This window comes from Stenotrophomonas sp. YJH_SMC_48-3 (genome assembly GCF_059369375.1).
This window is the reverse complement of sequence record NZ_JCAFSQ010000001.1, coordinates 57672-114042: the sequence shown is the minus strand read 5'-3', so window position 1 is coordinate 114042 and position 56371 is coordinate 57672. Positions and strand designations below refer to the sequence as shown.

Annotated in this window: 50 protein-coding genes and 1 pseudogene (2 of these 51 only partly in view); 12 read left to right on the top strand and 39 right to left on the bottom strand. The window is 67.9% G+C overall.

The window, feature by feature from the left end:
- Positions 1-1073, top strand: partial view of an RtcB family protein gene (locus tag AC5P65_RS00490; RefSeq protein WP_019661691.1) — the 3' portion only. 148 nt of this gene lie to the left of the window's left edge; 1073 of the gene's 1221 nt are visible here — the last part of the coding sequence; its start codon lies beyond the left edge, outside the window; its stop codon occupies positions 1071-1073.
- A gap of 109 nt (positions 1074-1182) precedes the next feature.
- Here the strand turns inward: AC5P65_RS00490 and AC5P65_RS00485 are convergent, their stop codons facing one another.
- Together AC5P65_RS00485 and AC5P65_RS00480 are read right to left on the bottom strand one after the other, a co-directional pair.
- Positions 1183-2088, bottom strand: a complete 906-nt coding sequence (locus AC5P65_RS00485) for an NAD(P)/FAD-dependent oxidoreductase (protein ID WP_111098812.1) — start codon at positions 2086-2088, stop codon at positions 1183-1185.
- Positions 2078-2533, bottom strand: coding sequence for an Rrf2 family transcriptional regulator (locus AC5P65_RS00480; RefSeq protein WP_021203480.1), 456 nt, complete (start codon positions 2531-2533; stop codon positions 2078-2080). The genes AC5P65_RS00485 and AC5P65_RS00480 overlap by 11 nt, the downstream gene beginning before the upstream one ends.
- Positions 2534-2716: 183 nt before the next feature.
- Here AC5P65_RS00480 and AC5P65_RS00475 point away from each other — a divergent pair, with 183 nt between their 5' ends.
- The gene (locus AC5P65_RS00475) at positions 2717-4837 is read left to right on the top strand and encodes a methyl-accepting chemotaxis protein (protein WP_111098813.1); all 2121 of its coding nucleotides are present in this window, start codon (positions 2717-2719) and stop codon (positions 4835-4837) included.
- 245 nt (positions 4838-5082) lie between these two features.
- Positions 5083-5892 carry a 2,5-didehydrogluconate reductase DkgB gene (gene dkgB, locus AC5P65_RS00470; protein ID WP_111098814.1) on the top strand — a complete coding sequence of 270 codons (810 nt, stop codon included), beginning with the start codon at positions 5083-5085 and terminating at the stop codon, positions 5890-5892.
- Positions 5893-5965: 73 nt separating this feature from the next.
- Here dkgB and AC5P65_RS00465 read toward each other — a convergent pair whose 3' ends face one another.
- Positions 5966-6667 carry an alpha/beta fold hydrolase gene (locus tag AC5P65_RS00465; RefSeq protein WP_111098815.1) on the bottom strand — a complete coding sequence of 234 codons (702 nt, stop codon included), beginning with the start codon at positions 6665-6667 and terminating at the stop codon, positions 5966-5968.
- A gap of 136 nt (positions 6668-6803) precedes the next feature.
- Between AC5P65_RS00465 and AC5P65_RS00460 the strand changes: the two are divergent.
- Positions 6804-7000 (top strand): annotated as a pseudogene (locus AC5P65_RS00460) (heavy metal-binding domain-containing protein); the annotation flags it as partial.
- Between the two features lie 73 nt (positions 7001-7073).
- Here the strand turns inward: AC5P65_RS00460 and AC5P65_RS00455 are convergent.
- Both AC5P65_RS00455 and mgtE read right to left on the bottom strand, forming a co-directional pair.
- Positions 7074-9794: a bifunctional acetate--CoA ligase family protein/GNAT family N-acetyltransferase gene (locus AC5P65_RS00455; protein ID WP_021203484.1), complete on the bottom strand. Its 2721-nt coding sequence runs from the start codon at positions 9792-9794 to the stop codon at positions 7074-7076.
- Positions 9795-9923: 129 nt separating this feature from the next.
- Positions 9924-11294 carry a magnesium transporter gene (gene mgtE / locus AC5P65_RS00450; protein WP_021203486.1) on the bottom strand — a complete coding sequence of 457 codons (1371 nt, stop codon included), beginning with the start codon at positions 11292-11294 and terminating at the stop codon, positions 9924-9926.
- A 344-nt stretch (positions 11295-11638) separates the two neighbouring features.
- Between mgtE and AC5P65_RS00445 the strand changes: the two genes are divergently transcribed.
- Positions 11639-13417, top strand: a complete 1779-nt coding sequence (locus tag AC5P65_RS00445) for a monovalent cation:proton antiporter-2 (CPA2) family protein (protein WP_021203487.1) — start codon at positions 11639-11641, stop codon at positions 13415-13417.
- A gap of 134 nt (positions 13418-13551) precedes the next feature.
- On the opposite strand, the gene AC5P65_RS00440 is transcribed toward AC5P65_RS00445, so the two are convergent.
- The 28 genes from AC5P65_RS00440 to AC5P65_RS00305 all read right to left on the bottom strand — a co-directional run bounded on the left by AC5P65_RS00440 (position 13552) and on the right by AC5P65_RS00305 (position 41000).
- Positions 13552-16890: an ankyrin repeat domain-containing protein gene (locus AC5P65_RS00440; protein ID WP_019661701.1), complete on the bottom strand. Its 3339-nt coding sequence runs from the start codon at positions 16888-16890 to the stop codon at positions 13552-13554.
- Positions 16883-17143 (bottom strand): YcgL domain-containing protein, encoded by a 261-nt coding sequence (locus tag AC5P65_RS00435; protein WP_014648833.1) that lies wholly within the window; start codon positions 17141-17143, stop codon positions 16883-16885. Before AC5P65_RS00435 ends, AC5P65_RS00440 begins: the two co-directional genes overlap by 8 nt.
- A 160-nt stretch (positions 17144-17303) precedes the next feature.
- Positions 17304-17744 carry a hypothetical protein gene (locus tag AC5P65_RS00430; RefSeq protein WP_005420284.1) on the bottom strand — a complete coding sequence of 147 codons (441 nt, stop codon included), beginning with the start codon at positions 17742-17744 and terminating at the stop codon, positions 17304-17306.
- Between the two features lie 61 nt (positions 17745-17805).
- On the bottom strand, positions 17806-19044 hold the full coding sequence (locus tag AC5P65_RS00425) for a beta-ketoacyl-ACP synthase (protein WP_111098816.1): 1239 nt from the start codon (positions 19042-19044) through the stop codon (positions 17806-17808).
- A complete protein-coding gene (locus AC5P65_RS00420) occupies positions 19044-19775 on the bottom strand; it encodes a 3-ketoacyl-ACP reductase FabG2 (protein ID WP_021203490.1) in 732 nt (243 codons plus the stop codon). The genes AC5P65_RS00425 and AC5P65_RS00420 overlap by 1 nt, the downstream gene beginning before the upstream one ends.
- Entirely contained in the window at positions 19772-20227 is a 456-nt protein-coding gene (locus AC5P65_RS00415; protein WP_495230918.1) for a hotdog family protein, read from the bottom strand. Before AC5P65_RS00415 ends, AC5P65_RS00420 begins: the two co-directional genes overlap by 4 nt.
- Entirely contained in the window at positions 20224-21408 is a 1185-nt protein-coding gene (locus AC5P65_RS00410; protein WP_021203492.1) for a beta-ketoacyl-ACP synthase, read from the bottom strand. The genes AC5P65_RS00415 and AC5P65_RS00410 overlap by 4 nt, the downstream gene beginning before the upstream one ends.
- A complete protein-coding gene (locus tag AC5P65_RS00405; RefSeq protein WP_021203493.1) occupies positions 21405-21962 on the bottom strand; it encodes a DUF3261 domain-containing protein in 558 nt (185 codons plus the stop codon). Before AC5P65_RS00405 ends, AC5P65_RS00410 begins: the two co-directional genes overlap by 4 nt.
- Positions 21950-23200, bottom strand: a complete 1251-nt coding sequence (locus tag AC5P65_RS00400; RefSeq protein ID WP_197575341.1) for a tryptophan 7-halogenase — start codon at positions 23198-23200, stop codon at positions 21950-21952. The genes AC5P65_RS00405 and AC5P65_RS00400 overlap by 13 nt, the downstream gene beginning before the upstream one ends.
- 53 nt (positions 23201-23253) lie before the next feature.
- Entirely contained in the window at positions 23254-25629 is a 2376-nt protein-coding gene (locus tag AC5P65_RS00395; RefSeq protein WP_495215353.1) for an MMPL family transporter, read from the bottom strand.
- A complete protein-coding gene (locus tag AC5P65_RS00390; RefSeq protein ID WP_111098818.1) occupies positions 25601-26230 on the bottom strand; it encodes a LolA family protein in 630 nt (209 codons plus the stop codon). Before AC5P65_RS00390 ends, AC5P65_RS00395 begins: the two co-directional genes overlap by 29 nt.
- Positions 26227-26652 (bottom strand): acyl-CoA thioesterase, encoded by a 426-nt coding sequence (locus tag AC5P65_RS00385; RefSeq protein ID WP_111098819.1) that lies wholly within the window; start codon positions 26650-26652, stop codon positions 26227-26229. The genes AC5P65_RS00390 and AC5P65_RS00385 overlap by 4 nt, the downstream gene beginning before the upstream one ends.
- Positions 26645-28195, bottom strand: coding sequence for an HAL/PAL/TAL family ammonia-lyase (locus tag AC5P65_RS00380; RefSeq protein WP_014038932.1), 1551 nt, complete (start codon positions 28193-28195; stop codon positions 26645-26647). Before AC5P65_RS00380 ends, AC5P65_RS00385 begins: the two co-directional genes overlap by 8 nt.
- Positions 28185-29126, bottom strand: a complete 942-nt coding sequence (locus AC5P65_RS00375; RefSeq protein WP_021203498.1) for a lysophospholipid acyltransferase family protein — start codon at positions 29124-29126, stop codon at positions 28185-28187. Before AC5P65_RS00375 ends, AC5P65_RS00380 begins: the two co-directional genes overlap by 11 nt.
- A 1-nt stretch (position 29127) precedes the next feature.
- The gene (locus AC5P65_RS00370) at positions 29128-29898 is read right to left on the bottom strand and encodes a glycosyltransferase family 2 protein (RefSeq protein ID WP_021203499.1); all 771 of its coding nucleotides are present in this window, start codon (positions 29896-29898) and stop codon (positions 29128-29130) included.
- Positions 29888-31573, bottom strand: coding sequence for an ApeI family dehydratase (locus tag AC5P65_RS00365; protein ID WP_111098820.1), 1686 nt, complete (start codon positions 31571-31573; stop codon positions 29888-29890). Before AC5P65_RS00365 ends, AC5P65_RS00370 begins: the two co-directional genes overlap by 11 nt.
- Positions 31566-32117, bottom strand: a complete 552-nt coding sequence (locus AC5P65_RS00360; protein ID WP_026347223.1) for a COG4648 family protein — start codon at positions 32115-32117, stop codon at positions 31566-31568. Before AC5P65_RS00360 ends, AC5P65_RS00365 begins: the two co-directional genes overlap by 8 nt.
- Before the next feature lie 22 nt (positions 32118-32139).
- Positions 32140-32397, bottom strand: coding sequence for an acyl carrier protein (locus tag AC5P65_RS00355; protein ID WP_495215349.1), 258 nt, complete (start codon positions 32395-32397; stop codon positions 32140-32142).
- Positions 32398-32414: 17 nt separating this feature from the next.
- Positions 32415-32672 (bottom strand): phosphopantetheine-binding protein, encoded by a 258-nt coding sequence (locus AC5P65_RS00350; RefSeq protein WP_005411610.1) that lies wholly within the window; start codon positions 32670-32672, stop codon positions 32415-32417.
- The gene (locus AC5P65_RS00345; RefSeq protein WP_021203501.1) at positions 32659-33456 is read right to left on the bottom strand and encodes a lysophospholipid acyltransferase family protein; all 798 of its coding nucleotides are present in this window, start codon (positions 33454-33456) and stop codon (positions 32659-32661) included. The genes AC5P65_RS00350 and AC5P65_RS00345 overlap by 14 nt, the downstream gene beginning before the upstream one ends.
- Positions 33449-34192 (bottom strand): beta-ketoacyl synthase chain length factor, encoded by a 744-nt coding sequence (locus AC5P65_RS00340; protein ID WP_111098821.1) that lies wholly within the window; start codon positions 34190-34192, stop codon positions 33449-33451. The genes AC5P65_RS00345 and AC5P65_RS00340 overlap by 8 nt, the downstream gene beginning before the upstream one ends.
- 215 nt (positions 34193-34407) lie before the next feature.
- Complete coding sequence (cydB, locus tag AC5P65_RS00335) at positions 34408-35421, bottom strand: cytochrome d ubiquinol oxidase subunit II (RefSeq protein ID WP_021203502.1); 1014 nt, start codon at positions 35419-35421, stop codon at positions 34408-34410.
- Position 35422: 1 nt separating this feature from the next.
- On the bottom strand, positions 35423-36820 hold the full coding sequence (locus tag AC5P65_RS00330; RefSeq protein ID WP_111098822.1) for a cytochrome ubiquinol oxidase subunit I: 1398 nt from the start codon (positions 36818-36820) through the stop codon (positions 35423-35425).
- Between the two features lie 129 nt (positions 36821-36949).
- Positions 36950-38149 (bottom strand): ABC transporter permease, encoded by a 1200-nt coding sequence (locus AC5P65_RS00325; protein ID WP_111098823.1) that lies wholly within the window; start codon positions 38147-38149, stop codon positions 36950-36952.
- Between the two features lies 1 nt (position 38150).
- The gene (locus AC5P65_RS00320) at positions 38151-39446 is read right to left on the bottom strand and encodes an ABC transporter permease (protein ID WP_241744991.1); all 1296 of its coding nucleotides are present in this window, start codon (positions 39444-39446) and stop codon (positions 38151-38153) included.
- Positions 39447-39767: 321 nt separating this feature from the next.
- The gene (locus AC5P65_RS00315; protein WP_021203506.1) at positions 39768-39983 is read right to left on the bottom strand and encodes a hypothetical protein; all 216 of its coding nucleotides are present in this window, start codon (positions 39981-39983) and stop codon (positions 39768-39770) included.
- Positions 39980-40633 (bottom strand): RNA polymerase sigma factor, encoded by a 654-nt coding sequence (locus AC5P65_RS00310; RefSeq protein ID WP_111098825.1) that lies wholly within the window; start codon positions 40631-40633, stop codon positions 39980-39982. The genes AC5P65_RS00315 and AC5P65_RS00310 overlap by 4 nt, the downstream gene beginning before the upstream one ends.
- 37 nt (positions 40634-40670) lie before the next feature.
- Entirely contained in the window at positions 40671-41000 is a 330-nt protein-coding gene (locus tag AC5P65_RS00305; protein ID WP_111098826.1) for a hypothetical protein, read from the bottom strand.
- 167 nt (positions 41001-41167) lie between these two features.
- Between AC5P65_RS00305 and AC5P65_RS00300 the strand changes: the two genes are divergently transcribed.
- From AC5P65_RS00300 to hemF, 5 genes are all read left to right on the top strand, one after another.
- On the top strand, positions 41168-43537 hold the full coding sequence (locus AC5P65_RS00300) for a S9 family peptidase (protein WP_031270268.1): 2370 nt from the start codon (positions 41168-41170) through the stop codon (positions 43535-43537).
- Positions 43534-43953, top strand: a complete 420-nt coding sequence (locus AC5P65_RS00295; protein WP_021203510.1) for an NUDIX hydrolase — start codon at positions 43534-43536, stop codon at positions 43951-43953. Before AC5P65_RS00300 ends, AC5P65_RS00295 begins: the two co-directional genes overlap by 4 nt.
- Before the next feature lie 30 nt (positions 43954-43983).
- The gene (locus AC5P65_RS00290; RefSeq protein ID WP_111098828.1) at positions 43984-44544 is read left to right on the top strand and encodes a hypothetical protein; all 561 of its coding nucleotides are present in this window, start codon (positions 43984-43986) and stop codon (positions 44542-44544) included.
- Between the two features lie 70 nt (positions 44545-44614).
- A complete protein-coding gene (locus tag AC5P65_RS00285) occupies positions 44615-46228 on the top strand; it encodes a hypothetical protein (protein WP_111098829.1) in 1614 nt (537 codons plus the stop codon).
- 54 nt (positions 46229-46282) lie between these two features.
- Entirely contained in the window at positions 46283-47179 is an 897-nt protein-coding gene (gene hemF, locus AC5P65_RS00280) for an oxygen-dependent coproporphyrinogen oxidase (protein WP_021203513.1), read from the top strand.
- Between the two features lie 36 nt (positions 47180-47215).
- On the opposite strand, the gene AC5P65_RS00275 is transcribed toward hemF, so the two are convergent.
- Together AC5P65_RS00275 and polA are read right to left on the bottom strand one after the other, a co-directional pair.
- Positions 47216-47695 carry a DUF421 domain-containing protein gene (locus AC5P65_RS00275; protein WP_021203514.1) on the bottom strand — a complete coding sequence of 160 codons (480 nt, stop codon included), beginning with the start codon at positions 47693-47695 and terminating at the stop codon, positions 47216-47218.
- A gap of 354 nt (positions 47696-48049) precedes the next feature.
- On the bottom strand, positions 48050-50824 hold the full coding sequence (gene polA / locus AC5P65_RS00270; protein WP_111098830.1) for a DNA polymerase I: 2775 nt from the start codon (positions 50822-50824) through the stop codon (positions 48050-48052).
- Positions 50825-50922: 98 nt separating this feature from the next.
- On the opposite strand from polA, the gene AC5P65_RS00265 reads away from it, so the two are divergent.
- The gene (locus tag AC5P65_RS00265) at positions 50923-51207 is read left to right on the top strand and encodes a DUF2782 domain-containing protein (RefSeq protein ID WP_005411628.1); all 285 of its coding nucleotides are present in this window, start codon (positions 50923-50925) and stop codon (positions 51205-51207) included.
- A 171-nt stretch (positions 51208-51378) separates the two neighbouring features.
- Here AC5P65_RS00265 and AC5P65_RS00260 read toward each other — a convergent pair whose 3' ends face one another.
- Positions 51379-51825, bottom strand: a complete 447-nt coding sequence (locus AC5P65_RS00260; RefSeq protein WP_005420335.1) for a universal stress protein — start codon at positions 51823-51825, stop codon at positions 51379-51381.
- Positions 51826-52008: 183 nt separating this feature from the next.
- Here AC5P65_RS00260 and AC5P65_RS00255 point away from each other — a divergent pair, with 183 nt between their 5' ends.
- On the top strand, positions 52009-52155 hold the full coding sequence (locus AC5P65_RS00255; RefSeq protein WP_021203516.1) for a hypothetical protein: 147 nt from the start codon (positions 52009-52011) through the stop codon (positions 52153-52155).
- Positions 52156-52236: 81 nt separating this feature from the next.
- Here the strand turns inward: AC5P65_RS00255 and AC5P65_RS00250 are convergent, their stop codons facing one another.
- The 3 genes from AC5P65_RS00250 to AC5P65_RS00240 all read right to left on the bottom strand — a co-directional run.
- Complete coding sequence (locus tag AC5P65_RS00250; RefSeq protein WP_111098831.1) at positions 52237-52791, bottom strand: hypothetical protein; 555 nt, start codon at positions 52789-52791, stop codon at positions 52237-52239.
- Between the two features lie 120 nt (positions 52792-52911).
- Positions 52912-55104, bottom strand: coding sequence for a DNA helicase II (gene uvrD / locus AC5P65_RS00245; protein WP_111098832.1), 2193 nt, complete (start codon positions 55102-55104; stop codon positions 52912-52914).
- 9 nt (positions 55105-55113) lie between these two features.
- On the bottom strand, positions 55114-56371 hold the 3' portion of the coding sequence (locus tag AC5P65_RS00240; RefSeq protein WP_111102310.1) for an FAD/NAD(P)-binding protein. 164 nt of this gene lie beyond the right edge of the window; 1258 of the gene's 1422 nt are visible here — the last part of the coding sequence; its start codon lies beyond the right edge, outside the window; it ends in the stop codon at positions 55114-55116.

Below are 56371 nucleotides of genomic sequence, written 5' to 3'. Positions count from 1 at the left end.
TGATGCCGGACGTGCACCTGGGCAAGGGCGCGACCGTCGGCTCGGTGATCCCGACCCGCGGTGCGATCATCCCAGCCGCGGTCGGCGTTGACATCGGCTGCGGCATGGCGGCGGTGCGCACCACGCTGCGCGCCAACGACCTGCCCGACGACCTGCGGCAGCTGCGCAACAGCATCGAGCGCAGCATTCCGGTCGGCAACGGGCGCGGCGGCGAGCATCACCGCATGCCCGACAGCATCCACACGCGGCTGGTGCAGTCCGGGCTGGCCGACGGCCTGGAGAAGATCAAGGACAAGCACCGCAGGATCCGCACCGATAAGCTGGACCGCCAGCTGGGTACGCTGGGCGGCGGCAACCACTTCATCGAACTGTGCCTGGACGAGACGGATACGGTGTGGGTGATGCTGCACAGCGGCTCGCGCGGCACCGGCAACCTGATCGGTACCTACTTCATCGAGAAGGCGCGCGAGGAACTGGCCCGGCGCGTGCTGGGCTTCCACCTGCCGGACAAGGACCTGGCGTTCTTCATGGAAGGCGAGCCGCTGTTCGATGACTACGTCGAAGCCGTGTCGTGGGCGCAGGACTACGCCCGGCAGAACCGCGAGGCGATGATGTCGCGCGTGCTGGCCGAGATGCGCCACCGGCTGCCGAAGTTCCAGCTGGCGGCAATGGCGGTGAACTGCCACCACAACTATGTACAGAAGGAAACGCACCACGGGCAGGAGCTGCTGGTGACCCGGAAGGGGGCCGTCAGCGCTCGCGAGGGTGAGCTGGGCATCATTCCCGGCAGCATGGGCACGCGCAGCTACATCGTGCGTGGCAAGGGCAACGCGGACAGCTTCCACAGCTGCAGCCACGGTGCCGGCCGGGTGATGAGCCGTGGCGCCGCGCGCCAGCAGATCACGCTGGCCCAGCATCGCGAGGCCACCGCGCACGTGGAATGCCGCAAGGACAGCGGCGTGCTGGACGAGTCACCGGCCGCGTACAAGTCGATCGACGATGTGATGGCCGCGCAGCTGGACCTGGTCGACGTGGTGCACACCCTGCGCCAGGTGTTGTGCGTGAAGGGGTAACGGAGCGGTGCCGGCCAAGGCCGGCACCCACCGCACCCGATTGCAGTAGATCCACGCCATGCGTGGATGGAACAGCGCCGACCAAGGTCGGCCTCTACCTGTGCAACGTTCAGCGCGCGATGCTGTCTTCGGCCACCAGCGCGTGGTGCACGCCGATGCCCGCGCGCACGCCTTCGGCCATGGCCAGGGTGATGTTGCCGACCGTCGTCGCATCGCCTGCGGCATACACGTTCGGCACCGAGGTCTGCTTCATCGCATCGACCTCGATCAGCACGCCCAGCGGGCTCTCGACCAACGTGCAGCCCAGCTGCTGCACCAATGGCGTGGCCATCACCTGGGCGGCCGGCACGAACAAGGCACGCTGGGCGATTCGGCGGCCGTCGGCCAGCTCCACTTCCAGCCAGGTCGGCTGGTCGCCCTGCACGCCCAGCACGGGTGATGTCTCGATCTGCACGCCGCGCTGCTGCATGGCGGCGCGTTCCTCATCCGTGATGTCCAGTCCCATGCTGAAGAACGTGACATTGCCCCAGTCGGCGAACAGCGGCGCCTTGCTGGCGGACATCGGATGACCGCCAAGCAGGCCAATGGCACCACCACCCACTTCATAGCCATGACAGTACGGGCAGTGCAGCACGGTGCTGCCCCAGCGCTCGGCGAGGCCCGGCAACGCCGGCAACTGGTCGGCGATGCCGCTGGCCAGCAGCAGCTTGCGCGCGGCCAGCACCTGGCCATCGGCGGTACGCACTTCCACGCCTTCGGCGCGGGCGGTGGCCTGCACGGCTTCGGCATGCACCCAACGCACTGTGGGGTAGTCCAGCAGCTGCTGTCGCGCGGTCTTCAGCAGCTCGGCGCCGCTGATGCCATCCAGCCCCAGCACGCCGTGCGAATGGCCGGCGAAACGGTTGCGCGGTGAACCGGCATCGATGACGGTGACCGGGCGACGGGCGCGGGCGAGGATCAGGCCGGCGCCAATGCCGGCATAGCTGCCGCCGACGATGAGCACATCAGGATTCATGATGACCTTCCAGGGAACGGTGATGGGCGAGATGGCGGGCGAAGTCGGCGCCAAGCTGGTCCAGCGTGGTCGCCTGCAGCCGCGCTTCGAGCAGGCGCTGCGCTTCGCGCGCCCCATCGAGCAAGGCGCTGTTGACCAGCCGCTGGATCGGGCAGCCACCGCCGGAGTCGCGGGCGCCGACCTGCACCAGCGGTGGTGCGCCCACAGCCAGATAGATGTCATGCAGGGTGATCGTTGCAGCATCACGGGCCAGGTGGCTGCCACCGCCATGGCCACGGGCGCTGCGAACCAGGCCCGCCCTGTGCAGCTGCGCCAGCAGACGGCGGATCACCACCGGATGGGTCGGCAGGCAGGACGCCAGCTGCTCGGAGGTGCGCGGGCCGTCCTGGCCAACCAGATGCGCCATCACGTGAAGGGCGTCGGAGAGCGGGTTCGCGGTCTTCATGTAACTACGATAGTTACATTTATATCCCCTGTCCAGGGTCCACATTTGTTCCATACGGACACATTTGTCCTATGAAACAGTTCCTTCACATCACTAAACGAAACGCTAATGTGATTTATGTCGCACTTCAGCGGGAGCTTGGCGGGTCGATACCGCAATGCCCCTTCCCGAGAGTGCTTCCCCATGAATGCGTCTGTCCGTGCTCCGCGCCTGCAGTCCAAGCTGCTCGGCGCGGTGTCTGTTGGCTTGGCCGTGGTCCTGCTGTGCGCGCTGGCTGGCCTGGCCTCCGCCTGGTTCAAGTTGTCCACCGAGGTTCCGCCCGAAGTCACGCACAGCCGCGACGCCGAACGCCTGCAGCGTGAGTTCCGCGGCCAGGTGCAGGAATGGAAGAACGTGCTGCTCCGCGGCCACGACGACGCGTTGCGTCAGCGCCACCTGGACGCTTTCGACAACGAAGGCCGCCTGGTCGAACGGCTGGCCAAGGGCCTGGTGACCAGCCCGGACGCGCGCACGCGTGAACTGGCGCAGGCGTTCGTTGGCCTGCACGCGCAGCTGCAGCAGGACTATCACGCGGCGCTGCAGGCATTTGCCGCGGCCGGCTACGATCCGGCCGCCGGCGACAACCTGGTGCGCGGCAAGGATCGCGCGGTGGCGACCGCTCTGGATGCATTGAGTACGCATGCCACGCAGGTGGCCGAAGCGGCGCTGGCGGCACGTTCGCAGCAGGCCCGGCAGACCCTGCTGCTGTGCGCGGCGCTGACCGTGCTGGCCGCCGTGTTGCTGCTGATGGGCCTGGCCTGGTGGCTGCGGCGCGCGGTGGTGCAGCCGGTGCTGGCGGTGGAAGCCGCTGCGCGTGCCGTGGCCGCCGGTGATCTGCAGCACGTGGTGCAGGTGCGCAGCCGCGACGAGATCGGTCGCCTCGCGCAGGCGATGCAGGCGGTGCAGTCCACGCTGCGCGGCGTACTGGACGCACAGGCGACGATGGCGCAGGCGCATGACGCCGGCAGCATCAGCCATCGCATGGAGGCCAGTGCGTTCCCGGGCGCGTTCGGCACCATGGTGGCCGACTGCAACACGCTGGTTGACGCGCACATCCAGGTGAAGATGCGCGCGATCTCGATCATGGGCCGCTATGCCGTCGGTGACCTCAGCCAGGACATGGAACGCCTGCCCGGCGAAAAGGCCGTGATCACCAACGCATTGGATACGGCCAAGGCCAATCTCGGCATGATCAACGGCGAGATCCGCCGCCTGGCCGAAGCCGCCGCCGCCGGTGACTTCAGCCAGCGCGGCGACAGCGCACGCTTCGAGCATGATTTCCGCGCAATGGTCGACGGCTTGAACCGATTGATGCAGACCACTGAACTGAACCTCGGCGAGGTCTCCAGCATGCTGCGCGCGATTGCCGATGGCCGCCTCGGCGCGCGCATGCACGGTGATTTCCAGGGCGTGTTCGCGCGTATCGCCGGCGACGCCAACACCACCGCTACGCAGCTGGCAACCATCGTCACCGACATCAAGCACGCCTCCGGCAACATCCACACGGCGGCGGCGGAGATCGCCGCCGGCAACAACGATCTGTCGCGCCGTACCGAACAGCAGGCCGCCAACCTGGAAGAGACGGCGGCATCGATGGAGGAACTGACCTCCACCGTGCGCCAGAACGCCGAGCATGCGCGCCAGGCCAACCAGCTGGCGATCGGCGCGCACACCGTTGCCTCTCACGGCGGCAGCGTGGTCGGCCAGGTGGTGGCAACGATGGGTGCCATCGAAACCTCGTCGCGGCAGATCGCCGAGATCATCAGCGTGATCGACGGCATCGCCTTCCAGACCAACATCCTGGCGCTGAACGCCGCGGTGGAAGCGGCACGCGCCGGCGAGCAGGGCCGCGGCTTCGCGGTGGTTGCCAGCGAAGTGCGCACCCTGGCACAGCGTTCGGCGGCAGCCGCGAAGGAGATCAAGGCGTTGATCGAAGCGTCGGTGGAACAGGTCGGCCACGGTGCACGGCGCGTGCGCGAGGCCGGTGACACCATGGCCGAGATCGTGGCGTCGGTGCAGCGCGTCACTGACATCATGGCCGAGATTTCCGCCGCCTCGCAGGAGCAGAGCGCGGGCATCGAACAGGTCAGCCAGACCGTGATCCAGATGGACGGCACCACCCAGCAGAATGCCGCGTTGGTGGAGGAAGCCAGCGCCGCCGCACGCAGCCTGGAACAGCAGGCGAACCGGTTGATCGACGCGGTGGATGTGTTCGACCTGTCGACCACCGCTGCAGCGAAGGACGCGCTGATGCGCGCGGCCTGATTGATCCGGTTGCCGGCCGGCGGCCGGCACTACCGTGGAGCGCAGACAGGGGGAGTGCCGGCCGCTGGCCGGCAGCTCCCAACGCTGCATGGGTGGCGGCATGAACAGTGCGGACCAACGGTCCGCACCCACCACCACCTGCCGTCGTACACGTCGATGCAATGCACCGTTGCCGGCATGCACACGGCCGCTGGCCTACCCTTTCGTGGATATTCCCGCCTCCCTCCCCCTCTGCTGGAGCCCCCATGACTGTCCCCGCCTTCGGTCTCGGTACCTTCCGCCTGAAAGACCAGACCGTGATCGACTCGGTGCGCAACGCGCTGGATGCCGGCTACCGCGCCATCGATACCGCGCAGATCTACGGCAATGAAGCCGAGGTCGGCCAGGCCATCGCCGATTCCGGCGTGCCGCGCGAAGAGATCTACCTGACCACCAAGGTCTGGATCACCGCGTTCAAGCGGGAAGCGCTGCTGGCCAGCCTGCATACCAGTCTGGAAAAGCTGCGTACCGATCATGTGGACCTGACGCTGATCCACTGGCCGTCGCCGAACGACAAGGTCGACGTACCGATGGAGGAGTACCTGCCGGCGCTGGCCGAGGCCAAGGCACAGGGCCTGACGAAGGCGATCGGCATCTCCAACTTCACCATCGCCCAGACCCGCAAGGCCATCGAGATCCTTGGCGCCGATGCCATCGCCACCAACCAGATCGAGATCCATCCCTACCTGCAGAACCGCCTGCTGGTGAAGTTCCTGCAGGATAACGGCATCCACGTCACCGCCTACATGAGCCTGGCCTATGGCGAGGTGACCAAGGATCCGGTGATCCAGGCCATTGCCGGCCGCCACCAGGCCACTCCGGCGCAGATCGCGCTGGCCTGGGCGCTGCAGCAGGGCTTCTCGGTCATTCCGTCCTCGACCAAGCGCGAGAACCTGGCCAGCAACCTGGAAGCGGCAGCGATCCGCCTGACCGACGAAGACATGGCGCAGATCGCCAAGCTGGATCGTGGGCACCGCCTGGCCAATCCGGAAGGCATTGCGCCGGCCTGGGATTGAAGAGCGGCCGCCGGGCATGGCCCGGCGCTACCGGATACGCGTGGGTAGCGCCGGGCCATGCCCGGCGGATCCATCAGGCCTGCAACAACCAGCCTCGCATCGCCGCACTGACCTCGTCCGGCTTTTCCATCGGGGCAAGGTGCCCGCAATCGGGCACCACCACCAACTGCGAGTGCGGCACCAGCGCGTGCATTTCCTCGCTCACCGCCAGCGGCGTGATGCGATCGTTGGCGCCGCACACGATCAGCAGCGGATCGCGATAACCAGCCAGCACATCATGGCCATCACGGCGTTCCAGTGCGCTCTGGCGCAAGAATACTTCCGCGCCCAGGCGAGCGGTCATGTCGCGCACGCGTTGCACCAGCACGTAATCGTCCAGCCGCGAGGCATCGATGTAGCTGCGCATCAGCGCATCACCAAAGCCATGGAACCTGCCGGGCAGGCGCACGCTGGCCCGTTGGCTGCGGCGCTGCTCGGCACGTTCCGGTGAATCGGCGTGGATCGAGGTATCGATCAGCGCCAGCTGCAGCACGCGCTCCGGCGCAATGCGCAGGATCTGCTGGGCGACGAAGCCGCCCAATGAGAAACCGGCCAGCGCAAAGCGCTCCGGTGCCTGTGCGAGCACGTCCTCGGCCACCGCCTGCAGGGTTTCGCCACGGGTCTGGTCGCCTACCGTGCAATCGGCGATGTCGGCAAGATCAGCCAACTGTGAGCGCCACAGCTCAGCGTCGTTGAGCAGGCCAGGCAGCAGCAGCAGGGGGATACGGTCGGTCATGGGGGTATTGTCGCGCCAGCACGGTGACGGAACCATGCCGCAACAGGGGGCGGATTGTAGCGTCGAGCCACGTTCGACGGCTGCATAGCCAGTGGCGCATGGCTCGACGCTACAGAAGACAGCGGCGGAGCCGCGCTTTGGCGACACCATCACCATCTACACCGCGCTGTGCGAACAGGCCGCGAGGAAACCTGGCGCAGCAGAGACAAGCAAGCACGGCAGCTGGCTGCCAACCCGATCATCGGCATGCGCTACGACGCCATCTATGTGATGACCGGGCTGACCGTGCGGCTGTGCTATGGCACGGCGGTGGCGGTGGAACCGCAGCGGTGATCCTGTAGAGCCGAGCCCATGCTCGGCTCAGGCGTGCCCGTGAGATGTAAGGCAGCCGAGCGCAGGCTCGGCTCTACAACGGGGTTCCGGGCACTTCGACCTGCTGCACCGGCAAGGTCACCATCATCACCGTCGGGTCATCCGGGTCCAGCTTCGTCTTGAAGCCCAGGCTCTGGCACATCGCCAGCATGGTACTGTTCTCGCGCAGCACCTGGCCTTCGACCACGTCCAGGCCCAGCCACTTGGCGTACTCGATCATGATCGCCATCAGCCGCCAGCCGATGCCATGGCCCTTCAGGTCCGAGCGGATCAGGATGCCGTACTCACCGCGGTGGTAATCCGCATCGGCGTGCAGGCGCACCGCGCCAAGCATTTCGCCACTGCGCGGTTCGATCGCCACCAGTGCGATCGAGCGTGCGTAGTCGAGCTGGGTCAGGCGCGCGATGAACTCGTGGCTGAAGTGCTTCACCGACTGGAAAAAGCGCAGGCGCAGGTCCTCGTCGCTGACGCGGGCGAAGAACGCACGGAACAGCGCGTCGTCCTCCGGCCGCACCGGACGCACGAAGGCACGGCCGCCATCGGACAGTTCGATGGTGCGCTCCCACTCCTTCGGGTACGGGAACACCGAGAAGCGCGGATGGCCACGGCCCTTGTGCAGGATGCGCGACGGCGCCACCGCCACGCGTGCGTCGAGGGCGAGGATGCCCTTGCCGTCGACCAGCAACGGATTGATGTCCAGCGTACGCACTTCGGGGATGTCGGCGGCCAGCTGTGCCAGCTTGACCAGCGCCAATGCCAGTGCGCGCTCGTCGGCGGCAGGCACATCGCCATAGGCCTTGAGGATGCGCGAGGCGCGCGTCTGGCCGATCAGCTCGTGGGCCAGGCGCAGGTCCAGCGGCGGCAGCGCCAACGCCTTGTCATTGATGACTTCAACCGCGGTACCGCCACGGCCGACCACGATCACCGGGCCGAACGTCGCGTCATCGGCAATACCGACGATCAACTCGCGCGCCTTCGGGCGAACGATGGTCGGCTGCACAAGCAGACCATCGATGCGCGCATCCGGCCGCAGCTGGCGTGCACGCGACAGGATCGCGTTGGCCGCGCTCTGCACCGCCGGCAGGGTGGACAGGTTCAGGCGCACGCCGTCCACTTCCGACTTGTGCGGAATATCCGGCGAGAGAATCTTCAGCGCGACCGTGGCACCGCGTTCCAGCAGCGGCTGCGCCAGATCCATCGCCTCGTGCGCGTCACGCGCATGCATCACCGGCGCGGAGGGAATGCCGTAGGCCTTGAGCAGTTCATGCGTAGCCAGCGGGTCCAGCCACTGCTGGCCGTTGGTCAGCGCGGCATCGACCAGTGCGCGCGCGGCGGCCGTGTCGACGCTGAAGTCCTGCGGCAGGCTGGGCGGCGTTTCCATCAACGCGTTCTGCGCTTCGCGGTAGCGCACCAGATGCTGGAAGCCACGTACGGCTTCGGCCTCGGTCGGATAGGTCGGCACCCGCGCCGCGTTGAGCGTGGCGGTGGCCTGGTCATCGTTGCCCAGCCACACCGCGAACACCGGCTTGTCGCGATGATGGCGCGGGCGCAGGCCGAGCGTGCGGGTGAGTGCCTGCGCGGCGTCCGCCGATGAGGTGAACGCGGTCGGCACGTTGACCACCATCACCGCGTCGTTCTCGTTGTCGGCCAGCAGCGCTTCGATGGCCGCGGCATAGCGGTCACCATCGGCGTCGACCACGATGTCGACCGGATTGCTGCGCGACCAGCCCTGTGGCAATACTGCATCGAGCTTCTGCACCGTGCTGTCGGACAGGGTGGCCAGCGTGCCTTGCAGCGCGATCAGCTGGTCCACGGCAAGGCGACCGACGCCGCCACCATTGCTGAGAATGGCCAGGCGGCGGCCAGGGAAGGTGCCCAGCCGCCCCAGTGTTTCGGCGGCGGTGAACAGCTCGTCCAGCGCACCGACGCGCAGCAGGCCGGCGCGGTTGAAGGCGGCACCGTACACATCATCGGCACGGGCCAGGGCCTGCACATGGGTATCGCGGCTGCCCGGCTGCACGCGCTCGGCGCGCCCCGACTTCACCACCACCACCGGCTTGGCGCGGGCGGCGGCACGCGCGGCCGACATGAACTTGCGCGCGTCCTTGATCTGCTCGACGTAGAGCAGGATGGCGCGGGTACGGTAGTCGGTGGCGAAGTAGTCGAGCAGGTCGCCGAAGTCGACGTCCATCGTATCGCCCAGCGAGACCACGGCGGAGAAGCCGACCGAGCGCGCTACGCCCCACTCCACCAGCGCGGCGGCGATCGCCGAGGATTCGGAAATCAGGGCGAGGTCGCCTGCCTGCGGGAAATGTGCGGCGATACTGGCATTGAGTCGCGCGTGCGGTGCAATCACACCCAAGCAGTGTGGGCCGAGGATGCGCAGGCCATGCTTGCGCGCCACCGCCTCCACCTGCGCCGACAGCGAGCCCGGGCCTTCACCCAGGTGCGCGGTGAGGATGATCGCCGCCTGCACGCCACGTTCGGCGGCAGTGCGCACCACCTGCGGCACGATGGCCGCTGGTGCGGTGATCACCGCCAGGTCGGGGACCCAGTCCAGGTCCTTCAGCCGCTTGACCGTGCGGATGCCATCGATCTCGGCATGCCGCGGATTGATCCACGCCACCTTGCCGGGGAAGCCGGTGCCGCGCAGGTTGCGCATCACCGCGCGGCCGGCCGAACGCTCACGCGGACTGCCGCCGATCACCGCGACCGACTGCGGACGGAACACGGACTGCAGGTGGTAGGTACTCATGCGCCTACGGTACACGGACTGGCGCGGCAACGGCATGATCGTGCGCAAGGTCCTGACACCGCACCCACGCATGACGTGGATCTACCGCCGGGACCAGTAGATCCACGTCATGTGTGGATGACGCTCCCGTTACAACAGCGTGCCGTGCAGGATCATGGCGGCGATGCTGAAATAGATCACCAGGCCGGTCACGTCCACCAGGGTGGCCACGAACGGGGCCGAGGCGCTGGCCGGGTCGAAACCGAGCCGCTTGAGGATGAAGGGCAGCATCGAGCCGGACAGCGAACCGAAGGTGACGATGCCGACCAGCGCGGCACCGATGGTGATCGCCAGCAGGATCCAGTGCTCGCCGTAGTCATGCAGGCCACCCAGCTGCCAGATCACGATGCGCACGATGGCCAGGCAGCCGAGGATCGCGCCCAGCACCATGCCGGTGGGCACTTCGCGCAGGGCCACCTTCCACCAGTCGCGCAGGCGCAGCTCGCGCAGCGCCAGGCTGCGGATCAGCAGCGAAGTGGCCTGCGAACCGGAGTTGCCGCCCGAACTCATGATCAGCGGAATGAACAGGGTCAGCACCACCGCGCGCGCCAGTTCGTCCTCATAGTGCTGCATCGCGCTGGCGGTCAGCATCTCGCCCAGGAACAGCACGCTCAGCCAGCCGGCGCGCTTGCGCAGCATCTCCAGGAAGCCGATCTGCATGTAGGGCTTGTCCAGTGCCTCCATGCCGCCGAACTTGTGCGCGTCCTCGGTCGATTCCTCGATCAGCGCGTCGAGCACGTCGTCCACGGTGACGATGCCGAGCATCTGCTGCTGTGCATCGACCACCGGGATCGCCAGCAAGTCGTGGCGACGGATCAGCCGTGCCACTTCTTCCTGGTCCATCAGTGCGTCCACCGTCACCGGTGGATTGACCTGGGCCACGTCCAGGATCGACTCCTCCGGCAGGCCGGTGATCAGCCGGCGCATGGTCACCACCTGCTGCAGCTGCTGGCTGGACGGCTCCAGCACGTAGATCGCGTACACCGTTTCACGGGTGCGCTCGACCTGGCGGATGTGCTGCAGGGTCTGCGCCACGGTCCAGCTGGCGGGTACCGCCACGTACTCGGTGGTCATCAGCGCACCGGCGGTGTTCGGCGGGTAGCTGAGCAGCTTCTGGATGGCCTGGCGGGCGTCGGTGCCCAGCAGCGGGATCAACCGCGCGCGTTCTTCCTCATCCAGCTCATGGACGATGTCGGTGGCGCGGTCGTCGGCCATCAAGCCGAGCAGGGCGGCAGCGCGCGCCGGTGGCAGCGCTGCCACCAGCTCGCCACTGCGGTGCAGTTCCGGCGCTTCCAGCATTTTCACTGCACGCGGCAACGGAAGGGCAGCCAGCGTTTCCGCGCCGCGGGTCAGCTCCAGCGTGTTGAGGAATTCCACCGCATCGGCAGTGTTGAAGTTCGCCAGCGGCGCGGCCAGTGCGGCGGCATCGGCCACCGGGCGCAGCAATTGCTTCTGGTTCATCGGGTTTGCCTTGTGGGGGTGCGACCTCGCGCAACGCCAACGCAGGCAAACCGTCCCGATGTCAGGCGGTGGCCATCGCTGGCGTCGAACGAGGTCGACTTCTACTGTCGCTGGACATGGGTTGGGGACTCCGGGATGCGTGTGCCGGCGGACGCGCCGCCAGCGGCGGGCAGTCTGGACCCGTGGACCATGCAGGTCAACCCGGTTCCGCCGCGGCAGCACCCTGCCCGCAGGTTGTTCTCGTGCATGCACAGGCCGGCGCGCATAATGGCGCGGTGGTGTTCGCCACGCTTTTCCCAACCCGAACGGACGCACAGCGGCTCCCCCGATGACCAGGTATTCCCATGCATAGCGGTGGTCTGGAACTGGCGCTGGTGCTGCTGCTGGCGGCGGTCATCGCCGTGCCGGTGTTCAAGAAGTTCGGCTTCGGCGCGGTGCTGGGCTACCTGGCGGCCGGTGTGGTGCTGGGCCCGGACGGGCTGGGCTTCGTGCAGGACGCCGACCGCATCCTCGGCGCCGCCGAGATCGGCGTGGTGATGCTGCTGTTCGTGATCGGCCTGGAGCTGTCGCCGGCACGCCTGAAGGTGATGCGGCGCTCGGTGTTCGGCGCCGGTGCGGCACAGGTGGCGCTGTCCGGGCTGGTGCTGGGCGGCCTGCTGCTGCTCGACCACTTCCAGTGGAAGAGCGCGCTGGTGGTAGGTGTGGCGCTGGCGCTGTCATCCACGGCGGTGGGCCTGCAGCTGCTGTCCGAGCACAAGGCGATCAACAGCGACCATGGCCGGCTCGGGTTCGCCATCCTGCTGTTCCAGGACCTGATCGCGATTCCGCTGCTGGCGGCCATCCCGCTGCTGGGCGGGGTGAAGAACGAGACTCTGCGCTGGGAAGACGCCGCCGTGGCCCTCGGTGCGCTGGCAGTGGTGATCCTGTGCGGGCGACCGGTGCTGCGCAAGGTGTTCAGCATCATCGCCCGCACCCGCAGCCCGGAAGTGTTCACCGCCACCGCACTGCTGGTGGTGCTGGGCACCGCCTGGTTCATGCAGGAAGCCGGCCTCAGCCCCAGCCTCGGCGCGTTCCTGGCCGGCGTGCTGCTGTCCGATTCGGAGTTCCGGCATGAGCTGGAAGCGCAGATCGAGCCGTTCAAGGGCCTGCTGCTGGGCCTGTTCTTCATCGCGGTGGGCATGGGCATCGACCTGGACCGCATCGCGGCCGAGCCGTGGATGATCGCGGCTGGCGTCGGCATCCTGCTGGTGGTCAAGTTCAGCCTGCTGTACGCGATCGGCCGCATCGCCCGGCTCAGTCCGCGGCAGTCGCTGCTGCTGGGCAGCGTGTTGTGGCTGGGCGGCGAGTTCGCTTTCGTGGTGTTCAACGAAGCGCAGCGCGCGCACCTGCTCGGCAATGCCAACCACGACCGGCTGGTGGCGATCGTGGGCCTGTCGATGGCGATCACGCCGCTGCTGATGATCGCGCTGCTCAAGCTGCTCGGCCAGGAGAAGGCCGCACCGCGCGAGGCAGCCGAGGCCGACAAGGTGGCGCCGGACAACCGCCCCAAGGTGCTGATCGCCGGCATGGGCCGTTTCGGCCAAGTGATCGCGCGCCTGCTGACCGCGCAGAAGGTGCCGTTCGTGGCGCTGGAGGCGAACCCGGACACCGTGGCCGACCTGCGCCGTTTCGGCAACCAGCTGTATTACGGCGACCCGACCCGGCCGGAGATGCTGCGTGCGGCGGGCGGCGAGCACATCGATGTGTTCGTGATCACCGTGGACGACCCGGAGACCAACCTGCGCGCGGTGCGCATGGTGCGCCGGCTGTACCCGGACGCGACGGTGCTGGCGCGTGCGCGCAACCGCCAGCATGCCTGGCGCCTGATGGACATGTCGGCCGAGCCGTTCCGCGAAGTGTTTGGCACCAGCCTGGAGATGAGCGGCCGCGTGCTGACCGCATTGGGCGTGGCGCCGGACGTGGCCGAACGACACGTGCAGCGCTTCCGTGAGCATGATGAGCAGCTGCTGCGTGACCAGTACCTGGTGTACGACGACGAGGCGGCGGTGATCCAGACCTCGCGCGATGCACGCAACGACCTGATGCATCTTTTCGAGGCCGACGCGGAAAGGGACGGCGAGTAGGTGTGCCGACCAACGGTCGGCACCCACCCGATCAATGGCGGACCCGGTAGTGCCGGCCGCTGGCCGGCAATCCCGTGTTCCCGGAGATGTCATGAGGTAGCCGGCCAGCGGCCGGCACTACCCTTTTCCAGCGATCAGCCGTTGTCGCGCAGGAACCGCGCCATCGACGAAACGCCCGGCACGCGCGGTTCGAACTCACCGGCCACGTCGATGAAGCCGCGCATCACGGCGATCTCGCGCGGGCTGCGGTTGAGGCTGTCGCGTGCTTCCGGATCCGCCCCCGCGCGCAGCAGGCGCTGCACCAGCAGCGGCAGGCCATGCAGCGCGGCCAAATGCAACGGGCCGAAGCCGCGCGGATCACGCACGTCCAGGCTCACGTCCTCATCCAGCAGGCGCTCTACCGCCGCCATCACCACCTGCTCGTCGCAGGCGGTACCCGGCTCGGCGCGAGCGCCCAGCAGCAGCAGCAGGGGCGTGACCGAACCGGCGGCGGCCTGGTCCGGCTCGGCGCCCGCCAACAGCAGGGTGTCGAGCAGGGCCAGCAGGCGCGAGCGGTCGCGGGCACTGAAACCGTACAGCGCGGCACAGTGCAGCGGGCCCAGCTGCTGCGCGTCACCGGCATGCACGTCGGCACCGGCAGTGAGCAGGCGCGCGACGATGTCCGGCAGACCCAGCGCCGAGGCCAGCATCAGCACGGTCACCCCGCCCGGCAGGCGATGTTCCAGCTTGGCGCCGGCATCGAGCAGGGCCGAAACGATGTCCACCTGGCGCATGCTGACCGCCGCCGACAGCGGCGTCGCGCCACTGGCCGCGGCGTGCTGCGGATCGGCGCCGCGCGCCAGCAGCAGGTCGGTCACCGCCAGGTGGCCGCCACCGGCTGCACGCAGCAGTGCGGTGCAGCCCTGAGCGTCGACCGCGTCGACGGCAAATCCCAGATCGATCAGGCGGCGCACGGCGTCTACATCACCGGCCATCGCAGCGGCCGGCAGATCGGCCTCGCGCAGGGTACGGCGCGGCAACGGCCACACCCGCCAGTCCAGCCAGTCGGCCAGATCACGGCGACCGATCGACAGCGCCACGCCCAACGGCGTCTGGCCGTCGGCGGCGCGGGCTTCCGGCGAGGCACCGTGCTGCACCAGCAGCTTCAGTGCGCCTTCGCGGGCCAACGCGGTGGCCAGGTGCAATGCGGTCATGCCGTGGCTGTCGCGCGCTTCACGATCAACACCGGCCTTGAGCAGGGCCTGCTGCAGGCGCAGCCAGCCCAGGCGCACCGCGAGCGACAGCGGCGGATCGCCGGCCGGCGAGGCGGCGAACGGATCGGCGCCACGTTCCAGCAGTTCCAGTGCCAGCTGTTCCAGGCCACGGGCGGCCTGGTCGTGCTGCGCACACGCTGCGAGGAAGCGTGCCAGGCCACCGCGTCCGGCCGGCGACAGGCCACGCTGCAGCATGACCTGCAGCGCCGGCACCGCGTCGATGCCGCGCGACAACAGCGCGAACATCGGCGTGTCGGAACAGGCGTCACGCACGTAGGGATCGGCACCGTGGGCCAGCAGCCAGTCGACCGCACGCGGCTCCAGCGCCAGCTCCGGATCGAGCAGCAGGCCACCCAGCTCTTCCGGCTGGCACAGCTTGGCCAGCGCGGCCATGCCTTCGGTGTTGCCGAAGCCCAGCGCTTCGCGCAGCAGGGTCAGCGGCGGGCGGTCCGGCAGCAGGCCACTTGCGCCGGCGGCTTCGCCACGCTCGGCCAGTCCATCGCTGACCGCAGCCGGCAATGGATAGGACGGGTCCAGCAGAGCCACGATCGCCCAGCGGCCGGCTTCGGCGGCATAGTCCACCGCACGGCGGCCGACCGGATCGGTGGCATCGGCGGCGATGCCGAGTTCGACCAGGCGCTTGATCAGCAGCGGCGAGACATCCTCGGCCATCGCCGCCAGCTGCACCGCATTACGGCCTTCGCCGTCCACCGCGACCAGGTCCGGCTTGTGCGGCAGCAGATGCTCGATCACGGCGGCGCGACCTGCACGGGCCGCTTCCAGCCACGGCGTACGGCCCAGCGCATCGCGCGCTTCCAGATTGGCGCCGGCAGCCAGCAGCACGCCGATGATCTCGACGTGACCGGCCAGCGCCGCTTCATGCAACGCGCTGCGACGCTGGCGATCACGCGCGTCGGCCCGCGCCTTGTGCTTGAGCAGCAGCTGCACGCCCGCCGGATCGTCGTCCTCGGTGGCGGCGGCGGCCAGCAGCACCGGGGTGCCATCGGCCGGTTCGCAGCGTGCACCGCGTTCGAGCAGGAAACGGGCCAGGCGCCAGTTGCCGACCTGGCAGGCCACGGCCAGCGGCGACCAGCCCTCGTTGTTCAACGCATCGACTTCGGCGGCGGCATCGCGCAGCAGCGCCGCCACACCCGGGTCGGAACTGCGCGCGGCATGGTGCAGCGGCGTGTTGCCATCGCTGTCGGTGGCACGCGAGTCGGCACCGTTGGCGAGCAGGGTCATCACCGCCTCGGGGCGGCCATGCCAGCTGTCGCGGGTGGCGGCCAGCAGCGGGGTCATGCCCCGGTGCGGTGCGTTCACATCGACGCCGCGGGCGATCAGCTCGCGCAGCAGGCGCAGGTCCGGCAGCACCGCTGCCAGCACCGCCAGGCTGCGCTGGTCGCGCCAGTTCGGGTCCGGCAGCGCATACGGATCGGCACCGGCCTGCAGCAGTTGCAGGCCCCGGTCGATGCGGCCATGGCGGGCGGCTTCATACAGCGCCGGGGTCAGCTCCTGCGGCGCCATCGCCTCCAGCGGCGTGGTTTCGACCGCAGCGGAGAACATCGGTTCGCGCTCGTCGCTGGCCGTGGCCAGTGGGCCTGCGCGCAGCGACACCAGCGGTGCCGGCGCCACCCGCTGCAGCAGCAGGTGCAGCACGGGAGACAGCAGCACCACCGCCAGCGCGGCGGGCCAGTGTGCGCTTTCCGGCAGCAGCCCCGGCCAGGCCGGCAGCACCACCAGCGCGGCCAGCGCGATCACCAGCGCGGCCACACCGAGGCCGCGCCAGGCGCCCAGGTCACGCCCCGCCAGCGCCTGCCAGTGCTGGGCCAGGCTGCCGTCGAGGCGTTCGACATCGTTCCACAACGGCCAGGTGCGCCAGGCGGCGAGCAGGCCGGCACTGACCAGCACGCTCAGGCCCAGCACCGCCGCAAGGCTGCCGCTGTCGCGCAGCGCCGCCAGCGGCCAGGCCAGCAACAGCGCCAGCAGCAGCGGCGCGGCCGTCCACAACGCCAGCAGCGCCGGCAGGTCCTGGCGAGCGACCACCTTCAGCGGCAGCAGCGCGCGGCTGCGACGCCACCATGAGATCGCCAGCGCGAACGCTGGCTGCGCCAGTGCGGCCAGGACGGCACCCGGGAAGCCGCCCACGGCGGCGCCCAGCGCCAGCACCGCGCCCGCGGCGAAGGCAATTGACACAAGGCGCGGACGGGAGGCGTCAGTCATAGTGGCGCGGCATCAGGCTGGCCACCGACGGCGGCACCTGCAGGTAGAACCCGCGCTCGCTCATTTCGCTGCGGACCTTTTCCGGGTCAGCCTGCGCCAGGCGGCGCTGGGCATCCAGGGCCACCTCCAGGACGAAGGCGAGCGTCCCCAGCGAGGTGAGCAGCGGCGCGGGCAGCGCGCTGAAATCATCGCGACGGGGAACGTAGACGTAGGTGTCCGGCTTGAGTTGGCTTTTATAGACGTAGGCGTGCATGTCCGCGGGACGATAACCCGGGAAGAGCCATGATTGTGTCGGAAAGCCGACACCGGGGAAAGCCGTCAGCCGACGTTGGCGGCGTGATCGACGGCGTTTCCCCGGCGAGGTTCAGCAATGTGGCGGCGTCGTTCAGCCACGGCTGCCACCACACGGGCGCTTACTTGACCTTGGCGTAGGTGCCCTTCAGCGCGACACCCGCGAGGATGGCACCGGCGTAGCACTCGTAGTTGGTGCTGCTCTTGAACTCGTTCTTCTTGTAATAGCTGACGATGTCGACCACGGCGTTGGCGCCGCGCGACTTGGCACCGTCCTGCAGCGCGCGCAGTGCCGACAACGCAACCCAGCGGCAGGCCTCGGCATCGCTCTTGTTGGCGGCGTTGGTCTTCTTGTTGGTCACGTCTTCGCCCAGGCGCTGCTGCACGCTGACCGGCTGGCCGGCCAGATAGAAGCGCACGCTGCCGTCGATGCCAGCGTCCTTGGCGGCCTGCGAATTGACCAGTTCCTGCAGGGACTGTTCGACACGCGTGTCGCGGGCAGAGGCGGTGGAGGTCAGGGCCAGCAGCGCGGTGGCAGTGGCGATCATGAGAGTGCGGCGCATCGAAACTTCTCCTTGTCAGGGGTGCGGGTGGGTAGCGGAAACAGTGCGGTGGGACGGTGGTTCACTCGCGCCAGCGGCGGAACACCAGCGAGGTGTTGATGCCGCCGAAGGCGAAGTTGTTGCTCATCACGTACTCGGCCTGCAGTTCGCGGCCCTGTCCGGTGATGAAGTCGAGCTGGCCACAGCGCGGATCGACCTCGGCCAGGTTCAGGGTCGGCGCGAACCAGCCGGTGCGCATCATCTCGATGCTCAGCCAGGCCTCGAACGCGCCACAGGCACCCAGCATGTGGCCGACGTAGCTCTTCAGCGAGCTGATCGGCACGCGGCTGCCGAACACCTGTGCGGTGGCCTGGGTCTCGGCGATGTCGCCGTGGTCGGTGGCGGTGCCATGGGCGTTGACGTAGTCGATCTGCGCCGCGTCCAGGCCGGCATCTTCCAGCGCCAGGCGCATCGCCTGGGCCATGGTGTCGGCGCTGGGCTGGGTCACGTGCTGGCCATCGCTGTTGGTGCCGTAGCCGACCACCTCGGCCAGGATGGTGGCGCCACGCGCCTGCGCGTGTTCCAGGTCCTCCAGGATCAGCGTGCAGGCGCCCTCGCCCAGTACCAGGCCATCACGGCCGGCATCGAACGGGCGCGGGGTGGTCTGCGGCGCGTCGTTGCGCACGCTGGTGGCGAACAGCGTGTCGAACACCGCCGCAGCGGTGGCATCGAGCTGCTCGGCACCGCCGGCCACCATCACCGTCTGCTTGCCGCTGCGGATGGCTTCATAGGCCGCGCCCACACCCTGGCTGCCCGAGGTGCAGGCGCTGGACGTGGTGTACACGCGCCCGGACAGGCCGAAGAACACGCCGATGTTGACCGGCGCGGTGTGGCTCATCATCTTCAGGTAGGTGGTGGCACTGATGCCGTCGGTGGTGAACTCGTTGAGCATGCGTCCGAATTCACCGGTGGCCTCATGGCTGCCCGACGAGGAACCATAGGCCACGCCGGTACGGCCGCTGCGCAGCACCGGATGCTCGTGCAGGCCGGCTTCACGCAGTGCCACCTCAGTGGCGCGCACCGACATGATCGCGACCTTGCCCATCGAGCGGGTGGTCTTGCGGTTGTAGTTGGGCGGCAGCGCGAAATCCTGCGCCGGCGCCGCCAGCTTGGTGTTCAGCCCGGCGTACACATCCCATTCGGGCATCGCGCGCACCGCATTGCGGCAGCTGCGAAGATGCGCTTCGATGGTGGGCCAGTCGTGGCCGAGCGGACTGATGGCGGCGGCGCCGGTGACCACCACGCGACGATCGGCGGCCATCAGAGCATGCCTCCGTTCACCGAGATCACCTGGCGGGTGATGTAGCCGGCCGGCTCGGACAGCAGGAACGCCACCGTCGCCGCCACTTCGTCGGGACGGCCGACGCGGCCGGCGGGAATCAGCTTGAGCGCGTGTTCCACCACTTCATCGTTGAGCATTTCGGTTTCGATCAGGCCCGGAGCCACGCAGTTGACGGTGATCTGGCGGCTGGCCAGTTCCAGCGCCAGCGCCTTGGTGGCACCGATGATGCCGGCCTTGGCAGCACTGTAGTTGACCTGGCCGCGGTTGCCGGCCAACCCGGATACCGACGACAGGGTGACGATGCGGCCCGGCTTGCGCCGCCGTACCATCGGCATGATCAGCGGATGCAGCACGTTGTAGAAGCCATCCAGGTTGGTGTGGATGACCTGGTCCCAATCGTCCTCCGACAGCGCCGGGAAGGCGCCGTCACGGGCGATGCCGGCATTGCAGACCACGCCGTAATACGCGCCATGTGCCTCGACATCGGCTTCCAGCGCGGCCCTCGCGGCCTCGCGGTCGGCCACGTCGAACACCAGCACGCGGGCCTGCTGGCCCAGTGCCTGGATCTCAGCCTCCACGGCCTGTGCCTCTTCCAGGCGGCTGCGGCAATGCACCACCACGTCGAAGCCATCGCGCGCGATGCGCAGCGCAATGGCCCGGCCGATGCCCCGGCTGGCGCCGGTCACCAGCACGCTTCGATTCCCTGTCATGCCTGTCCACTCTCCAGATAGGCCATCGCGTCGGCCGGTTCGTACACCGACACGTTGGCTGTCGCCCATTCGTCCTCACCTGCCAGGATGCGGCAGGCGAACATCCCCAATCCATTGTCACCCAACAGCTCGCAGCGCGCCTGTACGCGCAGTCGCGAACCGCTGGGGAAGCTGCTGCGCGCGCTGCTGTAGCGGCGGGTGCCGAGCAGGAAGCCCAGCTGCGGCGGCTTGCCGGCCGCTCGCGCGCGGCAGCCGGCCCAGGCCGCGATGGCCTGCGCCATGTATTCGATGCCGACCCACGCCGGCACTTCGCCGTTCTCCACGAACAGGCCGGCCTCGGGCACCACCAGTTCGGCCTCGAGGGTGTCCTGGTCCCAATGCGTGATGCGCTGCAGCAGGCACATGTCCTGGCGGTGCGGCACCACCTCTTCGATTGCATACAACGTGTTCATCGACGCTCCAGTGCCAGCACGGCATTGCTGCCGCCGAAGGCGAACGAATTGCTCAGCACCCGCCGCGGTGGCTGCGCAAGGCGCGTGCCCGGTGCGACCAGCGGCAGCACCGGCAGTGCCGGGTCGGCCACGCCGTCCCACCAGTGCGGCGGCAGCAGCTGCTGCGGGTTCTCGGCCAGCACGATCCAGCACAGCGCCGCCTCGATGGCACCCGAGGCACCCAGCGTGTGGCCGGTCAGCGGCTTGGTCGAACTGGCTGGCACGCTGTTGCCCAGCACCTGCGAGACCGCCAGGCTTTCCATCGCATCGTTGTGGCCGGTGGCGGTGCCATGCAGGTTCACGTAATCCACTTCGTCTGCGCCCCAGCCTGCGCGCAGCAGCGCCTGCTGCAGCGCATCGATGGCACCCAGCCCCTGCGGGTCGGGCGCGGACATGTGGTGGGCATCGGCCGACTCACCCCACCCCGCCAGGCATACCGGGCCGGGTTCGCGGGTGAGCAGGAACAGCGCGGCACCCTCGCCGATGTTGATGCCGGCGCGGTGCTGCGAGAACGGGTTGCAGCGTGCCGCCGACACCGATTCCAGCGCGCTGAAGCCAGCCACGGTGAAGCGGCACAGCGAATCGGCGCCACCGGCGATCACCGCATCGACGATGCCGGCGCGCAGCATGCGCGCGGCTGACATCAGTGCCTTGGCACTGGACGAACACGCGGTGGACAGGGTCCACGCCGGTCCCTGTGCGCCGCTGCGCTGGCGCACGAACTGCGCGGCGGTGCCCATTTCCTGCTGGGCGTAATCGAAGCCCTGCGGCCACTGGCCCTGTTCAGCGTGGCTGCGCAGGGCCTGCTCGGATTCACCGATGCCCGAGGTGCTGGTGCCCAGCACCACCGCCACGCGCTCGGCACCATGGCGGGCAATCGCCGCGGCCACCGCCGGTGCGATCTGCGCCAGCGCCACGTCCAGCAGGGCGTTGTTGCGCCCGCGCAGGGCCACCGGCAGGTCTTCCAGCGCCGGCAGCGGCGTGCGGACCTCTCCCAGCGCCAGGGTGCGCCCCGGCAGCAGGCTGTCGTTGTCGCTGAGCCCGCCCGGCACATCGGCGAACATCGCCGACGCGACCGCAGTGCGGCCATCGCCGAGCGCGCAGACCACGCCCAGGTCGTTCAGGTAGATCGGTGCACTCATGGGTCCTGCCCGGCCATATCGATCGATTCGATGCGGAGCGCATAGCCTTCGGCGCGGTTGTCCAGCTGCACGCTGCCATCGTCCAGGCGCTGCAGCAGCAGCCACACCGTGCCGTCGCGCGACAAGCTGCGCTGGTGGCCGTCGTCGATGACCTCCCAGCCGGCCGGCAGCGCTGCGGCGATGGCCGCGGTCGGCCACAGCGCGAACTGCAGGTCATCCAGCACACGCTCGGCACGCACCTGCGGCGGCAACCACGGCGCACGCTGCTGGGTCAGCTGCTGGCCGTCCCACTGCAGGCGCACGCCGGTCTGGCCCATCGCCTGCACCGCCAGCTGCACCCGCTGTGCATCGGCTTCCAGCAGCGCATCGAGGTCGCGCTCATGGCTGCCGAAACGGAAGTGCAGCTGCTGCTGCAGCGCCAGCGGCGCCGGCAGGCTGGCCGGCGACAGGCGCAGCGGCGGCAGTTCCACCTGTGGCTTGGGCATGCGCCCGGCACAGGCGGCCAGCAGCAGGCACAGCAGCAGGGCCGCAGTACGGAAGATCAGGCGCTGCACAGTTCCTCCAGCACGCGCATGCGACGGCCGCTTTCGTCGGCCACATACGGGTTGTTGGTGTCCCAGGCGTAGCCGGCCAGGATGGAGCTGATCATGTCGCGCACTTCGGGCTGCTGCTGCGGGTGGTAGATGATCTTCTGGAAACCGCCGTCGTACCAGCTTTCGACGAAGCGGCGGAAGGTCTTCACGCCGGCGCGCAGCGGGATCGAGAATTCAGCTTCCCAGTCGACGGTTTCACCGGCATAGCGGCGCGCCAGGCATTCGCTGGCCAGCTGCGCGGACTTGAAGGCAATGGTCACACCGGACGAGAACACCGGATCGAGGAACTCGCCGGCGTTGCCCAGCAACGCGTAGCCGGGCCCCCACAGCGAACTGACGTTGGCCGAGTAGCCGGTGATGCGGCGCACCGGCAGCACCGCCCATTCGGCGTTGGCCAGCAGGCGGGTCAGGTTGGGGTCCTCGCCGACGATGGCCTGCAGCTTCTGCAGGTCGTCACCCTCGTAGCGCTCGAAGAACGACGGCTCGGCGACCACGCCCAGCGAGCAGCAGCCGTTGGAGAACGGGATCGTCCAGTACCAGACGTCGATGTGCTCGGGATGGGTGGTGATCAGGATCTTGTTGCGGTCGAAGTCCGCTTCGGCCGGAATGTTGTCGCGCACGTGGCAGAAGATCGCGCCGCGCACCGGGAAGTTGGAAGGCGACTCCAGCTGCAGCAGCCGCGGCAGCAGGCGCGCGAAGCCGGAGGCATCGAGGATGAAATCGGCCTCGATGCGGTATTCACTGCCGTCCGGGCGGCGCACCGTCACCGCCGGTTGCTCGCCCGGCTCGACCGCAAGCACTTCGTCGCCGAAGCGCAGCGTGGTGCCCATGCGCTCGGCACCGCGTGCCAGCACGTTGTCGAAGTCGGCGCGCTGCACCTGGTAGGTGGTGCCCCAACCCGGCGAGAACTTCTTCCTGAAGTCGAATGCAGTGCGCGCTTCGCCGTGCACGAAGGCGGCACCGTTCTTGTACTGGAAGCCCGCCTCGACCACATCCTGCAGCAGGCCGGCCGCCTCGATGTACTCCATGCTCTGCGGCAGCAGGCTTTCGCCGATGGAGAAGCGTGGGAACTGCTGGCGTTCCAGCATCAGCACCTGGCGGCCCTGCCGGCGCAGCATCGCCGCAGCCACCGAACCGGCCGGGCCCGCGCCGATGATCAGGATTTCAGTACGTTCGACAGCATCCACAGCAGTGTTCATCGGTGCGTCCTTGTTGCTCGATCAAGTGGAAAGAAGGAAGCCGGAAGGCAGAATCAAGCCGAAGGCAGGTCTTGCGGCGGCGGCCGGAACAGCGGCGAGATCAGCCAGACCAGGCCGATGCCGAACAGCAGGGTCAGGCCGAACGCGCGCAGCGCCGGAGTCTGCGACAGGCCCAGCAGGCCGAACGACAGCCAGGTACTGGCCGCGCCCACGCACACCGCCAGCCAGGCACTGGCATCACCGCGGTGCTCGATCAGGAAGATGCCGTAGTCGATGCCCATGCCCAGCAGCAGCATCAGCGCCAGCACGTTGAACAGCTGCAGCGGCTGGCCGAACAGGCCCAGCAGGCCCAGGGTCAGTGCACCGGCAATCAGGGTCGGTGCGAACACGCGCCAGGCCTGGCGTCGGTAGCGCAGCCACAGCGCGCCGAACACCAGCACGATGCCGACCAGCAGCAGGCCGCCCATCAGCTTGCGGTAGCGGCCCAGCAGCTGCGAGAAGTCGGCGGTGCGGTCCACCCAGCGCACGCCGGGCAGGCCCTCGGCCGCGCCACGCAGGGTGGTCAGCGCATCGGCACGCGACAGGTCATCGACCATCACCACGCTGATCATCTGCCCGCCCACCGCGCCCACCCACAGGTGACGGAACGGCTGCGAGGCGGGCGAGGCCAGAAAGGCTTCGGCGGTAAGCGGCGCATCCGCGAACTGCGGTCGCTGCAGCGGCTCGCCCACGGCATCGGACACGGCCGATAGCACATCCGGTTCCACCTTCGCGGTCAGCGCGGCATCGGCCTGCTGGCGCGCGGGCGACGGCAGCCAATCGCTGATCGCGCGGTAACCACCGATGCGCCGGTCATGGGCGAGCGCACGCAGGCGCTCGGTCAGTGCTTCCTCGCGCTGCAGCAGCTGCGCGGCATCGGCGCCCTGCACCAGGTAGAACTGCGCCGGGCTGGGCATGCCCAGCAGCTGGCTCAGGCGGATCTGCTGGGCCATCAACGCTGGCGGTGATGACTGCAGGCTGCGCAGGTCGTCGTTGCTGTGCAGGCGAGCGATGCCGATTGCAGACAATGCCAGCGCGACCAGCACGAACACCGTCACCCGGCGACGCCCATGCAGGCGCGGGAAGCGCTCGAGCGTGTTGCCCAGCCACTGCGAGAAACGGGTCTGGCGGATCTCACCACCATCCAGCCACGGGAACCAGAAGATCACCGTGAGGAAAGCAGCGGCCAGACCGACCACCGAGAACAGTGCCATCTGGCGCAGGCCCGGGAACGGGGCCAGGCCCAGTGCCAGGTAGGCCAGCGCGCTGGTCAGCAGGGCCAGCCACAGGCCCGGCAGCAGGTGCCGCAGCAGCTTCCAGCGACGATCGGCCGGCTCGGCCTGGCGCGAGGCGAACCAGTGGATGCCGTAATCCTCGGCCACACCCACCAGCGATGCACCGAACACCAGGGTCAGCACGTGCACCTTGCCAAACACCAGCACGGTCACCGCCAGCGCCACGCCACAGCCGATCAGCAATGACGCGGCGACCAGCAGGATCGGGCGCAGCGAACGGAACGCCAGCCACACCAGCAGCAGCACCGCGGCCAGCGAGCCCCAGCCGATCGTGTTGATCTCACGGTTGGCCTGCACTGCGGCCGCTTCGGCATGCAGCGGCACGCCGGCGTGCAGGATCTCCAGCTCCGGTGCTACGGCCTTGGCCGCCTTTCCGGCGCGTTCCAGCAGGCCATCGAGATGGCGTTCGCCGTCAAGCTGGAATGCCGAACCAGGTGTATCGAACTGCAGCACGGCCCAATGCCTGCCCTCGGCTTCGAGCAGGCCGTCATCGCCCAGCCGTAACCCCGAGCCCTGCGCCTGCTGCTGCCACCATTGCGGCCACAGCGACAGCGGGTCCTGGCGCCAATCGGTCAGGCGTGGGGCGCCCATCGGACCGTACAGCGCAGCCAACGCCTGCTCCGCCAACGCGCCCGGCTCGCTGCCCTGCAGCTGCTCGCGCTGGGCCGGGGTCAGCAGGCGGTCGCGGTACGGCGCGTAGAACGCGCGCGCCTCATCGAACCAGCCCTCGATGGAACCACTGGGCACCAGCAACGCGTGATCGGCATCCTTGGCCATAGCCGCAGCGAACGCGGACTGCGCGCGCTTGGCGGCGGCACCGTCCTGGCTGCCCAGCAGCACCACCACCTGCCGTGAACTGCCATCGGCGATGCGCCGGGTGACGTCGCTCAACAGGCGGTCATGCGCATCCTGCGGCAGCAACGCGAGGATGTCGGTGTCGATCCGCGATTGCTGGCTCCACAGCTGCCACTGCTGTGCGCCCAGCGCCAGCAGCACCAGCAGCCAGGCAATGCCCAGCCAGTGCCACCAGCGCCGCAACCGGTCCGGTGGGTTCGATGCCACGGCCTCACTCAAAGCGGCGGGCCTCGTCGGCATTGAGCGTGGCCGGCGCCTCGCTCAACGCGCTGAACTGGATCTGCGTGCGGTCCTTGTTGGCCTCGACGATCTCGACCTGGCGCACGTAGCGGTCACCTTGCAGGGTCAGCGACTGGAAGGCCTTGGCCAGCATCGCCGACTTCGGCGTCAGCCGCAGCCGCCAGCCCTGCCCTTCACGGCTGGCCGCCACGTTGAACTGGCCGGACAGCGCCTGCACGTCGCCACTCATCAGCGCGAACATGATCGCGTTCACCGAACGCATCGCCGGCTGCTGCCGTGCATCGAGCTCGACACGGGTGCTGCCATCGCGCTGGCGGCTGAGGATGCGGTCGGCGGTGACCACCACTTCGGAGGGGAACGGCTTGAGCGTGGTCCAGATCACGCCATGCTGGCGCGCGACCACGAACTGGCCCTGCGAGCGCAGCGGGTTCCTGAAGCCGCTGACCTGCTTTTCCTGGCTGAACTGGCCACGCAGCACGTCCGGCCGCGCCACCGCCTGAGTGATCGCATCAATGGCGGGGTCGGCCGCCTGCACCTGCGGTGCGGCAACGAAGATCAGCGCGCACAGCAGCGCGCTGGAAAGACGGACAAGGGTGTTCACGGTGCAGGCACTCCCAGGCGTTCCCACAGTACCGGCGGGCACTGGTACAGCATTTCCTTGCTGCCCGCGTCCACCGCGACCTGGATGGTCATCGCGCGGGTCAGCACCTGGCCGCTTTCCGCATCGAGGATTTCATACTCGATCTTCAGCCGGTTCTCCCATTCCACGATGCGCGCGACCACGCGCAGGGCCTGGTTGAACAGCAGCGGGCGCACGTACTTCACCCGCGCATCGACCACCGGCCACAGGTAGCCCGATTCGAGCATCTGTGGATAGTCGTAGTCGTAGCGCCCGAGCAGCGCGCAGCGCGCGATCTCGAAGTACTTGAAATAGTTGCCATGCCAGACCACGTTCATCGGATCGCAGTCATGGAAGGCGGGCGTCAACGCAATTTCGCCAACCCGTTCAATAACCTCATTCACCGGCGTACAGCTCCCAACGTTGCGCGCGGATCTCCACCAGCAGTTCCCGCAGTTCGCGATCCAGCGCGCGGTCTTCTTCAACCAGGGCGATGCGCTGCCCCAGGTCGGCGTACATGTCGGCCAGACTGCCATGCAGCTGCGCGTTCAGGCCAACCCGTTCGCGCAGGGCCAGGCCCTGGCGGGCAGCGATCAGCATCGCGGCCACCACCTGTTCAGTCAGTTCGATCACGCGCAGGCAGTCACGCGCGGCGATGGTGCCCATGCTGACCTTGTCCTGGTTGTGGCATTCGGTCGAACGCGAGAACACGCTGGCCGGCATGGTCTGCTTCAGCGCTTCGGCGGTCCACGCCGACACGCTGATCTGCAGTGCCTTCAGGCCATGGTTGATGGCCGCGCGCGGGCCGGTGGCCGCCGACAGGTTGGCAGGCAGCCCATGGTTGTAGCGGGCATCGACCACCAGTGCCAGCTGGCGGTCGAGCAGATCGGCAACGTTGGCCACGGTGTTCTTCAGGGTGTCCATCGCCAGCGCGATGTGGCCCCCGTAGAAGTGGCCGCCATGCAGGATGCGCTCGCCGTCGGCATCGATCAGCGGATTGTCGTTGGCGCTGTTCAGTTCGGTTTCGATCAGCTGGCGCAGGAACGGCAGGCTGTCCTCCAGCACGCCGATCACATGCGGCGCGCAGCGCAGCGAATAGCGGTCCTGCAGGCGCTGTTCATTGCGCGGCGGACGCTCGCTGTGCAGGTCGCTGCGCAGGCGCGCGGCGATGCGGCCCTGGCCCGGATGCGGCTTGGCCGCGAACAGGGTTTCGTCGAAGTGGTGCGCGTTGCCGTCGCTGGCCAGCACGTTGAACGCGGTCAGGCGCGTGGCCATGCGTGCCAGGTAGTCGGCGCGCTGCCAGGCCAGGCAGGCCAGGCCGGTCATCACGGCGGTGCCGTTCATGATCGCCAGGCCTTCCTTCGGCCGCAGCTTCAGCGGGGTCATGCCGATCTTCGCCAGCACCTCGGCTGCCGGCCGCACGCGGCCGTCGTGCAGCACCTCGCGCTCGCCGCACAGCACCGCCGCCACGTAGGACAGCGGCGTGAGGTCACCACTGGCACCGACCGAGCCTTCGGCCGGAATCATCGGCAGCACGTCGTGCTGCAGCAGCGTGGCCAGGCCTTCCAGCAGCGGCACACTGACACCGGACATGCCACGCACCAGCGAGGCCAGGCGCGCGGCCAGCACCGCACGGGTCTCGACCGGGTCCAGGTAACGGCCCAGGCCGCAGCCATGGTAGGTGTACAGGTGGTGCGGCAGTTCAGCCACCAGTGCCGGCGGGATGTTCACCGTGCACGAATCGCCATAGCCGGTGGTCACACCGTAGATCACGCCATCCTCGCGCAGCAGTCGGTCGAGGAAGTCGGCGCCGCGCTGGATGTGCGCGCGGAACGCCGGCGCGTCGCTCAGCGCGGCCTCGCACTGGCGCTGGGCCAGGGCAACCACGTCTTCGATGGTCAACGGTGCATCGCCAAAGCGGCACACGGGTACGGCGTCAGTCGTCATGCGGAGCCTGATCCCAGAAGGGGAAGAAATTGAACCAGTCCAACGGGGACTGGATGACCTGCAGTTCCAGCCAGCGCGCGAAGCGCTGTGCCTGTTCGGCCAGTGCGGCGTCGCGCGAGCCACGCGGCAGCACGATGCGGTCGGCGAACTGTTCGAATGCAACGCGATAGCCCTCGCCCTGGTGCAGGCAGGCCATGGTGTAGACCGGGCACCCCAGCGCGGCGGCGAGTACATAGGCGCCGATCGGGAACGGGGCGCGGTGGCCAAGGAAATCGGCGGTGACGCTGCGGCCACCCTGTACCGGCGTGCGGTCGCCGACGATGGCAACGAAGCCCCCCGCCGCAACGCGCTCGGCCAGCATCACCGCCGTGGCCGGCCCCATTTCGGTCACCTGCACCAGTTCCACCGCCGCCAGCGGGTCCAGCCGCTGCAGCAGACGGTTGAAGCGCTGCGCGTGTGCGGTATGCACCAGCACGGTGATGCGGAATCCCGGCACCTGCTCGGCCAGCACCTGGCACAGCTCCAGGCAGCCGATGTGCGCGGTGAGGATCAGCCCGCCCTCGCGGCGCGCGATCTTCTGCAGCACCAGGTCGCGGTGCAGGTGGATGCGTTCGGCCGGGTAGCGCCCGCCCAGGCCGAGGATCTTGTCCAGCATCGTGTCGGCGAAGGTAAAGAAGTGGCGCAGGCTGTCACGCCGTTTCGGCGCGCGGCCGAGCACGCCGCTGTGCGCCTGCAGCCGCTGCAGGTACTGCATCGAGGCCTGGCGCCCTACACGGTTGCCCAGCCAATGGCAGGCCACCACCGGCCACACGCACAGGCGGAACGGCCAGCGCCCGAACCAGCGGTGCACCCAGCACAGGAACAGCACGCCGGCCACCGAGGTGGATTCGCCGATGTCGGCCCAGTGTGGGGCGCCCTGCGCGGCCGTCATCTCAGCGCTGCCCCCGCAGGCGGCGCCACAGCAGGCGCGGCGCGCGCCAGAGCATGCCGAAGAACAGACGGGTATGCATGCGGCTGATGCGCACGTTGTCGCGCCACACATCGAAGTGCGACACGCCATCGGCAGGATAGGTCACGCGCGTGGCCAGGTGCTCGACCGGCAGCCCGCGCCAGTACAGGCGCACCATTATTTCGGTATCGAAGTCCATGCGCCGGCCGATGGTCTCTTCACCGATCACGCGCAGCACCGGCGGCAGTGGATACACGCGGAAGCCGCACATGGTGTCGCGCAGGTGCAGCGACAGCGTGTTGATCCAGACCCAGATGTGGGTGGCGTAGCGACCGTACAGGCGCGCCTTGGGAACACTGGCGTCGTAGGCCGGAATGCCACAGATCACTGCACCCGGGTGCAGGCGCGCGGCTTCGATGAAGCGTGGCAGGTCAGCCGTATCATGCTGGCCGTCGGCATCGATCTGCAGCACGTGGCTGTAGCCTCGCGCGCCGGCCTCGGCGAAACCGGCCAGCATTGCCCCGCCCTTGCCCTGGTTCACGTCCAGGCGCAGCAGGTCGACACCCTGGCGTTGTGCCAGCGCGCGCAGCACCGCCGCGCACCCATCGTGCGAACCATCGTCGACCAGCAGGCAGGGCAGTCCCGCGGCCTGCACGCCGTCGAGCACCGCCGCGATGGCGTGCTCGTGATCGTAGACGGGAATCACCACCAGTGGCGCGAATGCGGCACCGGCAACGGCCGGATCAGTCCGCATCGGCGAAGACCACTTTGCCGCTGGCATGCACACCATGGCTGGAGGTGTAACGGAAGGCCAGCGCGCTGCGTGCGGCATCCCAGTCCAGCTGCAGGGTCAGCTCATCGCCGGGGCGGGCCACGTGCTGGAATTTCACCGCATCCATGCGCAGAAACGCTGCCGGCATTGCGAACACCTGGCGGCCGAAACGCACCGCCCAATCCAGCTGCGCCACGCCGGGCAGGATCGCTGCCTGGGGGAAGTGGCCCTGGAACGGCCGCAGCGTCGGGTCCAGGGTCATGCGCAGGGTGGCGCTGGCGGCGTCGCGGCGGTCCCAGACCGGCACCGGCATCAGTGGCTGGAACAGCGCTGCCAGCGCCGCCTGGGTTACCTTGCCCTGCGCATTGATCGGCAGCGCCTGCACCAGGCGCCAACGGCGCGGCCGGGTCACTGCGTCATGCGCGTGCGCCAGGCGCGCACCAAGGCGCTGGCCCAGGGCGCGGCGCGCGGTGTCGCCACCCGCCAGCAGCGCCCGGTCAGCCGGTACCACCACGGCCGCCAGCTGCTCGCGCTGGCCGGGCAGGACCAGCACGCGCGCGTCGTCCACTTCGGCGTCTTCGCGCAGCGCGCGCTCCAGTGCATCCAGCGAGACGCGGCGTTCTTCGATCTTGACGATGCGATCGGCCCGGCCCAGCAGGCGGAACCGGCCATCGGCCAACGCTTCCACGCGGTCCTGGGTACGCCACCAGTCGAGGGTTTCCAGATGCGCCGAGGCGACGGCCAGGCAGCCATCCTCGATGCGCCACTGCACGCCCGGCAACGGTTGCCACGGTGGCAGGTCGGTGTCCCAGCGGCGCCAGGCGATGCCACCGGTTTCGCTGCTGCCGTAAACCTCGGTCGGCGCCACACCCAGCCACTGCCGCACCTGGCGTGCGGCTTCTTCCGGCAGCGGGCCGCCTGAGGAGAACACCGCGCGCAGGCGGCCATGCAGGCTGGCCCAGTCCAGCTGCTCGGGCAGGCGCTTGAGGTGGGCTGGCGTCGCCACCAGCACCGTGTCGGTACCGGCCAGCGCACCCACCAGGTCTTCATGGAAGAACCGGCGTGGATGGATCAGGCGGCCGGCGGCCAACGGCCACAGCACGCGGAACAGCAGGCCGTAGATGTGCTGGTGGGATACCGTGCCATGCACCTGCACGCCCTCCATCTGTGCGCCGAACGCAGCCTGCAGCGCATCCACCTCGCGCGCCAGCTGGTCCAGCCGCTTGCCGATCGCACTCGGCTGGCCGGTGCTGCCGGAGGTGAACACGCACAGCTCGCAGGCGCGCTCGTCCAGCGCCTGCAGCCCGTCGTCCAGCGTGGCGTCCAGCGCCGCCAGCGGGCGATAGTCGGCCGACACGTCGCCTGCGAAACCGCTCACCTGCGGTTGCAGCGCCTGCAACGTGGCCGGCAGGTTGTCGGCGGCCAGGAACACCCGCTTGCCGGCATGCCAGGCACCGAACAACGCCGCGGCAAAGGCCACCGCATCATCGAAATACAGGGCCCAGTCACGCCCTTCGGTCGTCGCAAATGCGGCGCGCCAGGCCAGCACGCGCTGGCGGAAGTGGGCGTGGTCGATCACCTCGCCATCGCAGACGCCAACGCTTCGATGCGGCAGCGCCGCCAGCAGCAGCCTGTCAAGGGCAATCCACTCAGCCATGCGCGTGCGCCGCCTTCACCCGCCGCCGCACCAGCCACTCACCTGCGAACAACACGCCCATCATGACGTACGCCAACAATCCGTTGTAGAGCATCCAGGCCCGGTCCGACGCGTACAGCGCGGTCAGCAGGGCCAGGCTGCCGTTGAGAACGAAAAACCCGCACCACACCTGGGTGACGCGTCGGGTATAGGCCACCGCGAACGGGGGCAGGTCCGGCTCCTGCAGCCGCGCCAGGCGCTCCACCAGCGGTGGCCCGAAGCGCAGGCTGGTGCCGAACACTGCCAGCATCACCGCATTGACCAGCGCCGGGTACAGCTTCAGTGGCAGGGCCTGGTTGAGCACGGTAGCCAGTACCGCCAGCAGGCCGGTGCCCGCCGCTGCGGCCCACCACAGCGGCTGGCGCGAACTCAGCGCGCGCAGCAGGGCCAGGGTGAACAGCAGCAGCGACAGCCAGCGTGGCTCGAAACGACCCATCGCCAGGTACACCAGTACCGGGTAGGCCAGCGAGATCGCAGCCACCACGACCGTGCGTGCGCGTGCCATGGTGGAGCCGTCGGCGCTGCGGTCAGGCGGCTGCCTGGTCCGGCAGCAGCCTGTGCACCACATCGACGATGTCCTGCACGGTACACACGGCCTTGAACGCTTCCGGCTGCAGGTTGCGGCCGAGCAGCGGCTTGAGCTGCACGATCAGGTCCACCGCATCGATGCTGTCGATGTCCAGGTCGTCGTACAGGCGGGCTTCCGGGGTGATCCGGGCCGTTTCGATCTCGAAGCTGTCGGTCAGGATGCTGACGATGCGTTCGAACAGTTCATTCTTGGTCATGGCAATTCCTGGCGCCGTTACGACTGGCGGGCGGCGACGAACTCGCCGAGCGCGCGCACGCTGGAGAAATGGCGACGGGTTTCTTCCGAATCGGCCGAGAGGCTGACACCGTACTTCTTCTGCAGCGCCAGTCCCAGCTCCAGCGCGTCGATCGAATCCAGGCCAAGGCCCTCGACGAACAGCGGCGCGGTCGGATCGATGTCCTCCGGCGTGATGTCCTCCAGCGAAAGGGAGGAAATGATCAATTCCTTGATCTCGTGCTCAAGTGCTTGCACGGTTCGGATCTCCAGACAGGTCGAAATAACGAGAAAGGTGCTCGGTGACGCGACGGGCCGCCAAGGCATCCCCCCTTGGCGAGTCGTCTTCGGCCAGAAATGGCGCGATCGGGATATCTTCGCCGATCTGCAGCCGAACGTGAAAGCGACGTGACGGGACACGATACCACTTCTGCCCCTTGGTCAGCGTTGGCGGGCTGCAGGTGATCCGCACCGGGGTGACGTCGATGCGGCCCCGTACGGCGATGTTGGCGGCCCCGCGCTGCAGCCGCGGTGGCTGCCCCGGCACGCTGCGGGTGCCTTCCGGGAAGATGACCAGGGTGCCTCCAGCGCGCACTGCGGCCACACAGTCATCGACCAGGCCGGCGCCATCGTCATTGGAAATGTAGCCGGCAGCCCGCACCGGGCCGCGCATGAACGGGTTGCAGGCCACCGCCCGCTTGACCACGCAGTCGGCGTTGGGAAGCAGCGAGATCAGGCAGACCACGTCGATCAGGGTCGGGTGGTTGGCCAGCACCAGCAGGCCGTCGCGCTGCAGGCGTTCGCCGCCCTCGATCTCGTAGGTCATCACCCCCAGCCCGCGCATCAGCCGCAGATGGCTGGCGAACGCGACCTGGACCACGCGCCGGGCACGGCGGCGCCGCGCCACCGGATCACGCATCAGCAGCAGCACCGGCATCACCAGAACGCCGAGCAGCAGCCCGCCCAAGCCGAATGCGGCAAAGCTCAGGCCGGTGCCGAGCACCCGCCAGGCATGATCGAGACGGCGCAGCGCCTCAGCCACGGCGCCCCCAGCGCCAACGCTGGCCCTGAGCCACGTGCTCCAGCGCCGGCGCGCCGGACAGCAGAAAGCGGTGCAGGTCCAGCGCGTGCGGCAGCAGGCCGGGCGCAGTGCTGGCCTGGCCGTCGGCCGGCTGCCACTGCAGCGACAGCGTCGGCCGGCCCTCTGCCGGAGCGGTCAAACGCCAGCACCATGCAAAGAACGGGTCAGGTTCGTCGGCAAACGTCGCGTAAATTTCAGGAAGCGGCGACTCATAGACCACCACCCGCACTTCGCGGGCGCCATCGGCGAGCAGACCGGCCGCTTCCAGGCAGGCGGTCTCGACCGTGGCCTGGCCGGCGGCCAGCGCCAGGTAGTTGCCGCGGTGACCGCGCGCGATCGAGTACAACGCAGCGATCGCGTTGTGCACCGACAGGCCGAACCCCGTCGGTGACAGGGGCTGATCGCTGGCGAGCGCCCCCAGCAGCTCCATCGAACGGGCCACGTCGCCGTGGCGGCTGGCGAACACCAGCGGCACCTGGCTGTCAGCGCCCTGCCCGTCCTCGCACCAGCAGGCAGCCTGGATCGCCATCCGGCCCAGCCGCTCGATTCGGCGGCGCTGCATTGCCGGGATTTCGGCGAGCGGCGGCGTGTCTTCGCCAACCGGCGGATACGGCGCATCGGCCCAGCCCAGCCACTGGCTACGCTCGCTCAGGCCGGGCGCCCAGGCAGCCCAGTCGACGATGGAGAATTCGATCATTAGCGAAGGTGCTTCAACGGGAGAACGATAGGCACGAGCCATTACGGCGACGCGCGGCGGCCCCCCGTTCCTGCAGCCGTGCGTCCGTCCAGGACGTCGCCGGCTGCCCCCCTGGCTGCCGGAAAGGAGCGCACGCTAGCACGTCCCGCCCGGGGTGTGCAGATTTCACATTCCACAACAGGGGGCCCGGCACCAGCGGGCCCCGCTTCAATCGATCAGTGGTAACCGCTATCGGCGCGCACTTTGCCGCGGAACACCCGGTACGACCACGCCGTATAGCCGAGGATGACCGGCAGCAGAATGACCAGGCCGACCAGGCTGAAGCCCAGCGAGGAGGCCGGCGCGGCGGCCTGCCACAGGGTCATCGACGGCGGCAGCAGATAGGGCCACATGCCCAGCACCAGGCCGAGGAAGCCAAGCACGAACAAGGCCAGGCTGAGCAGGAACGGCGGCAGGTCGCGGCGCGGATGGGTCGCGCTGCGCCACAGCGCGGCGGCCACCGCCAGCGTCAACAGCGGCACCGGCGACAGCCACCAGAAGTTGCCGTCGCTGAACCAGCGCGCCATCAACCGCGAATCGAGGAACGGCAGCCAGCTGCTGACCAGGCCCATCGCCGCGATCACCGCCACCACCAGCGGCCGGGTCATCTGCCGGGCCAGCGCCTGCACGCGCCCTTCGGTCTTCAGGATCAGCCAGGTGCTGCCCAACAACGCATAGCCAGCCACCAACGCAGCACCGGTCAGCATCGCGAACGGGCTGAACCAGGTGAATGCGCCGCCCTGGTAGACGCCGTCCACCAGCGGGATGCCCTGCACCAGGGTGCCGAGGATCACGCCCTGGGCAAAGGTCGCCAGCAGCGAACCGAGGCCGAACGCCACGCTCCACAGCCGGCGCGATCGATGCGCCTTGAAGCGGAACTCGAAGGCCACGCCGCGGAACACCAGCGCCACCACCAGCAGCAGCACCGGCAGGTACAGCGCCGACAACAGCACCGCATAGGCCTTCGGGAACGCCGCCAGCAGCCCGGCGCCGCCGAGCACCAGCCAGGTCTCGTTGCCGTCCCAGATCGGCGCGGCGGTGTTCATCATCAGGTCCAACTGCTCCTCGTCCTCGGCGAACGGGGCCAGGATGCCGATACCGAGCACGAAGCCATCCAGCACCACGTACATCAGCACGCCGAAGCCGATCACCGCAAACCACGCCACCGGCAGCCAGGTCATCAGGTCCATGTCAGCGCTCCTCCAGCGGTTCGTCGGCCGCCGACAGCGGGCGTGCCGGGGTGTGGCTGCCGTGGTCCAGCGATGGCCCATCATCGTGCGGACGCGGTCCGTGGCGCAGGATCTTCACCAGGTACCAGATGCCCCAGCCGAACACGAAGGCGTAGCCAACGACGTAGACCGCCAGCGACAGCGCGGTCATCCACGCGCTCTGCGGGCCGACCGCATCAGCGGTGCGCAGCACGCCATACACCACCCACGGTTGGCGGCCCATCTCGGTGACGAACCACCCGGACAGCAGCGCGATGAAGCCGCTGGGCAGCATCCAGTTCCAGCCGCGCAGCAGCCACGGCGAATCCAGCAGCTTCCTGCGCCACAACTGGAACGCCGACACCCAGGCCAGCAGCAGCATCAGCGTGCCCAGCCCGACCATGATGCGGAAGGCGAAGAACACCGGCGTCACCGGCGGCCGCTCGCTGGACGGTACCGAAGTGAGCGGGTCGAAGGTGCCGTCCAGGCTGTGGGTGAGGATCACGCTGCCCAGCTTCGGGATGGCAACTTCGAAATCATTGCGCTCTTCCTTCTCGTTCGGCAGCGCGAACACCACCAGCGGTACGCCCTCGCCCTCCTTGGTTTCATGCCAGTGCGCTTCCATCGCCGCTATCTTCATCGGCTGGTGCTTGAGCGTGTTCAGGCCATGCATGTCGCCGACGAAAATCTGCACCGGCACGGTCAGTGCCGCGAACGCCACCGCTGCCACCAGCATGCGCCGGCCCGCTTCCACATGCGTGCCCTTGCGCAGGTACCACGCACCGACACCACCGATCACGAAACAGGTGGTGATGAACGAACCCAGCGCCATGTGCGCCAGGCGATAGGGGAACGAGGGGTTGAACACCACCTGCCACCAGTCCACCGGATGCACGATGCCGTTGACCATCTCGTAGCCGGTCGGCGTATGCAGCCAGCTGTTGGACGACAGGATCCAGAACGTGGAGAACAGCGTGCCCAGCGCCACCATGCAGGTGGACAGGAAATGCAGGCGCGGCGAAACCCGGCCCCAGCCGAACATCATCACGCCGAGGAAGCTGGCTTCCAGGAAGAACGCGGTCAGCACTTCGTAGGTCAGCAGCGGGCCGATGACCGTGCCGGCCACCTCGCTCAGCCGTGGCCAGTTGGTTCCGAACTGGAAGGCCATGACGATGCCGCTGACCACGCCCATGCCGAACGACACCGCGAAGATCTTCTGCCAGAAGAAATACAGCTCGCGCCACACGGGCAACTTCGTGCGCAGCCAGCGCCATTCGATGAAGGCCAGCCAGCTGGCCGTGCCAATGGTGAAGGCGGGGAACAGCACATGGAAACTGATGACGAATCCGAACTGGATCCGGGACAACAACAACGCGTCCAAGGGACGCCTCCTGCCTGTGACCGGTGGGATACCGGACCACTTTAGGAGGATTTCGTTAAGACGGGATGCGACCGGGTGACGCGCTGCTTCACTTTGTCGCAGGTGAAGCCGGGTGACAGGATGAATGGGCTACAGGGGCTTCAGCAGGGTCAAGGGCGGCTCCTTGGCGATTCGCAGGGCCCGGGGTACCAGTGCAGTCAAGCAGGCCGCCATCACCAGCACAACAGCGCTCGATATCGAGAACCACGGTGAACCTGTGATGCCGTCCTGCGGCGCCCCTACCCACTGCAACGACACCGCGCCGAGCAGGGCGCCCAGCGTGGTGAACAGTGAAACCTCGAACATGATTTCGGCGAAGATCACGGACCTGCGAGCACCTAATGTCCGTCGAACCCCGATGGAGTACCGGCGCCGGTCAAGCCACGCGCCTACAACTCCGGAAACGCCGGCCATCAGCACACCGAGAACAACGGCCGTCATGACCGCGAGCACGGTCGTAGCAAAGCGATCAGCTTTGACGTAGGCGTCGCGATATCCCGCCAGGGTCTCGACACCGGCCGGAGTCACGATCCGATAAGGCCGCTGCAGCGCATCGACAGTACGATCAAGCGATGAACGATCAACCTCCGACCTCCACTTCGCCAGATAGTAGCGACTGGCGCCCATGGGGAGGCCCGGAAGTAGCGCCCACTGCGAGTCCCGCTCATTACCTCCTGGTGCCGGTCCAGCAACAGAGGCAAATACGCCCATGATGACCCGGCTGCTGCCGGGGCCGAAATACAGGTGGCGGCCAACAGCACTCTCCGTTCCGAACAGTCGGGCAGCCAGCGATTCACTGATCAGCACCACCGGAGTGCCTTCAACCATGTCGTCCTCCGTGGCGTCCCGCCCCAGGACGATTCCCGCGCCCAGCATCGCCAGCAGACCAGAGCTTGCAGTTACCACGGGAATGCGATCACATCCGGCAACGTCTGTCGTACCCGCATTCATCGAATACACCATGGCCGACTCACTGGTGCATACGCCGTATCGATGGGCTCTTCCTCCGAACGGAACAGCGTCGCTCACAACCGTGTCCTGAACACCGGGCAGCCGGATCGCGGACAGGTCTGCCCGCTGCACTGCTGCATCCGCGCCTTCTTCGACATCGGATACCCTGACCACACCAATCGATGCTGCCTCCCGGATGCTCCCGGTGTTCAATCTGGCGAAGCTGTCCAGCGCAGATTGCAGTGCGAACGCACATGCCAGGCTTGCAAGCGCTGCCTGCACTGCAAGCAGTGCGGCGCTTCCCAAATGCCGTCGAGTCTCCCTCATCGATTCGATCATTTCAGGCAACCCCCTTCGCAAAGGCATTCGAAAGGGAGCTGACCCTGCAGATTTCAAACGACGGGACCAATGAACAGAGCAACGTCGTGACGACTCCCAGGCCGGCGGCCATCAGCATTGCCCCAGCATGCATCGCGGTTATCGCGCTGGGCAGAACGTCTCCCGCAGCAACCACCCGGATTCCCAGCATATAGGTGACGACAGCGAGCGCACTGCTTGCGGCTCCCGCCGCGATGGATTCCCACATGAGCTGGATGAACACGTCCCGGCGTCGCGCGCCCAGTGCACGTCGTATCGCGAGCTCCCGCCGACGGCGCCCCAGACTGAAGCTGAGCAGCGCCGCCGCGTTGACGATGCACACACCGAGAAGGATCAGTGACAGCCGAAGCTGCATCCTGGCCCGCTCTGGAACCAATCCCAGCCTGTCCAGCCAATCCTTCAAAGGCCAGAGTGCCACCTGCTGGGTGCCTGGTTCGATCCGAAGACCCTTTGCCTGTGCATAGGCATTCAGATTCGCCCGGTAGGCGGCGACATCATCTGCGGTGGGCAGCCACGCCCACAATTGAAGCCATGACACGTTGGCTCCTGCAGGGTCCGTGTCCTGGTCACCTCCCCAAATCGCCGTCCCGTCCACAACAGTCAGCCTGTCCGCGATTGCGGTCTCAACCGGCAGGTAGATCTCGTCAGGTTCCACAAACGGCCGGCGTGTGAGATCTCCCTGAAACATCGGCACCGGATGCCAGTCCTCCGCGACACCCACAACGGTATAGGTGCGCCTGCCCAGTTCCAACCGATGACCAACACAGTCCTGTGCACACTCACGCGCGGCGAGCGCACGCGAAAGCACCACGATTCGACTCGCAGCATGCCCCTCCTCGGCGGTCCATGCCCGTCCTTGAACAACGGCAATGCCAAGCACACTGAAGACTTCCGACGTAGCGAACCTCGCACGCAGCCTTGCGCTGGAGGCTCCCGGCCGGGAGAGCGTCACCGCCCCCCCTGCCATTGCTGCCTGTTTCCACGTCCCACCTTGGCCCAGAAGCGCCTTCGCATCTGGCCAGGTCAGTGCCTGTCCCGGATCCGGGGAACCACTGCGCAGGGCATCTGGACGCGCGTCAAGGTACGGGCGGAACAATGCGGAGCTCCGGCCTGGTGCGGGATCCGACGATGCCTGGAGAACAATGGAGAGCATCACGGTGGTGATCCCTACCCCCGCACCCAGCATGAGAGCGATTGCCAGATGAGTGCCGATCCGTTGCTTGAAACGGGCAAGCGAAAGCTGGATGTAGTAGAGCATCATCCAACTGCAGCCGGCGTTGGATTACTGGCGCACCTGTCCATGTGATTCTCACTCCATACCCGTGGAAGCTGATGGTTGAGAGTCTCTGATTGTGAAACTCCGACTCAAGCGGAGGGATGGAGTTTGCAACTTTCCTCAGGAAACACACGTAGCTCGCGGACCCTGGATAGAGCGACTGCCACTGATGACGAGGCCGACGTGACGGAGTCTGACGGGAAAGGCCAACTGCCGACGTGGAGACAACGCCCGACGCTTGGATATCTGATCGGAAGTTGGAGGAAGAAACGTCCCAAAGCAGTTGCGGGCGTCAATGTTCTTCTAGACCCAGAAGTACCAAGCGCCGGCCGCCAGCAGCGCACCCACCAGCATTACCTGCACCACCACATAGCCCACGCCACTGTCGCGCGACTCGGCGGCAATGCGCTTCTGCAGCGCCTCGCTCACATTCGGTGTCTGTTCCTGCTGAGCCTGCTCACGCAACGCCTGCGCCAGCGCGCGCTCTTCCGCATCGCGAGGGTCGGTGGGTGGGTTCACAGCAGCTCTCCGGCAGTGGCATGCCGCGTCAGTTCCTGCTTCAGGACTTGGCGCGCGCGGTGCAGGTGGCTCTTGATGGTACCGCGTGCCAGCCCAGTCACCTGCTCGATCTCGGCCAGATCGAAATCCTCCAGGTAATGCAGGCCGACGATCAGCCGCTGCGGTGCACTCAGCCGTTCCAGCGCCTCGCCAAGATGGCGACCAGCCTGCAGCGCCTCGCTCAGTTCAGCCGGCCCCGGCCCTTCATCGCCAATACCCAGTTCCTCGGGTACTTCCACCGCCACCATCCATTGCGCCTCCAGCCATCGCCGGCGCAGGTGCTGCAACGCCGTGGTGTAAGCCACCCGTGAAACCCAGGTGCGCAACGAAGATTCAAAGCGGAACCGGTGCAGCTGGCGGAACACGGCCAGGAAGGTTTCCTGCAGCAGGTCAGCCACCTGGTCGCGGTCGCCCACCATGCGTCCGATCACATGCGCGCAGGTGCGCTGGTGGGTCTCCACCAGCTGCGCGAAGGCCGACTGCGAGCCGTCGATGATGGCCCGCACCAAGGCTTGGTCCGCATCCAGCGGTTCGATGGGTGCCGCCGTCGCCGCCGTATCGTGGCGGCGATGGCCCCGCAGTGCCGACAATGCTTCGCCGAGCAGGCTCATCTACGGGGCGCCCCCTGTGCCCGTGGCATGCGCCGGCTCAGCCCTTGCGCGCGGCAGGGCCGGTGAAGTGCCAGGCCAGCAGCTGGCCAAGGCCGGCGCTGCCAACCATCGCAGCGGAGGCGCCGAAGGTCAGCTCGCGTGCACCGATCGCCTCCAGCAGGCCCATCGCCACGGCCAAGCTGACCAAGCTGATGCCCCAGCGCAGCGCGCCCTGGCGGCGGCGCTCTTCTTCCAGAACGGCCAGCGAGCGGATCACTTCCTCGGGCACGTGCGGGGCCACCAGCTTGCTACGCGCGCGGGCATCGGCAATGGCGTGGATCGCGTAGGCGATGCAGATGAAGAGGGTGATCGGGATCAATTCCTGCATGGTCGGGCTCCTGTTCGGTGGATGATGCGGGTTCAGGAGAATGGATGCGCGACCACGGCAACCGGTTGCGCCACTTTGCCAATCCCGCTGCCATGACCTGTGGCCCCTGCCCCCGGCCCGGACGGCTGCTACCCTTGGCCGGTTTCCTCTTCTGGTGCCGTCCGCCCATGTCCCGAGTGCTGCCCCTGTCCCTCCTGCTGTCGGCCGTGCTGGCCGCACCGGCCGCGCACGCCGCGCTGACGCCGATCACCATTGAACAGGCGATGGCCGACCCGGACTGGATCGGTCCGCCGGTCGAGAAGGCCTGGTGGTCGTGGAACAGCCAGCAGGTGGAGTACCAGCTCAAGCGCAGCGGCAGCCCGGTACGCGACACCTTCCGCCAGCCGCTGACCGGCGGCGTGGCCGCGCAGGTGGCCGATGACCAGCGCGGCACCCTGGACGTGGCCGATCCCGTCTACGATCGCAACCGCAGCCGCAGCGCCTTCGTGCGCAATGGCGATGTGTTCGTGCGCGACCTGCGCAGTGGCGCGCTGACCCAGCTCACCCGCAGCAACGAACGCGCGGGCAACGTGAACTTCGCCGCCGACAATGGCGTGATCTGGCGCGTCGGCCAGAACTGGTTCCACTGGACCGCCGCCAGCGGCGTGCAGCAGGTGGCCAGCCTGAAGGCCGAAAAGGATCCGCGTACGCCGCCGAAGGCCGATGTGCTGCGCGACCAGCAGCTGCGCACGCTGGAAACCCTGCGCCGCGACCGCGAGCAGCGCGAGGCATTGAAGGACCAGGACCAGCGCTGGCGCCAGGCCGACCCGACGCGTGCGCCGGGCCCGGTGTACCTGGGCGCCGACGTGGAGATCGCCGACAGCGTGCTGTCGCCGGACCTGACCCACCTGATCGTGGTGACCAAGCCGAAGGACTTCGACGACGGCCGCACCAGCAAGATGCCGCTGTATGTGACCGAATCGGGTTACGAGGAAACCGAGGACACCCGCACCCGCGTCGGCCGCAATGGCTTCGAGCCGCACACGCTGTGGTACGTGGACGTGCGCACCGGCAAGGCCGAAAAGGTCTCGCTGGCCAGCCTGCCGGGCATCAGCACCGACCCGCTGGCCGAACTGCGCCGCAAGGCCGGCAAGGACGCGCTGAAGGGTGAGCGCAGCGTGCAGGTGATGAGCGACTTCATGGGCGGCGGCATCCGCTGGAGCGCCGATGGCCAGCAGGCCGCGGTGATGCTGCGTGCCAACGACAACAAGGACCGCTGGATCATCAGCGTCAACGCTGCCGACGGCCGTGTGCAGAACCGCCACCGCCTGACCGACAACGCCTGGATCAACTGGGGCTTCAACGATTTCGGCTGGATGGCCGATGGCCGCACGCTGTGGCTGCTGTCGGAGGAATCGGGCTTCTCGCACCTGTATACCCAGGCCGGCACGGCCAAGCCGCAGGCGCTGACCAGCGGCAAGTGGGAAACCTCGGCGCCGGTGCCGTCGGCCGATGGCAAGGGCTTCTACTTCCTGTGCAACCAGCAGGCGCCGCATGACTACGAAGTCTGCGCGGTCGACACCGGCAGCCGCCAGGTGCGCGAGCTGACCAGCCTCAACGGCGTGGAGGATTTCTCGCTGTCGCCGGACGGCCAGCAGCTGCTGGTGCGCTACTCCGGCGCCTACCTGCCGCCGCAGCTGGCCGTGCTGCCCAGTGCCGGTGGCCAGGCACGCGTGCTGACCGACACCCGCACCGCCGACTACAAGGCGCGCCAGTGGATCCAGCCGAAGCTGGTGGCAGTGCCGTCCAAGCATGGTGCTGGCGTGGTCTGGGCCAAGTACTACGAACCGGAAAACAAGGAACCGGGGAAGAAGTACCCGATCGTGATGTTCGTGCACGGCGCCGGCTACCTGCAGAACGTGCACCAGCGCTACCCGGCCTACTTCCGCGAGCAGATGTTCCACAACCTGCTGGTGCAGAAGGGCTACATCGTGCTGGACATGGATTACCGCGGCAGCGAGGGCTACGGCCGCGACTGGCGCACGGCCATCTACCGCAACATGGGGCACCCGGAACTGGAAGACTACAAGGACGGCCTGGACTGGCTGGTCGACACCCAGCAGGGTGACCGCGACCACGCCGGCATCTACGGTGGTTCCTACGGCGGTTTCATGACCTTCATGGCGCTGTTCCGTGCACCGGGCACGTTCAAGGCCGGCGCCGCGCTGCGCCCGGTGGTGGACTGGCACAACTACAACCACGGCTACACCAGCAACATCCTCAACACCCCGGACATCGACCCGGAGGCGTACCGCGTTTCCTCGCCGATCGAGTATGCGCAGAACCTGCAGGACAACCTGCTGATCGCCCACGGCATGATGGATGACAACGTGTTCTTCCAGGATTCGGTGAACCTGACCCAGCGCCTGATCGAACTGCACAAGGACAACTGGTCGATCGCCCCGTACCCACTGGAACGTCACGGCTACGTGCGTGCCGATTCCTGGCTGGACCAGTACAAGCGCATCCTCAAGCTGTTCGAGCAGAACCTGAAGTGAGCAACGCCGCAGCCACGATCCGGATCGTGGCTGCGGTCATCCTGGATGACCGCGGCCAGGCGCTGGTGGTGCGCAAGCACGGTGCACGCCGCTTCATCCAGCCAGGTGGCAAGCCCGAACCCGGCGAGGCGCCCCTGCAGGCGCTGGCCCGCGAGCTGGAAGAAGAACTGGGGGTACAGCTGCGCGCCAATGCCGCCATCGGGCTGGGCACGTTCGAGGACTGGGCGGTGAACGAACCCGGCCACCGCGTGCAGGCACAGGCCTGGTGGGTGCAGGTGGACGGTGCGCCGCAGGCGCGCGCCGAGATCGCCGAGCTGGCCTGGGTGCCGCTGCAACCGCCGCATGGCCTGCCCTTGGCACCCTTGAGCGAACACCATATCCTGCCGGCGGTCGCCACCCGGGTGACGGTCCGCTGAGCAGGCGGGCGCCGACTGCAAGGACATCGGATGTCAATGTCGATCCCGTCGATCCCCTCGCCGCCGTCCCCGGCCTATCACGCCTGGATGCGCCCGGTGGCACAGGCCTCGTTCTGGCTGTCACTGCTGCTGACGATCTACTTCGTGCTGCAGGGACTGGTGCTGTGGCCGCTGAACCACCTTGCGCTGTGGCACCTGGTGGAAAGCGAAGTGCAGCACCAGCAGCTGCACAGCCTGGTCTGGCTGCTGGCGCACCCGGTGGCCGCGTCAATGATCGTCGCGCTGTTGTGCCTGGCCTCGACCGTGTCCAGCTGGGGCCTGCTGCGTGAACGTCGCTGGGGCCTGTGGAGCTTCGTGGTGCTGCTGCTGTTGAGCGGCTTGAGCAACTTCGCAGTCGCCTGGTGGCTGGACGTGTTCATGCGCGACCTCATCCCATTGCTGGCCGATGACCCGGCCCTGCTGCAGGAGCTGCAGCTGAAACGCTGGCTGATCACGCTGACCGTGGTCGGCATGTCGTTCGTGCTTCTCGGCCTGCAGGGCTGGCTGGCCTGGCGCCTGCTGCGCCCCGACGTGCGCGCGCGCTTCCGCTGAGTTCTGCCGGGTGTGGGCCAGGGCCTCCGGCAGCACCCGGCGTTTTGCTTTTGATCGTCAACGAGTCGACATGCTCTCACTCGCACCGTACCGCCACTGGCTGGCCTGGGCGTTGCTGCTGGCCACGCCGGTGGCCGCGGCACAGGCACCGCAATGCGGCCTGTTCAAGGCCGACGAAGGCAGCAGCACGCTGCGCGTCAGCTCATCCAACCGTGGCGAGCAGAAGCACTTCGGCAGCGCTCCGACGCCGGTCGCGTTCCAGCAGATCGAAGGCAAGCTGCAGCTGGTGAGTCTGGAATATGGCCTGCCCAGCGCGCTGCAGGTGCGCGACCGTGGCCGCACCCTCGAGGTGGACGGCACGGTCTACACCCTGCAGGCCCCTGCACAGTGCGCCGCAGCCGCTGCGCCGGCTGCGGGCAGCTGCCTGGCCGATGCGGCGGCCTGCCTGGACAACCGCCACGAGGCGACCCCGACCGTGCTGGCAGCGGCGTGCCGGGAAGGCGTGCCCGGCATGTGCCTGCAGCTGGCCGATCGCTGGCATGACGAGGCCAGGGCGCCGGCCACGCCGGATGAGGCGCAGCAACAGGCCCTCCTCGATACCGCACTGGCCGGCATCGAACTGCCTGTGCCGTGCCGGAATGGCGGCTTCAGCAACGAGACACCGGCCTGTGCAGCGGCGCTGGAAGCGGATCCGGCGCTGCGGGAGCAGATCGTCAAGGCCGCGATGGGTGCGGCGATGGTCGAAGCCGTGAGCTCCGTGCTGTCACCCTCCACGCCGGTAGTGGTGCCGGCCGCGCAGCGCCAGCAGCTGTTGGAGTTGTGCCAGCAGGTCGGCCATGGCGGCTTCTGCAGCCGCGTGGCCGAGCTCTCGTGGGAATCCGGCGACCCCTTGCAGGCGGTGCAGGCACTGACCACAGCGTGCGCGCCCGGCAAGGACAGCGCCGCCTGCGAGCGCCTGCCTGCATTGCAGGCGCTGGGCGCCTCGTTGCGACCGCAGCCGGCTACGGCGCTGCCCTGCGGCACCTTCCGCGCCGCAGGTGGCCTGATGGATACGCTGGACTTCGGCGATGCAGGACGGGTCGGCATCGGCTGGGACAGCCAGCTGCGTGCTCGTGTCGAAGACGGCGACATCCGCATCCGCCACGACAAGGGCGGCGACTTCGTGCTGCGGCCGTTGCCCGGGGGCCAGCTGCTGGGCCTGGACACGTGGACACGCTTCCAGGTGTTCGTGCCGACCGGCGAGGGCGCGAGCACCTGCAGCCCGCCGAAACACTACACGGTGCTGCCGCTGCCGCAGGACTGCCCGCAGGCGCTGGCCAGCGGCGGTGCCGAAGCCTGCTGCGCGCAGGGCAAGCTGCAGGGCTGCAACATTCTTGGCAACCGTCTTGCGCTGTCCGGCCAGTGGCGACAGGCGGCAGAGCACTACACCACCGTGTGCCGTGCCGGCGTGCGCGAGGGCTGCGAAAACCTGGTCGCAGCGCAGGGCCGCAGCAGCGACGTCGACGCCCATGCGACGCTGGAGCGGCTGTGTGCCGCCGACCGCAGCGGGCGCCACGTCGCCTGCGACGTGCTGGACACCGGAAACTGGAGCGCCCTGGAGCTGGGCCGCGTCCTGCAGGAGGCGGTGGACGAAGCGACGGCCGAGGACACTCCGGCGCCGCGCGCTTCCAACCGCAAGCGCTGAGCCTGCCAGGGCCTGTCCGCAGCGTTGGCCGGGCCCTGCGGTAAAGTACGCGCCATGAATGAATTCGAGCGCGTGCGCACCTACCTCACCGACCTGCAGGACCGCATCTGTGCGGCGATCGAGGCCGTCGATGGCCGGGCCCGCTTCCAGGAAGACCTGTGGCAGCGTGCAGAGGGCGGTGGCGGGCGTACCCGCGTGCTGCGCGACGGTGCGGTGTTCGAGCAGGCCGGCATCGGCTTCTCCGACGTTGCTGGCAGCCGCCTGCCGCCGTCGGCCTCGGCCAACCGCCCGGAACTGGCGGGCGCCTCCTGGCGCGCCACCGGCGTGTCGCTGGTGTTCCACCCGCTCAACCCGTACGTGCCGACCACCCATGCCAACGTGCGCTTTTTCCAGGCGCAGCGCGACGGTGAAGTGGTGGCCAGCTGGTTCGGCGGCGGCTTCGACCTGACCCCGTTCTACCCGTTCGACGAGGACGTGCAGCACTGGCACCGGGTCGCACGCGATCTGTGTGCACCGTTCGGCGACGAACGCTACGCCGCGCACAAGCGCTGGTGTGATGAGTACTTCTTCCTGCGCCACCGCAACGAAACGCGCGGCGTCGGCGGTCTGTTCTTCGACGACCTGCACGGCGACTTCGAGCGCGATTTCGATTATCTGCGCGCGGTCGGCGATGGCTTCCTCGACGCCTACCTGCCGATCGTGCAGCAGCGCAAGGACGCCATCTATGGCGAGCGCGAACGCGAGTTCCAGCTGTACCGCCGCGGCCGCTACGTGGAATTCAACCTGGTCTACGACCGCGGCACCCTGTTCGGGCTGCAGAGCGGTGGCCGCAGCGAAAGCATCCTGATGAGCCTGCCGCCGCGGGTGCGCTGGGAATACGGCTTCTCGCCCGAACCCGGCAGCCCCGAATCGCGCCTGGCCGACTACCTGGTGCCGCGCGACTGGCTCTGAGGGGTGTCGTCGCGCGGGGCGTGGGCTCGGCGCTGGTCAGCTGCCCTTCCGCGCGATGATGGTGATGTGTCCTGTCGTCTCCAGCAGGGCAATCTGCACATCTTCAATCTGCAGCCCGCCCTGCTGGCGCAGCGCGGCATCGAAGTCGGCGCGGCTGATCAGCTCGCGCCGAAGTACCGCCTCGAACAGGCGACCGTCGCGCGCGATTACGGTGGGTTCTCCTTCGATCAACCGCTCCATGCGCCGATTCCGGGTGGTGAGCCAGCCCACCCCGTAGTTCAGCAGGATCAGGGTCGCCGCCAGCAGCAGGCCGCCGCCCAGCGAGGTATCCGTGCCCAGCAGCGCGTTCTGCACCGCGTTGCCCAGCAGCACGATCAGCAGCACGTCGAACGGCGTGATCTGCCCCAGAGCCCGCTTGCCGCCCAGCCGGACCATGCCCAGCACCACGACGTAGACCACCACCGCGCGCAGGATGAATTCCCACCACGGCATGGCCAGGGCGAACAGGTCGGGCATGGTCTTCCCCTGCGGAACGGTGGCCCAGCCTAGCACCTGGGGTCAGATCCCTCTGCCCCATCAGCGCCCGGGGTATGCCATCGGCACAAATAAAAAGCCCCGCTGACCAGGGGGAGGTCAACGGGGCCGGGGAACGGGCACTTGGGGAGGAGTCCCCGTTCCGAGATCTGCTCCAGGGGATGGGAGAGATCCACAACAGGCATTGCGCCTGTCGGGAGTTATAGAAGCACTCCGAACACTAACGGTTCGTGAAGGGGCCCCATTTAATGAAATTCAATCGGGGCAACATTCATGGTCGAGTCAGAAACCCCCGACTCATGAACAAATTCACGTCGTTTTCGGCCCGGAATGCGGTCAGTGCGCTTCATCCCAGTTGCTGCCGACGCCCGTATCGACCACCAGCGGCACCCGAAGTTTGGCCGCTTGCGACATGCGTTCCACCACCTGCAAGCGCAAGTCTTCCACGAAACTGCTTTCGGTTTCGAACACCAGTTCATCGTGCACCTGCAGGATCATCCGTGCCGGTGCCCCGCTGTCGCGCAGCCACTGGTCCACATCCACCATCGCGCGCTTGATGATGTCGGCGGCTGTGCCCTGCATCGGCGCGTTGATCGCGGCGCGCTCGGCCCCGGCACGCAGGCCCTGGTTGCGGGCGTGGATGTCGTTCAGGTACAGGCGGCGGCCGAACAGGGTTTCCACATAGCCCTGGTCGCGGGCCTGCTGGCGCATCCGCTCCATGAAGTCACGCACGCCCGGGTAGCGGCTGAAGTACAGCGCCACGTAGTCCTGCGCCTGGCCGCGGTCGATGCCCAGGTTGCGGGCCAGGCCGAAGGCGCTCATGCCGTACATCAGGCCGAAGTTGATCGCCTTGGCAGCGCGGCGCTCGTTCGGGGTCACCTCTTCGAGCGTACGCCCGAACACCTCGGCGGCGGTGGCCCGGTGCACGTCGGCGCCCTGCTCGAAGGCGCGCACCAGGCCCGGGTCCTCGGACAGGTGCGCCATGATCCGCAGCTCGATCTGCGAATAGTCGGCGGCCAGCAGCTGGCAGCCTTCCGGGGCGATGAACGCGCGGCGGATGCGACGACCGTCCTCGGTGCGGATCGGGATGTTCTGCAGGTTCGGGTCCGACGAGGACAGGCGGCCGGTAGCGGCGCCGGACTGGTGGTAGCTGGTGTGCACCCGGCCGGTGTCCGGATTGACCATCTCCGGCAGCTTGTCGGTGTAGGTGCTGCGCAGCTTGGCCAATCCGCGGTAGTCGAGGATCACCCGCGGCAGTTCATGCTGGTCGGCAATCGCCTCCAGCGCCTCTTCGTTGGTGCTGGGCTGGCCCTTCGGGGTCTTCACCACCGCCGGCAGCTTCAACTCGTCGAACAGCACCGCCTGCAGCTGCTTGGGCGAATCCAGGTTGAAGCTGCGGCCGGCCAGCTCGGTGGCCTTCTGCTGCGCGGCCAGCATGCGCGAGGACAGGTCCTGGCTCTGCCGGCGCAGTTCGTCGGTGTCGATCCGCACGCCATTGGCTTCGATGCTGGCCAGCACCGGCACCAGCGGCATCTCGATGTCGCGGTACACGCTGTCCAGCGCCGGCTCGGCCAGCAGCTGCGGCTGCAGCGCGCGATGCAGGCGCAGGGTGATGTCGGCGTCTTCGGCCGCATAGCGGCTGGCTTCGTCGATGCCCACCTGCGAGAACGGGATCTGCTTGGCGCCCTTGCCGGCCACGTCCTCGAACTTGATGGTGCTGTAGCCCAGGTAACGCAGGGCCAGCGAATCCATGTCGTGGCGGGTGGCGGTGGAGTTGAGCACGAAGCTCTCGAGCATGGTGTCGTCGTGGTAGCCCTGCACGTCCACGCCGTGGCGGCGCAGCACATGCAGGTCGTACTTGCCATGCTGGCCCAGCTTCTTCTTCGCCGGGTCCTGCAGCGCCGGGCGCAGTGCGTCCAGCACCTGCTGCATCGGCAGCTGGGCCGGCGCACCCGGGTAATCGTGGCCGACCGGAATGTAGGCCGCCCTGCCCGGCTCGACCGCCAGGCTGATGCCGACCAGGCGCGCGCGCATCGCATCCAGTGCGTCGGTCTCGGTGTCGAAGCTGATCAGGTCGGCCTGCTGCAGGCGTTCGACCCAGGCCTGCAGCTGCTCGGCGGTCAGTACGGTCTCGTATTCACCCGGCGCGGACAGTGCCGGATCCAGCGTGCCGGCGGCGGGCGCCTCGACGCTGCCACGTGCGAAGCCGGCCGCGGTACCGCGCAGGCTCGGGGTGGCCTCGCTGGCGGCCACCGGTGCCGGCACAGGCGCGCCCAGCTCCTTCAGCGCCTGGGTGAAGCCGTAGCGCGTATACAGTTCGGTCAGCTCCGGCACGTCCTGCTCGCGCAGCGCCAGGCTGGTCGGGCTGGCCTCGAGCGACAAGTCGGTGCGGATGGTCACCAGCTCGCGGTTCAGCGGCAGGCGTTCCAGTGCAGCGCGCAGGTTCTCGCCGATCTTGCCCTTCATGGTCGGCGCGGCCGCCATCACCCCGTCCAGGTGCTGGTACTCGGCCAGCCACTTGGCAGCGGTCTTCGGCCCGCACTTCTCCACGCCCGGCACGTTGTCGACCGCGTCGCCCATCAGCGCCAGCAGGTCGACGATCTGATCGGCGCGCACGCCGAACTTGTCCATCACCGCCGCGTCGGAATCCATGCGGCTGCCGGTCATGGTGTTGACCAGCTCGATGCCCGGGCGCACCAACTGGGCGAAGTCCTTGTCGCCGGTGGAGATGGTCACCTTCAGGTCCTGCGCCAGGCCCTGCAGCGCCAGCGTGCCGATCACATCGTCGGCTTCCACGCCGGGGATGCGCAGGATGCTGATGCCCAGCGCTTCGACGATGCGGCACATCGGCTCGACCTGGCTGCGCAGCTCATCGGGCATCGGCGGGCGGTTGGCCTTGTACTGGTCGTACAGGTCATCACGGAAGGTCTTGCCGGGCGCATCGACCACGAACGCGACGTAGGCCGGGCGCTCCTTCAGCGTCGAACGCAGCATGTTGACCACGCCGAACAGCGCGCCGGTGGGCTCACCCTGTGCATTGGACAGGGGCGGCAGCGCGTGGAACGCGCGGTACAGGTAACTGGACCCGTCGATCAGGACTAATCTGCTCATGCGCCGATTCTACGCGCCCGTGCCTGCACCGCGACGACACGGCACGCACCTGGCGATGGGGCATAATCAGGGCTCTCTCCAGGCAAAGGCCCCCGCCGATGAAGACCCTGATGCTGGCTTCCCTGCTCCTGCTCGCTGGCTGCGCCAGCATGGGTGGCGCAGGTGCTCCCCCGGTGGACGTCAAGGGCGCCGATGTCTCCAAGCGCACCATGGACAACGGCGATGTCATCGAGGAATACCGTGTGTCCGGCCAGCTGCGCATGGTCAAGGTGACGCCGTCGCGCGGTGCCCCGTTCTACATGTACGACAAGAACGGCGATGGCCGATTCGACAACGACAAGGACGGCGTGTCGCCGGTGTACTGGAAGCTGTACAGCTGGTGAGGTGACCGGGGTTGTGACCGGGGTCGGATCCCTTTCCACAGGAAAGGGCTCTGACCCCCTCGAAGCCATCGGCACGGCCGCCGATCCCCCCACAAAAAAACAACGCCGGCGCGCATCCTGCGGCCGGCGTCGGGTCCCCTCCCCGGGAACGCTTGAATCAGTGGGTGTGGATCAGCGGATGACCAGCACCGGCAGCGTGCTGCGCGCCAGCACCTCGGCAGTCTGGCTGCCCAGAAGTACCCGGGTCACGCCCCGGCGGCCGTGCGAGGTCATCACGATCAGGTCGCTGTTGCGCTCGGCCGCCGTCTCGATGATGCCGTCGGCCGCGTAGCGGTCCAGCACGTGCACCGGGTTGGCGGTGATGCCCTGCTCGGCGGCCTTGGCCAGCGCCGGCTGCAGCACCTTCTGCGCGCCTTCCTCGCGGTCGGCCTTGTATTCCGGACTGTTCATGTAGCCCACGCTCCAGCCCATGGCGTCGTACATGCCGACGGCCCACGGCTCGGAGACAGTCACGATATCGACCTCGGCATTGAGGTCCTTGGCCAGCTCCAGGCCCTTGGCCAGGCCCTTGTCGGCCAGCTCGGACCCGTCGGTGGCAATCAGGATGCGCTTGTACATGGTGGGGCTCCGTGGCGGTCTGCCAGATGGGAACGCCACCATTGCACACCGGATGTGGAGGCGGCGCCTTGAGCAGGATCAATCCGGCGCCGCGCAGCGGCGTGTGCGCACCGCCGGCTTGCGTACCCACTGACCGCGGCGCATGCTGACCAAGCGGTATCGGGCCGCCCTGGGAGAACCCGCATGCAGGACAGCAAGCCGACATCACAAAGCACCCTCAGGATCATCCTGTGGAGCCTCAGCGCCGCCTTCGTGCTGTTCTGCGGCGGCTATTACCTGGGCAAGGATCTTGCCCAGCGCGACAACGCCCGGCAGTCAGCCGGCCGATAACCTGCTCCTGTAGAGCCGAGCCCATGCTCGGCTGCGGACGAAGCAGCCAAGCATGGGCTCGGCTCTACATCAGGCCCACCCTCAGGCGATCTGCACCACGCGTGCGTTCTGGCACAGCGGATAGCTGGCCACGAATTCGGCAATCGCATCGCGCATCGCCTCGAACGATTGGCCGTACATGTACAGCGCGGTCTCGCTCGGGCCCTGCCACCAGCTGCAGATCTCACCCAGGCCGTCGATGTTCCCGGACAGCTGCTCGAACACGTGGTTGGAATCGCACTGTTCGTAGACCTCGTCCGGCAGGTTCAGGCCATCCAGGTAGATGCCCAGGCCCTCGGTCACGCCGAAGCTGCGATCCGCTTCGCCTGCCCCCTGGATCTTCGACCCCTTCGGCGCACCCAGCTGCTCCAGCAGGTCGATCAGCTTCGGCACGCCACTCGCATCGACCAGCGCCACTTCGATGTCGCCGTATTCGACCTCACCCAGATCGGACATCGCAGTGCCGCCGCCGGTGAGCTCGCCCACCTGGGCCGCCTGCAGCAACGCGTCAAGCGGATCCTCGAACAGCTCGTGGCGATGCTCCGGCTGCAGCCGGGCGTTCAACTTCACGGTGACGTGCAGCGTGGGTTCGGTCATGGGGCGTTCCTGGAAGAAGTGCCGCCTATTGTAGAGCCGAGCCCATGCTCGGCTGCTTTTGGCGGTACAAGCAGCCGAGCATAGGCTCGGCTCTACAGGTATCCCGCCGCTCGACGGTGATCAGATCACCGTCAGGTTGGCGTAGGCCATCACCAGCCACTTGCTGCCGGCGTCGGCGAATTCGACCTGCACGCGGGCGTGTGCGCCGCTGCCTTCGTAGTCGGTCACCATGCCTTCGCCAAACTTGGGATGGGTAACCAGCGCGCCGAGCTTGACCGGCGGTGCCTCGATCGAGGCATGGCCCATCACCCGGCTGGCGCCCATCGAGGCCGGTCGCGAGACCTGCACCTTCGGGCGGACTTCGTGCAGCAGCTCGCGCGGAATCTCGCGCAGGAAGCGCGACGGCAGGCTGTAGTTGTCCTGGCCATGGATGCGGCGCGATTCGGCATAGCTCAGCACCAGCTTCTGGCGCGCGCGGGTGATGCCGACGTAGGCCAGGCGGCGCTCTTCTTCCAGACGCCCGCTTTCCTCCAGCGAACGTGCGCTGGGGAACAGGCCTTCTTCCAGGCCGGCCAGGAATACCAGCGGGAATTCCAGGCCCTTGGCCGAGTGCAGGGTCATCAGCTGCACGCCGTCCTCGCCCGCCTGCGCCTGGCCTTCACCGGCCTCCAGCGCGGCGTAGGCCAGGAACGCGACCAGCTCGTCCATGTCCTCGCCCACTTCCTCGATGTCGTCGGCGCGGCGCACGAAGCGCGAGGCGACCGAGACCAGTTCGTCGAGGTTGTCGGTGCGCGATTCCGAGTCCAGCGAATTGCGGCTTTCCTTGCTCCAGTGCTCGCGCAGCTGCGAGCGGGCCAGCACGTGGTCCACGCGCTCGGCCAGCGTCATGTGCACGGTCTGCGCCTGCAGCTCGTTGACCAGCCCCAGGAAGCCGGCCAGTGCATTGCGCGCACGTGCGGCCAGCGCGCTGCCCTGGGTGACCAGCATCGTCGCTTCCCACAACGAAATGCCCTGCGCACGCGCCTCGCGGCGCACTTCGTCCAGCGTGCGGTCGCCGATGCCCCGGGTGGGCGTGTTGACCGCGCGCTCGAAAGCGGCGTCATCATTGCGGTTGGACAGCAGGCGCAGGTAGGCCAGCGCGTCCTTGATTTCGGCACGCTCGAAGAAGCGCATGCCGCCATACACGCGGTACGGCACCTGCTCGCTCAGCAGCGCTTCTTCCAGCGCGCGCGACTGCGCGTTGCTGCGATAAAGCACGGCCACTTCGGTGTAACTGCCACCGTCGCGCACCCACTGGCGGGCGCGCTCGACGATGTAGCGCGCCTCGTCCATCTCGTTGTACGCGGCATACAGGTCGATCGGCTCGCCGTCGCCGCTGTCGGTCCACAGCTGCTTGCCGATGCGCTCCGGGTTGTGCGCGATCACCGCGTTGGCGGCGCCGAGGATGTTGGCGGTGGAGCGGTAGTTCTGCTCCAGGCGGATGGTCTGCGCACCCGGGAAGTCGCGCAGGAAGCCCTGCACGTTCTCGACCTTGGCACCGCGCCAGCCGTAGATGGCCTGGTCATCGTCGCCGACCACGAACACGTGGCCGGAATCGCCGGCCAGCACGCGCACGAAGGCGTACTGGATGGCGTTGGTGTCCTGGAACTCGTCCACCAGGATCTCGCGGAAGCGGGCGCGGTAATGCGCCAGCAGGGCCGGGTTGTCGCGCAGCAGTTCATGCGCGCGCAGCAGCAGCTCGGCGAAGTCGACCAGGCCGGCGCGGTCGCAGCGCGCCTGGTATTCGATGTAGGCCTGGCGCATGGTTTCCAGCCACGCGTCGTGCGGTTCGGGCTGGATGTGCTGCGGGCGGCGGCCCTCGTCCTTCTGCGCGTTGATCCACCACGCGATCTGCTTGGGCGGGTACTTGCCGTCGTCCAGCTCCAGCGCCTGCACCACGCGCTTGACCAGCCGCAGCTGGTCGTCCGAGTCCATCACCTGGAAGCCTTCTGGCAGCTTGGCGTCCTGCCAGTGCAGGCGCAGCAGGCGGTTGGCCAGGCCGTGGAAGGTACCGATCCACATGCCACGGCTGCCATGGGGCAGCTGGGCGTCGATGCGGTGGCGCATCTCGCCGGCCGCCTTGTTGGTGAAAGTCACCGCGAAAATGCCGTGGGTCGGCACGCCATCGACTTCATGCAGCCAGGCGATGCGGTGGGTGAGTACGCGGGTCTTGCCGGAACCGGCACCGGCCAGCACCAGGTGGTGGCCGGGAGGAGCGGAGACGGCTTCGCGCTGGGCCGGGTTCAGGCCATCAAGCAGGTGGGAGACATCCATGCCCCCATTTTACGGCATCGCCGTCGCGGCTCCTGCGACCACTTGGGTGGCCAGTGCCTGGGCCTGCTGACGCAGTTCAGGCACCGCCAGGCTTTCCCACAGGCTGCCGATGCGCAGGCTGCCGAGTACGCCCAGCCGTGCCTGCGACTGGCCACCGGCCGCACGCAGGCGGTCGCCCGGCACCGTGCTGTCCAGGCCCAGCCCATGCGGGCCGGGGCGGGCCAGGCCATCGGCCTGCAGCTGCTGCAGCAGCGGATTGCGCAGCGCGCTGGCGCGGGTTTCCACGCCGGTGGCGTTGATCACCCCGCTGATCGTCCAGTGCTGTTCATTGCCGTTGGCATCGCGACCCGACAGCCGCAGGGCATCGCCTTCGCGGCCGACGGATTGCAGGCGGGACCGGTGAATGCGCAGTTGGCCGCTTTCGGTCAGCGCCTGCAGCTGTGCGTCGACCTCTTCGGCGATGCGGTGGCGATGCACGTCCCAGTAGCGCACCACATGGCGCAGGAAACAACGCTGGTCGGCCTCGTCGAGGCTGCACCACAGCGCCTGCCCGTGCGGACGGATGCGGTCCATCACGCCCTGCCACGGCAGGCCATCGGCCTGCGCTTGACGGGCGAAGCCACGCAGCGCACGCAGGCGCTGGCGCAGGTTCATCGGCAGCAGCACCGCCGGATCGAAGCTGGGCAGGCCGCCGTGCGCGTGCGGCAACGGCAGCAGGCCATGGCGCGAGATCACATGCAGCGGGCCGGTATGACCGGCGGCGACCAGCGCCAGCACGGTGTCGGCCATGCTCAGGCCGGAGCCGACAATGGCCACGGCCTGGTCGCCGGCCAGGGTACGCACACCGTCGTAGTCCCAGGCCTCGATCACGTCATCGGCGGGCAGTGCGTCGGCACCGGCCACCGGCAGCGGCCGCATGCTGTTGCCGGTGGCGAGCACCGCCTGCGCGGCATGCAGCGTGCTGCCATCGCCGAGTGTCAACTGGTAGCCGTGGTCATCCGGCTGCAGGCCCAGTACCGGCTGCGCGATCACCTGCAGCTGCGCCGGGCTCGCCGCGGCGGCCTCCTGCAGGCGCTGCTGCAGGTAGGCAGCAAAGTAATGGCGACACACGTAACGCTCGCCCAGCACCTCGCGCGCCTCGCCCGGGTAGGCGTTGGCGGCCATCAGGTAGTCGAGGAAATCGCCAGGCTGGTCGGCAAACGCACTCATCTTCGCCGCCGGCACGTTCAGCAGGTGCTCCGGCCACGGCGTGGCATAGGCGATGCCC

What these genes read in the sequence shown, in the direction of transcription:
- AC5P65_RS00475 (WP_111098813.1), top strand. Translation starts at nt 2,717, where the DNA reads ATGAATGCGTCTGTCCGTGCTCCGCGCCTGCAGTCCAAGCTGCTCGGC.
- AC5P65_RS00465 (WP_111098815.1), bottom strand. Translation starts at nt 6,667, where the DNA reads ATGACCGACCGTATCCCCCTGCTGCTGCTGCCTGGCCTGCTCAACGAC.
- hemF (WP_021203513.1), top strand. Translation starts at nt 46,283, where the DNA reads ATGAATGAATTCGAGCGCGTGCGCACCTACCTCACCGACCTGCAGGAC.
- AC5P65_RS00380 (WP_014038932.1), bottom strand. Translation starts at nt 28,195, where the DNA reads ATGACGACTGACGCCGTACCCGTGTGCCGCTTTGGCGATGCACCGTTG.
- AC5P65_RS00480 (WP_021203480.1), bottom strand. Translation starts at nt 2,533, where the DNA reads ATGAAGACCGCGAACCCGCTCTCCGACGCCCTTCACGTGATGGCGCAT.
- AC5P65_RS00250 (WP_111098831.1), bottom strand. Translation starts at nt 52,791, where the DNA reads ATGACCGAACCCACGCTGCACGTCACCGTGAAGTTGAACGCCCGGCTG.
- AC5P65_RS00400 (WP_197575341.1), bottom strand. Translation starts at nt 23,200, where the DNA reads ATGAACACTGCTGTGGATGCTGTCGAACGTACTGAAATCCTGATCATC.
- AC5P65_RS00365 (WP_111098820.1), bottom strand. Translation starts at nt 31,573, where the DNA reads ATGGCTGAGTGGATTGCCCTTGACAGGCTGCTGCTGGCGGCGCTGCCG.
- AC5P65_RS00395 (WP_495215353.1), bottom strand. Translation starts at nt 25,629, where the DNA reads ATGCCGACGAGGCCCGCCGCTTTGAGTGAGGCCGTGGCATCGAACCCA.
- mgtE (WP_021203486.1), bottom strand. Translation starts at nt 11,294, where the DNA reads ATGAACCAGAAGCAATTGCTGCGCCCGGTGGCCGATGCCGCCGCACTG.
- polA (WP_111098830.1), bottom strand. Translation starts at nt 50,824, where the DNA reads ATGAGCAGATTAGTCCTGATCGACGGGTCCAGTTACCTGTACCGCGCG.
- AC5P65_RS00320 (WP_241744991.1), bottom strand. Translation starts at nt 39,446, where the DNA reads ATGCTCTACTACATCCAGCTTTCGCTTGCCCGTTTCAAGCAACGGATC.
- AC5P65_RS00440 (WP_019661701.1), bottom strand. Translation starts at nt 16,890, where the DNA reads ATGACTGACGCCTCCCGTCCGCGCCTTGTGTCAATTGCCTTCGCCGCG.
- AC5P65_RS00325 (WP_111098823.1), bottom strand. Translation starts at nt 38,149, where the DNA reads ATGATCGAATCGATGAGGGAGACTCGACGGCATTTGGGAAGCGCCGCA.
- AC5P65_RS00300 (WP_031270268.1), top strand. Translation starts at nt 41,168, where the DNA reads ATGTCCCGAGTGCTGCCCCTGTCCCTCCTGCTGTCGGCCGTGCTGGCC.
- AC5P65_RS00290 (WP_111098828.1), top strand. Translation starts at nt 43,984, where the DNA reads ATGTCAATGTCGATCCCGTCGATCCCCTCGCCGCCGTCCCCGGCCTAT.
- AC5P65_RS00455 (WP_021203484.1), bottom strand. Translation starts at nt 9,794, where the DNA reads ATGAGTACCTACCACCTGCAGTCCGTGTTCCGTCCGCAGTCGGTCGCG.
- AC5P65_RS00410 (WP_021203492.1), bottom strand. Translation starts at nt 21,408, where the DNA reads ATGAGTGCACCGATCTACCTGAACGACCTGGGCGTGGTCTGCGCGCTC.
- AC5P65_RS00425 (WP_111098816.1), bottom strand. Translation starts at nt 19,044, where the DNA reads ATGGCCGCCGATCGTCGCGTGGTGGTCACCGGCGCCGCCGCCATCAGT.
- AC5P65_RS00310 (WP_111098825.1), bottom strand. Translation starts at nt 40,633, where the DNA reads ATGAGCCTGCTCGGCGAAGCATTGTCGGCACTGCGGGGCCATCGCCGC.
- AC5P65_RS00485 (WP_111098812.1), bottom strand. Translation starts at nt 2,088, where the DNA reads ATGAATCCTGATGTGCTCATCGTCGGCGGCAGCTATGCCGGCATTGGC.
- AC5P65_RS00305 (WP_111098826.1), bottom strand. Translation starts at nt 41,000, where the DNA reads ATGCAGGAATTGATCCCGATCACCCTCTTCATCTGCATCGCCTACGCG.
- AC5P65_RS00340 (WP_111098821.1), bottom strand. Translation starts at nt 34,192, where the DNA reads ATGATCGAATTCTCCATCGTCGACTGGGCTGCCTGGGCGCCCGGCCTG.
- AC5P65_RS00415 (WP_495230918.1), bottom strand. Translation starts at nt 20,227, where the DNA reads ATGAACACGTTGTATGCAATCGAAGAGGTGGTGCCGCACCGCCAGGAC.
- AC5P65_RS00260 (WP_005420335.1), bottom strand. Translation starts at nt 51,825, where the DNA reads ATGTACAAGCGCATCCTGATTGCCACCGACGGGTCCGAGCTGGCCGAC.
- AC5P65_RS00375 (WP_021203498.1), bottom strand. Translation starts at nt 29,126, where the DNA reads ATGACGGCCGCGCAGGGCGCCCCACACTGGGCCGACATCGGCGAATCC.
- AC5P65_RS00360 (WP_026347223.1), bottom strand. Translation starts at nt 32,117, where the DNA reads ATGGCACGCGCACGCACGGTCGTGGTGGCTGCGATCTCGCTGGCCTAC.
- AC5P65_RS00265 (WP_005411628.1), top strand. Translation starts at nt 50,923, where the DNA reads ATGAAGACCCTGATGCTGGCTTCCCTGCTCCTGCTCGCTGGCTGCGCC.
- AC5P65_RS00445 (WP_021203487.1), top strand. Translation starts at nt 11,639, where the DNA reads ATGCATAGCGGTGGTCTGGAACTGGCGCTGGTGCTGCTGCTGGCGGCG.
- AC5P65_RS00355 (WP_495215349.1), bottom strand. Translation starts at nt 32,397, where the DNA reads ATGACCAAGAATGAACTGTTCGAACGCATCGTCAGCATCCTGACCGAC.
- uvrD (WP_111098832.1), bottom strand. Translation starts at nt 55,104, where the DNA reads ATGGATGTCTCCCACCTGCTTGATGGCCTGAACCCGGCCCAGCGCGAA.
- AC5P65_RS00285 (WP_111098829.1), top strand. Translation starts at nt 44,615, where the DNA reads ATGCTCTCACTCGCACCGTACCGCCACTGGCTGGCCTGGGCGTTGCTG.
- AC5P65_RS00430 (WP_005420284.1), bottom strand. Translation starts at nt 17,744, where the DNA reads ATGCGCCGCACTCTCATGATCGCCACTGCCACCGCGCTGCTGGCCCTG.
- dkgB (WP_111098814.1), top strand. Translation starts at nt 5,083, where the DNA reads ATGACTGTCCCCGCCTTCGGTCTCGGTACCTTCCGCCTGAAAGACCAG.
- AC5P65_RS00420 (WP_021203490.1), bottom strand. Translation starts at nt 19,775, where the DNA reads ATGACAGGGAATCGAAGCGTGCTGGTGACCGGCGCCAGCCGGGGCATC.
- AC5P65_RS00275 (WP_021203514.1), bottom strand. Translation starts at nt 47,695, where the DNA reads ATGCCCGACCTGTTCGCCCTGGCCATGCCGTGGTGGGAATTCATCCTG.
- AC5P65_RS00370 (WP_021203499.1), bottom strand. Translation starts at nt 29,898, where the DNA reads ATGCGGACTGATCCGGCCGTTGCCGGTGCCGCATTCGCGCCACTGGTG.
- AC5P65_RS00255 (WP_021203516.1), top strand. Translation starts at nt 52,009, where the DNA reads ATGCAGGACAGCAAGCCGACATCACAAAGCACCCTCAGGATCATCCTG.
- cydB (WP_021203502.1), bottom strand. Translation starts at nt 35,421, where the DNA reads ATGGACCTGATGACCTGGCTGCCGGTGGCGTGGTTTGCGGTGATCGGC.
- AC5P65_RS00435 (WP_014648833.1), bottom strand. Translation starts at nt 17,143, where the DNA reads ATGCACGCCTACGTCTATAAAAGCCAACTCAAGCCGGACACCTACGTC.